Raw genomic sequence first — 56,747 nt, forward strand, 5'->3', positions numbered from 1 at the left:
CAGGTCAGGATCGCGTCGGTCGACGGGCGGCCTTCGCGGCGGAAGAACGAGCCGGGGATGCGGCCCGCGGCGTACATGCGCTCCTCGACGTCCACCGTGAGGGGGAAGAAGTCGAAGTGCTCCTTGGGGTGCTTCGACGCCGTGGTCGCCGACAGCAGCATGGTCTCGTCGTCCAGGTAGGCGACGACGGTGCCCGCCGCCTGGCGGGCGAGTCGACCGGTCTCGAACCGGATGGTGCGGGTGCCGAAGCGCCCGTTGTCGATCACGGCGGAAGTCTCGTGGACCTCGTTATCCGTCATGTGTTCGTCAAACTCCTCGTCATGCGGGCCGCAGCGCGTACGGGCGCGGGGTCGCGGTCCGGACGAGGCCGGTCTTCGATCGAAGTCCCCTGGTCTTTCCTCTGCCAGGGGGCCACTACCGAGGACCGGCGAACTGTCGTCCCGTGCGCCGCGCGTGCGTTGCGTCCCTATCCTCTTTGTTCCTCGTTGTTCAGTTGTACTGCTGCACCGAGGGGGAGCGACCGGACGGTCACTCCCCCTCGGCGGTGGTCACCGGCGCAGGCCGAGCCGCGAGATCAGCGACCGGTAGCGCTGGATGTCGACCTTCTGCAGGTAGTTGAGCAGCCGGCGGCGACGGCCGACCAGCAGCAGCAGACCACGACGCGAGTGGTGGTCGTGCTTGTGCTGCTTGAGGTGCTCGGTCAGGTCCGCGATGCGCTTGCTCAGCAGCGCGACCTGGGCCTCGGCGGAGCCGGTGTCCTTGTCGTGGACGCCGTACTCGGCGAGGATGGTCTTCTTCTGCTCGGTGGTCAGTGCCACGTTCCCGCTACTCCTTGTACCTTGATGATGTTCCGTGCGGCCCCCGTCGCCGGGGGTAGTCGGTCATGGCCGCCACGGACCGCAGCCAGACCCAACTGTCGAGGTTACCAGTAGTTGCTAGGAGCGGGCGTTCGGCGTGCTCAAGGGCACCCGGTCGAGCACCCGGTACCCGGTCCCCGGGCCGCTCTGGACCAGCACCACCTCGCGCACGGTCCACTCACGACCGGTGAACTCCACGTGCGGCCAACGGATCCGCCGTCCGCGCGCGCGGGCGACCGTCAGATGTGGACGCCACGTGTCCATGGGCGCACCGGCCGCGACGGCCAGCGGCTCCAGCGGACCCTCCACCCCGATCCACAGCACGCCGCGGAACGTGCCGCAGCCCGCGAGGCGCACGGTGGGCGCGGGCAACCCGGCCAGCCCGTCGAGCTGCCCACCGGGTTCCGCGTCGTCGCCGTGGAAGCGCAGCGTGACGTGCAGGCGACCCGGGGCGACCCACCGCAGCTCGCGGTGTTCGGCGCGGACCGGCGCGAGCGCCGCGGTCAGCTCCTGCACCACCTCGTCGGGCGGGAAGACGCCGGTGAACAGGCGCACGTCAGCCGTCGCGCCCCTTGCCCGCGCGGCGCAGCAGGTCGGCCAGCGCCGGGAAGTCGTCGCGCAGCATGTCCGCGGCCTGGGACAGCTCCCGCCGGTCGGCCACCCGGCGCAGGAACGGGAACACCACGGCCTCGTCGTCCGCGCCGTTGACCGGCAGCGAGTCGCGGCTCACCGTGGGCTTGGAGTCGCGCACCTCGTCCAGCGCGCGCTGGAGCGCCTCGGGCGCGCCGGTGGCCACGTCCGGGGTGAGGACCTTGCGCTCCAGCATGATCATCCGGGCGAGCACGGACGGGTTGCCGATCTTGGCCCGGCGACCGCTCATCACCTGGCTGAGCATGGGCGCGCTGATCCCCAGCACGTCGGCGAGCTGGGCCTGGGACACGTTGAAGGCGACCACCAACCGGCGCACCCGGTCCCCCAGGGGCTCCCCGTACCACTCGCGCTGCAGCGCGAGGTTGCGCTGGACGATCTTGTGGTCCTCCACCTTCGCCTCTCCCCTGACCGGCTTGGACGTGACAGGCATCTTGCCAGGTGGACCCCGGCCGCACGGGCGGTTCCACCCTGCTGGCCCAAAGCCCTCACGCCAGCAGCCCGCGGGTTTCCTCCACGTCCTTGTGCATCTGGACCAGCAGCTCGTCGACCGAGTCGAACCTCTCCATGCCGCGCAGCCGCTCGACGAAGTCCAGCGCGACCCGCTGGCCGTAGAAGTCCTCGTCCACGTCGAGCACGAACGCCTCGACCCGCCGCTCCCGACCGCTGAACGTCGGGTTGGTGCCCACCGACACCGCCGCCTTCAGCCGCCGGCCGTCGGCGTGGATGAACCAACACGCGTAGACGCCGTCGGCCGGGACCGCGGCGAACCGCGGGGTCGACAGGTTCGCGGTGGGGAACCCCAGCTCCTTGCCGCGCCCGTCGCCGCGCACCACGATGCCCTCCAGCCGGTGCGGCCGGCCCAGGGCGTGCGCCGCGGCCTTCACGTCACCGGCGTCGATGCACGCCCGGATGTAGGTCGACGAGTACGTCACACCGTCGTCGGTCACCAGGTCCGCCCCCTCGGTCACGAAACCGAACCGCTGCCCGAGCCGCCGCAGCAGCTCGACGTTGCCCGCGGCCTTGCTGCCGAACGTGAAGTTCTCCCCCACCACGACGGCCGCCACGTGCAACTGCTCCACCAGCACCTCGTGCACGAACTCGTCCGCCGGCATCCGCGACACCTCCAGGGTGAAGGGGATGACGCAGAACACGTCCACGCCCAGCTGCTCGACCAGCTCGCTGCGCCGGCGCAGGGTGGACAGCTGGGCGGGGTGGCTGCCGGGGCGGACGACCTCGGACGGGTGCGGGTCGAACGTCATGAGGACGCACGGCACCCGCTTCTCGCGGGCGATCTCCACGGCCCGGCCGATGAGCGCCTGGTGCCCGCGGTGCACGCCGTCGAACACGCCGATCGTAACGACACAGCGACCCCAGCCGCCCGGAAGGTTCTCCAGCCCTCGCCACCGTTGCACGCGTGAAGCCTAGCCGCGGGTGCGCGGTGGTGAGGGGCGGACTCAGCGGTCCCGGTCGAGGCGCACGTCACGGCCGGCCTGGTGGACCGTGCCGCCGTCGTGGGCGGTGGCGGACTGGTTGACGCTGTTGCCGTTGTTGACGTTGCCGTGCACGTAACCCACCTGGATGACGGGGCCGACCGTGTTGCCCTTGTGCACGTTGTGCACGCTCCTGGGCACCACCGGCTGCTCCTGCGGCTGGGCGGACTGCGGCTGAGCGGCGTGCGGCTGAGCGCTCTGCACCGGCGGGGCGGCGGGAGGCTCGGCGACGGCCGGCGCAGCGGCAGCCGACCCGGCGGCGGCAGGCGGAGCGGCGGCGAGCGGCGGGGTGGCGGGGATCGCGTCTCGTTGTGCCCTCTGCGCAACCTCGCGGTGCCGCAGGTCCGCTCGTTGGGCCGCGATGCCGATCCCCACGCCGAGCGCGGTCAGCAGGACCACGCCCGCCCACGCCAGGACGCTGTCCGCCCGGTCGGTGGCCACGTTGATGACCACCCCGGTGGCCGAGGTCACGACGCCGGCCGCGGTGGGCCACACCCATCTCGCCATGCGACCCACCGTAAGCGGATCGCCCCGGTCCGAGTACCGCCAACGGCGGCTTCGGCACAACAAACCCGACCGAGCGCGGAACTCACCCGTCCGGGGGGAGGTCAGCCCGCCGGCGTGAGCACCACCAGCGGCTTGGCGATGGGGCCCTCGTCCTTCGCCAGCGCCACCACGTGCCCGTCCGGGCCGAACACGCCGTACGTCCCCTCCATGCCGCCCGCCGGCAGGCGCTGGCCGTGGGACAGCGCGACCGCCTCGCGCGGCGCGATCTCCCGGCGCGGGAACGCCTTCGCCACCGCCTCGTCCAGCGACAGCGACAGGCCCGGCTCCTCGGCCAACCGCTCCAGCGTCCGCGCCACCCGCAGGTCGAAGGGACCGACCCGGGTGCGCCGCAGAGCGGCCAGGTGACCGCCCACGCCCAGGTCCGCCCCGAGGTCGCGCGCGAGCGCCCGCACGTACGTGCCCGACGAGCACTCGACCATCACGTCCAACTCGGTCGCGGACTCCTCGCGCCGGATCGCCAGCACGTCGAACCGGTGCACGGTCACCGGCCGCGCCGGGATCTCCACCGCCTCACCGGCCCGCACCCGCGCGTAGGCCCGCTTGCCGTCGATCTTCACCGCCGACACCGCGCTGGGCACCTGCTGGATCGGCCCGGTCAGCTTGGCGACACCCGCGCGGATCGCGTCCTCCGGCACCGCCGAAGCGTCCGAAGTGGACAGAACCTCGCCCTCGGCGTCGTCGGTGGTGGTGGCCGCGCCCAGGCGGATCGTGGACAGGTACGCCTTGCTGTCCAACGCCAGGTGGCCCAGCAGCTTCGTCGCGCGCTCCACGCCGAGCACCAGGACGCCGGTCGCCATCGGGTCGAGCGTGCCCGCGTGCCCGACCTTGCGGGTGCCGAGGATGCGGCGGACCTTCGCCACGACGTCGTGCGACGTCATGCCCTCGGGTTTGTCGACGACGACGAGACCTGGCTGCACAGCGGAAGATGATGCGGACACGACCGGACATCTTAGGCCGACGCCAGCACGTCCCAACGCCGGCGACGGATCTGCACCGGGACCTGCTCGCCCCGGTCCTCGGCGGCGAACACCGCGGCCCGCGCCCGGCGCCACCACACGGCCGTCCGCCACACCCCGAGCAGCAGGACCGCGACCACGGACAGGAACGCGATCCGGTAGGCCTGCGCGACCGGCATCGCGGGCAGCACGTCCAGCACCACGCCCACCGCCAGCGCGGCGAACGTGATCGCGCCGAACCCGCCGACGTTGGCCACGCCGGTCGCCGTCGACACCCGGTGCAACGGGTTGTAGTCGCGCACCAGCGCGAACGCCACGCCGGACGCCGGGTTCCCGAACGCCAGCACCGCGAACACCGCGTACAGCACCGGTGTCGGCAGCACCCCGCCCGGCCACCCCAGCAGCACCGCCCAGCACACCAGGGCCGCCGCGAGGTACCAGACGACGATCGGCATCCGCCACTCCGGCTTGCGCGCGATGACCGCGCCCATCACCGGCCCGGACCCGATGGCCACCAGCACCAGCACGCTGAGCACGGCGGACGCCTGCGGCCGGCTCAGCCCCTGCGCCTCGACCAGGTACGGGAAGCCCCACAGCAGCCCGAGCAGGGCGGGCGCGGACATGGACGTGAAGTGCACCCAGAACCCGAGCCGCGTGCCCGGCACCCGCCAGGCGGAGGCGACCCGCTTGGCCACGGTCCGCAGCGGAACCGCCTCCTGGACCGGCGGCGTCACCCCTTCGGGTACTTCTCGGACCCGCCACAGCACGACGGCGGAGTAGGCGGCCGTCGCCAGCCCCGCGACCAGGAAGGTGAGGGTCCAGCCAGCCCCCTTGAGCAACAGGGTCAGCGGAACGGTCGCCACCAGGTTGCCCGCGCCGCCCAGCGCGGCGGACAGCGTCATCACCACGCTGAACCTTCGCGGCGGGAAGTGCGCGGCGGCCAGGCGCAGCACGCTGACCCACGTCATCGCGTCACCCACGCCGAGCACGGCCCGCGCGGCCAAGCCGAGCGGGTAGGACTCGGCGAGCGCGAACATGAGCTGGCCGGTGCCCATGAGCAGGGCGGCGGCGGTGAGCACCCGGCGTGGCCCGAACCGGTCGACCAGCAGGCCGGTGGGGATCTGCATCAGGGCGTAGAGACCGATCTGGAGCACGGTGAACGTGCCGAGGGCGGCCGGTCCGACGTGGAACCGGTCGGCGGCCTCCAGCCCGGCGACGCCGAGCGAGGTGCGGTGGAAGAGGGCGGCGACGTAGACGACGACCGCGGTGGACCAGATCAGCCACGCTTGCTTCGTGGCACGATCGACCGGCAAGGTTTCAGCTCCTCGGGATTCGCGGCGGCACCCCGTCCATCGGAAACACTTGCCTGCTGTTAACAATTCCGGTACGTGGGTCTCACCACACCGCGCCGACCCGCGCCCACCTGCCCGAACGGGTCCGCAGCAAGATCGTCACCAGGCGCAGCACCATGAACGCGGACAGTCCCGCCCAGATCCCGGTGAGCCCCCAGCCGAAGGCCAGTGAGAGCCAGATCAACGGCAGGAAGCCGAGCGCCGCGGACAGGAGCGTCGCCGTCCGGAGGAACCTCGCGTCCCCCGCGCCCAGCAGGACCCCGTCCAGTGCGAACACCACTCCCGCGATCGGCTGCAACGCCACGAAGAACCACCACGCGTGCGGCACCTCGGCCAACACCCCCGGGTCGGACGTGAACAGCCCCGGGACCACGCCCGCCAGCGCCGCGAACACCACGCCGAGCACGACCCCGAAGGCCAGCCCGTACCCGGTGATCTGCCACGCGAACTTCTTGGCCTCGTCCTGCCTCGACGCCCCGAGCGCCTGCCCCACGATCGCCTGCGCCGCAATGGCCAACGAGTCCAAGACCAACGCCAGGAACGTCCACAACTGCAACACGATCTGATGCGCCCCAACGGCCGCCACAGATGTGCGAGCGGCCACCGAGGCTGCGGAGATGAAGCAGGCCTGGAACGCCAGCCCGCGCAGCACGAGATCCCGCCCAAGCCCCAGTTGAGCCACCATCGACTTCGGCCGCGGCCTGAGTGGAACCCCTTCAACCTTCAGCGCCCGGAAGAACAACCCGGCTGACACCACTTGAGCGACCACGTTGGCCACCGCACTGCCCTCAAGCCCCCACCCGACCCCGTACACCAGGACCGGGCACAAGACGGCGGACAACCCGTTGCCGAGCAGCACGTACCGCAGCGGCCGAACGGTGTCCTCCACCCCGCGCATCCACCCGTTGCCGGCCATGGTCACCAGCACGAACGGCGCTCCGAGCACCGCGATCCGCAACCAGTCGACCGCCTGCCCGGCAACGTCGTCCCCGCCGAGCACCCGCGCAACGGGCCAGGCGATCACCTGCAAGAGCAGCATCGCGAGCACTCCGGCGACCAGCGCCAACCAGGTCGCTTGGACGCCTTCCTGAACGGCATCAGCCCGGCGGCCGGCGCCGAACAGCCGGGCAGCGCGGGCGGTGGTGCCGTAGGAGAGGAAGGTCAACTGGGTGGCGACCTGCGTGAACAGCACGCCACCCAGGGCGAGCCCGGCGAGCGGGAGGGCTCCGAGGTGCCCGACGACGGCGGTGTCGACCAGCACGTACAGCGGCTCGGCCGCCAGCACCCCCAACGCGGGCACCGCCAGCCCCACCACCCGCTTAGCGGACACCCGCTCGCTCACAGCACCTCCTCCGGTCATCCCACCTTCTCACGCCCCACCGACAATCCGAGATCCCAGCCGCGCTTTCGCCGCGCCAGCGGCGCCTATGGGCTATCAGCCACAGGAAGGGGCCTCCAGGCCCGCTTTTAAGCTTTTGGCTTTTGATCTTGAGAGCGCGCAGTGCGTCGATCTTGGGAGCGCGAAGCATTCCTCCAGCAGCGCGAAGCGCACGGCGTGGCTAGGAGCCGGCGACGGTTTCGAGGGCTTCCCGGAGCTTGACCAAGACGTCGTCCGCCTCGCCGCGAGCGGTGAAGCCCGCTGCCAACCGGTGTCCACCGCCACCCAGCAGCTGCGCCACCTCGCGCACGTCCACCTTCGACACGGCCCGCAGCGACACCGACCAGTAAGCGGGCCGCAGTTCCTTCAGCACCGCCGCGACCTCGGCCTCCGCCGTAGTCCGCACCAGGTCCACCACGCTCTCGACCTCTTCCGGACGCAACCCCTCCGCGTCCTCCAAGGTCACCACGGCGTGCACGAACCCCAAACCACCCGCACCAGCAGGCTCCAGACAAGCCCGGGACAGGACCTTCGCCAGCATCCCCAAGTACCCGAACGGGTGCGAGTCCATCAACGGCCGCGCGACCGCCTCCGCGTCCACCCCCGCGTCCAACAACCGCGCCGCGACCAGGTGGGTCTCCGAAGACGCGTGGCGGAACGACCGCGTATCGGTCACCAAGCCCGCGTACACGCACCGCGCCACGGGCTCGTCCAACTCGACACCCAGCTCGTCCAGCAGCCGCAGCACCACCAACGCGGTCGCCTCGGCGGTGTCGTCGACGACGTTCACCGTCCCGTACCCCGGGTTGGACACGTGGTGGTCCAGCACCACGACCGCGCCGGCCGACTCGACCCGGTCGGCCAACGGCCCCAGCCGCTTCACCGAACCGGTGTCCAGGGCGACCAGCACCTCCGGCGCGGCCGGCACGGCGGAGGCCGGGACCAGCAACCCCTCGACGTCGAGGTCGCGCAAGGTCTCCGGGACGTCGTCGGGCGCGCCGAACGACACGCGCACCTCTTTGCCCATCCGGTGCAGGACCAGGCCCAGGGCCAGGGCGCTGCCCAGCGCGTCGGCGTCCGGGTTCACGTGGGCCAGCAGGGTCACGTCGGTGGCGTCGGTCAAGGTCCGGGCGGCGGCCCGCAGGGAGGCGTTCAGGTCAGTGGACACGACAGGAACGCTAGTCGGCTTCCTCGGCTTCGCGAGGGGCCTTGTACGGGTCCGCCTCGCCCGCGGGTTCGGCACCCGAAGCCAGTCGGGCCACTTCGGCGTCCGCCTCGCGGGCCCGGGCCAGCAGTTCGTCCATGTGCCGGGCCGCGTCGGGGACGGTGTCGGTCACGAACGACAGGGTCGGCGTGAACCGCACCCCGGTCTGCTGGCCGACCATCGTCCGCAGCACGCCCTTGGCCTTCTCCAGGGCCGCCGCGGCGCCCGCGAAGTCCGGTTCCGCGTCGAGCTTCTCGCCCAGCACGGTGTAGTAGACCGTCGCGTCGTGCAGGTCGCCGGTCACCCGCGTGTCGGTGATCGTCACGCGCGCCAGGCGCGGGTCCTTCACCTCGTGTTCCAGCGCGGAGGCCACGATCTGCGAGATCCGCTTGGCCAGCTTGCGCGCACGTGCCTGGTCGGCCACGGCGCTCCCTCCTTCACACCCCGGCGGTCGAGCGAACAACCGCCGCTAGTCGTCCTCCGGCCCGACCAGGCGGTGGCGGGCGGAGAGAAGTTCGAGTTCGGGGCGTCCCGCGACGAGCCGCTCGCACGCGGCCAGGACGTCCCTGACATGTTCGGCATCGGCGGCCACGGCCGCCACTCCGATCAGCGCTCGGCGGTGCAGGTCCAGGTGGCCCGCCTCGGCGGCGGACACCTCGAACCTGCGCCGCAGTTCGGCCACGACGGGCCGCACCACGGACCGCTTCTGCTTCAACGAGTGGACGTCGCCGAGCAGCACGTCCAGCTCAAGGGCACCTACGTACAAAGCCTCATCACCGTGGGTGGTGCCGGGGGCTCCCCTCGCGGAGAGCCCCCGGCGGCCGGGAGAACATCAGACGCGCGGCTTCTCGCGCATCTCGAAGGTCTCGATGACGTCGCCGACCTTGAGGTCGGAGTAGTTGCCCAGCGTCAGACCGCACTCGAAGCCCTCGCGGACCTCGGTGGCGTCGTCCTTGAACCGGCGCAGCGAGCTGATCGGCAGGTTCTCCTGGACGACGTTGTTGTCGCGCAGGAGCCTCGCCCGAGCGTTGCGGCGGATCTCGCCCGACAGCACCATGCAACCCGCGATCGTGCCGACCTTGGAGGACTTGAAGACCTCGCGGACCTCCGCGCGGCCCAGCTGGACCTCCTCGTACTCCGGCTTGAGCATGCCCTTGAGGGCCTGCTCGATCTCGTCGATCGCCTGGTAGATCACCGTGTAGTAGCGGACGTCGACGCCCTCGCGGTTGGCCAGCTCGGTGGCCTTGCCCTCGGCCCGGACGTTGAAGCCCAGGACGATCGCGCTACCCGCGACGGCGAGGTTGATGTCGCCTTCGGTGATGCCACCGACACCGCGGTGGATGACCCGCAGTTCGACGTCGTCGCCGACCTCGATCTTCATCAGGGCGTCTTCCAGGGCCTCGACGGTACCCGAGTTGTCACCCTTGATGATCAGCGTGAGCTGGCTGGTCTCCTTCAGCGCGGCGTCCAGGTCCTCCAGGCTGACGCGCTTGCGCTTCGCCGCGTTCTGGGCGTTGCGCGTGCGGGCCTGGCGGCGCTCGGCGATCTGCCGGGCCACCCGGTCCTCCTCGACCACGAGGAAGGTGTCGCCCGCGCCGGGCACCGAGGTCAGACCGATGACCTGGACCGGGCGGGACGGGGTCGCCACGGTGACGTCGTCGCCGTGCTCGTCCACCATGCGGCGGACGCGGCCGTAGGCGTCGCCGGCGACGATCGAGTCGCCGACCCGCAGCGAACCGCGCTGGACCAGGACCGTGGCCACCGGGCCGCGACCGCGGTCCAGGTGCGCCTCGATCGCGACACCCTGCGCGGACATGTCCGGGTTGGCCCGGAGGTCCAGCGAGGCGTCGGCGGTCAGCAGGATCGCCTCCAGCAGGCCGTCGATGTTGATGCCCTGCTTGGCCGAGATGTCCACGAACATGGTGTCGCCGCCGTACTCCTCGGCGACCAGCCCGTACTCGGTGAGCTGCTGGCGGATCTTGGCGGGGTTGGCCCCCTCCTTGTCGATCTTGTTCACCGCGACCACGATCGGCGCGTCGGCCGCCTGGGCGTGGTTGATCGCCTCCACCGTCTGCGGCATGACGCCGTCGTCGGCCGCCACCACGATGACCGCGATGTCGGTCGAGTTGGCGCCACGGGCACGCATGGCGGTGAACGCCTCGTGGCCCGGGGTGTCGATGAAGGTGATCAGGCGCGGCTCGCCCTCCAGCTCGGTCTGCACCTGGTAGGCGCCGATGTGCTGGGTGATGCCGCCCGCTTCGCCTTCCGCGACCTTCGCCTTGCGGATGGTGTCCAACAGGCGCGTCTTGCCGTGGTCGACGTGACCCATGACGGTGACCACCGGCGGGCGGACCTGCAGGTCGCCCTCGTCGCCGGCGTCCTCGCCGTAGGTGATGTCGAACGTCTCCAGCAGCTCGCGGTCCTCCTCCTCGGGGGACACGACCTGCACGACGTAGTTCATCTCGGAGCCGAGCAGCTCCAGGATCTCGTCGGACACCGACTGCGTCGCGGTGACCATCTCGCCGAGGTGGAACAGCACCTGCACCAGCGAAGCCGGGTTGGCGTTGATCTTGTCGGCGAAGTCGGTCAGCGAGGCGCCGCGCGGCAGGCGGATGGTCTCGCCGCTGCCCTTGGGCAGGCGGACGCCACCGACCGAAGGCGCCTGCATGTTGTCCATGTACTCCTGGCGCTTCTGCCGCTTGGACTTGCGTCCGCGACGCGCCGGACCACCCGGGCGACCGAAGGCGCCGGCCGCGCCACCGCGACCGCCGGGGCCACCGCCACCGGGACGACCGCCGCCACCGCGGAAGCCGCCACCGCCGGCCGGGGCACCGCCACCGCCGCCACCGGGGCCACCGCGGAAGCCACCGCCGCCGCCACCGCCACCGCCGGGCCGGAAGCCACCGCCACCGCCGCCGCCCCCACCGGGACCGCCGCGGAAGCCGCCGCCACCGCCGCCACCACCGGGACGACCGCCGCCGCCACCGGGGCCACGACCGCCGCCACCGGGGCCACCGCCCGGACGGCCACCGCCGCCGGGACCGGGCCGCGGACCGGCCGGACGGCCGGGCATCATGCCCGGGTTCGGCCGCGGCGGCATGTTGCCCGGGTTCGGGCGCGGACCGCCGGAACCGGCGCCGCCGCCGGGACGGGGACCGCCCGGACGCGGGTCACCGGGACGCGGGCCGGCCGGACGCGGGTCGCCCGGCTTGGGCGCGCCACCGCGCTCGCCCCGGTCGGGACCGGGCGCGGAGGGACGCGGCGGGGCCGGACGCGGCGCCGGGGCGCCACCGCCCACGCCGAAGGGGTTGTTGCCCGGACGCGGCGCGCGCGGACCCGCGGGCTTGGGGGCCTGCGGCTTCGGCGGCACGACGGACGGGCCGCCCTGCGCGGCGGCCGGCTGCTGGCGCGGGCCGGGACGCGGCGCGCCGGGCTTCGGGCCCTGCGGGGTCGGCGCCTGGAACGGGGCCTGGGTGGACGCGGCCGGGGCCGCGGGCGCCTGCGGGGCCGGAGCCGGGGTCGTCGCGGCGGCCGGGGCCTGCGCGGCCGGAGCCGCCGGGGCCGGGGGCTTGGGCGCGGCGGGCTTCGGGGCCTGCGGCTTCGGGCCGGGCACCGGGCGCGGGCCCGGCTTGCCGATCGGGGCCGCGGGCTTGGCGTCGGTCTTGGACTCGGACGGGGCCGCGGGCGCCTGGGGCTTCGGCGGCGCGGGGCGCGCGCCGGACGGCTTGGGCTTCGCCTCGGACTTCGCGGCGTAGGCGTCACGCAGCCGCCGGGCCACCGGGGCCTCGACGGTGCTGGACGCGGACTTCACGTACTCGCCCGATTCGGCGAGCTTGTTCAGTAGTTCCTTGCTCGTGACACCGAGCTCTTTGGCGAGCTCGTGCACGCGGGCCTTGCCTGCCACTGCACTCCTCTGGTGATGAGGCCGGCGGCAGTCCCGTCGACCTCGTCTTAACGTCGCGCGTTCATGTCTTCAGCTTCACGGCTGACTCATGACGGGTCGACCTGCTTCCTTGCTTCCTGGCGGCCCCGGGGCGATCCCGTGACCTGGTGCTCCTGCTGTGCGAGGTGCCCGCGCACGCGTTCCACGTCGAGCGGCCCCGGGACCTTGAAGGCCCGCGGGAACGCCCGCCGCTTCTCGGCGTCGCGGAGGCAGCTCGGATCGGGGTGCAGCCATGCGCCCCGACCGGGCAGCCGTCGACGCGTGTCCGGGACCACGGCCCCGTCCACGACCACGACGCGCAGCAACTCGGAGGGCAACGTCCGGGCGCGGCATCCTATGCACGTACGAACCGGGCCGTTGTGCGTGAAAACCGATCCCCGACGTTGAACCACTGAGAAGTCTATCTCCTGACGCTCAATCAGCCGAACCGGATGTGGTCGCACCCGTGGGGGCGCCCGCCACATCGCTGCGGATGTCGATCTTCCACCCGGTGAGCCGGGCGGCCAAGCGGGCGTTCTGGCCCTCCTTGCCGATGGCGAGGGAGAGCTGGAAGTCCGGCACGACGACGCGCGCCGTCTTGGCCCGCTCGTCGACCACCCGCACGGACACAACCTTCGCAGGTGACAGGGCATTCCCGACGAACGTGGCCGGGTCCTCGGAGAAGTCGATGATGTCGATCTTCTCGCCCGCCAGCTCGCTCATGACGTTGCGCACACGGGCGCCCATCGGGCCGATGCACGCCCCCTTGGCGTTGACGCCGGGGACCGTGGAACGGACCGCGATCTTGGAACGGTGACCTGCCTCACGTGCCACCGCGGGGATCTCCACGGTGCCGTCCGCGATCTCCGGGACCTCCAGCGCGAACAGCTTGCGCACCAGGTTCGGGTGGGTCCGGGACAGGGTGATCTGCGGGCCGCGCGCGCCGCGGGAGACGCCCACGACGTAGCACTTGATCCGCGAGCCGTGCTCGTAGGCCTCGCCGGGCACCTGTTCGGCGGGCGGCAGGACGCCCTCTGTGTCGCCGATCTGCACCACGACCATGCCGCGGGCGTTGGCCCGGGCGTCGCGCTGCACGACACCGCCGATGATCTCGCCCTCCTTGGCGGAGAACTCGCCGAAGGTGCGCTCGTGCTCGGCGTCGCGCAGGCGCTGGAGGATGACCTGGCGGGCGGTGGTGGCGGCGATGCGGCCGAAGCCCTCGGGCGTGTCGTCCCACTCCTCCAGGACCTGGCCGTCCTGGCCGATCTCCTGGGCGAGCACGCGCACGACACCGGTCTTGCGGTCGATCTCCACGCGCGAGTGCGAGTGGTGGCCCTCGGTGTGCTTGTAAGCGGTCAGCAGGGCGGTCTCGATGGCTTCCAGGACGGTGTCGAAGGGGATGTCCTTGTCCCGTTCGATCGCCCGCAGTGCGGCGATGTCGACGTTCACTCCGACTCCTCCTTCGGCGCGCGGCCCTCCAGGAGCGCCAGCTCCTCGACGGGCGGCTGCTTGAACTCCACTTCGACGACGGCGCGCTCGATCGTCCGGTACTCGACGCGGCGCAGCTCGCCCTTGACCAGCAGCACGACGCCCGTGTCGTCGGCCTCGCCGACGCGGCCGAACCACTCCACCTGGTCGGGCTGCTTGACCTTGACCAGGCGCAGCTTGGCACGCTTCCAGTGGCGCGGCTTGGTGAGGGGGCGGTCGGCGCCCGGCGACGTGACCTCGAGCGTGTACGGACCCGCGATGAGGTGCTCGTGCGCGTCGAGGGCGGCGGACACGGCGCGGCTGGCCTGCGCCACCTCGTCCAGGCCGACCCCGTCGTCGCCGTCCACGACGACCTTCACCAGCCGGCGACGCCCAGCCTGGTTCACGTCGAGCGTCTCGAGGTCGAAGCCGATGGCCTCGACCGCTTCCCGCACGACGGGTGCTAGCTGCGCGGCGAGATCTCCGCGCGGCGGGCTGGACACGTGGTGACTCCTTGGCTTCGAGTGCAGAGGGCACGGCGACCCCGGCCGACGCTGCACTCGCCGGCCGTGGTCGCCCAGACTATCTCGTCTCCGGGCTCCCGCACGCCGCAGAGGCGATCACGACGTCTCTGGCAGGATCGGGACGCGTGATCGGAAGAACGGCGCTCAGCAGGCGCGGCGTGCTGCTGGCGGTGGCGACCGCGCCGCTGGCAGTCGCGTGCACCACACCCCCGCCTCCCCCTCCCCCACCGGACGTCCTGGAGGACCTGGTCCGCGCGGCCCGCTCGGATGCCGCGTTGGCCACGGCGGTGGGTGCAGTGGAGACGGCGGCGGCACGCACCGAGCACGCGACGCGCCTGGCCGCCGAGGTGGACCGGGCAACCCCGAAGGTCCCCACGACGTCCTCTTCCTCGGCCACCCCGACGTCGGTGGCACCGCCTGCCGGCGCGACCCGGGAGCAGTTGGTCATGGCGCTGCGGGCGGCGCAGAAGCAGGCGGCCGACCTGGTGCCGACCGTGCCGACGCACCGGGCGGGGTTGGTGGCGTCGGTGTCGGCCGGGTGCGCGAGCTTGCTGGAGGCCTTGTCTTGAGTGTGGATGCCGTTCAGGACGCTTTGGCGGCCGAGCACGCGGCGGTGTGGACGTACGGGCTGGTCAGCGCGTTCATCGAGCAGCAGGCGGCAGCCGTGGGGGAGGGTGCTCTCGCGCACAGGTCGCGCAGGGACACCACGGAGCGCTGGCTGCGCGACAAGTCCGCCACGCCCCGCCCGCCGGCCCCGGCTTACCTGCCCCCGCAGCCGGTGGACAGCGCGGCGTCGGCCATCGCGGCGTTGATCGCGGTGGAGACGGACGCGTGTGTGGCGTGGCGCGGGGTGTTGGAGCGGACGGACGACGCCGAGCTGCGCAAGTCGTCGCTGGATGCATTGACGACGTCGGCGGTCCGGGCGACCCGGTGGCGCAAGATCGCCGGCGTGACCCCGGTGTCGATCGCCCTCCCCGGCACGGCCGTCGGCTGATGTCGTACCCGCGTGGGATGATCGAGACGGGGGCCGGAGGCCGCACCTGGGCTCTCGTCTCGTTCCCCCAAGCGCCTTCGTCCGCAGGCTTTCCGCACCGCGGCGCCCGGCGCCGGCTGGGCGGGCGCGCCGGCTGGGCGGGCGCGCCGCGCGCCCGACATGAGCTGGGCGGGCGCGCCGCACGACCGGCACGAGTCGGGCGGGCGCGCCGCGCGACAGAGCTACGAAGCCAGGCGCAGGGCGTCGTTGCTGATCCGGTCCAACAGCTTCCGGTCGCGTTCCGACGACTTCGCCGCGCCGTAGAAGTCCGATTCGACGATGACCAGCTCACGCCCCTGCAACTTGGACGCGTACTCCCCGTGCGCCACCCAGTCCGGGCCGCCCGGCACCTTCGCCACGCCCTCCCGCGAAAGGTCGTAGACGTTGCCGGTGTTGTCGCCGTCCAGGAACTTCTTCAGGTCGGCCGCCGCCTTGTCGTCGGCCATCTTCACCACCACCACCGACACCAGCACCTGCTTGCCGCTCGCGCTCACCGTGTACAGCGACCGCGACAACTGCTGGCACGGCGTGGTCGTGAAGTACTCCTTCGCCTTGCCGTAGGCGTGCGGCGCGCACGAGCTGTCCAGGACCGGCTCCGGGGCCTGAGGGGCGCGGGCGAACGAGAATTCACCCGTCGGGGCCGTAGAGGTGGTGGTCGGTGGCGGCTCGGGGTCGCCCTTCGGCATCACCACGAGCCACACCAGGCCGGACGCCACGGCCACACCGACCAAGCCCAGCCCCTTCAGCAGCCAGCCTTGCGGGAGCTGACGACGAGGGGGTGCGGGTGGGGGCGGCGCACCCATCAGGGAGTCGAGCTGCCCGATCTCCGACCGCCACAGCGGCGCGGTGTCCGACGGTCGCGTCGGCGGGACGCGCGGTAACCGTTGGGTCACCTCTTCAGGTGATTCGGGAGGAACCGACACAAACCGTCACGGTAACGGACGGGCGCTACGCGAGCGCTTCGAGCACTAGATCGACGTCGGCCGCCGTGTTGTACAGGTGGAAGCCGAGCCGGGTCCGGCCGGCGCGGGTCGCCGAGCGCACGCCCGCCGCCGCCAGGCGATCTGCCTGCTCCTGGGTCAGTTCCAGGGAGACGATCGCGCTGCCCCGGGTGGGCAGGCCCAGGGAGGACAGCAGGGAGTCGGCCAAAGCCACGTTGTGGTCGCGGACGGCGGCCAGGTCCAGGGAGGCCAGGTACGGCAGGGCGACCGCGGCGCCGTACTGGGCCAGCCAGACCGGCGAGATGTCCAGGCGACGGGCGTCGCCCGCCAGGCGGAGGGGGAGGCCGTAGACGGAGTCCCACGGGTCCTCGCCCGCCCACCAGTTGGCGGCGACGGGCTCCGCGCGCTCGACACCGACCGGGGAGCAGGCCAGCCACGCCGAGCCGCGTGGCGACATCAGCCACTTGTAGCCGGCCGCGACGACGTAGTCCGCCCAGTCCAGGGTCAGGGGCAGCCAGCCGACGGCCTGGGTGGCGTCCAGGAGCACGGGCACGCCGGCCTCGCGCAAGCCGTCCAGGTCCACGATCCGGCCGTCGGCGGACTGCACGACGCTGACCGCGACCAGGTCGTGCCCGGCCGCTGCGGTGGGGACGTCTGCCAGGTCGACTTCGGTGATCTCGCAGCCGCGCGCGGCGAAGGGGAACGTGAGGGACGTGAAGTCGCCGCGCGCCACCAGGACCCGCGAACCGGGGCGCATGCCCGCCGCCACGTTGGCCACCAGCTGCGAGACGGAAGCACCGCTCGCCACCTGCGACACCGGGGCGCCGACGAGCTTGCCGAAGGCCTCGCGCGCGGTGGTCACGGCGGGTTCGGCGCTGGTGGGGCCGTCGAGGCCGGCGGCCCACCGGCGGACGGCGTCGGCGACCTCGGCGGCCACGGGCGCCGGCGGGATGCCGATGCTCGCGGTGTTCAGGTAGCCGGCGGGGACGTCGAAGGCGGAGCCGAAAGCGGTGCGCATGACCATCATCACTACCGTGAAAGCTTCACCCAGTCCAGCATTTGGCCGATGGATCTCAGGCTTTGAGCGCCTCAGACGCCCGTTCGTCCGGTCGCGAGTCCTTGCGGCGGGCGTAGACCTGCTTGCGGACACGGGCCACCACGGTGCCGTCCTCGGCCACCACGTCCACCGGGAACCACAGCAGTGCCCGGCCGCCGTCCGCCGCCTGCCTCCGCAGCTCGTCGAGGTGCTCGTCGGTCAGCTTGAACTCGGCGCAGACGGTTCCGCGACCCGGCTTCACGAAGTCGATCTCGCCCGCCCGGTCCCACACCACGTGGTCACGGCCCAGGTGGCGCAGCACCAGCAGCATCCAGAACGGGTCGGTCATCGCGAACAGCGAGCCGCCGAAGTGGGTGCCCACGTAGTTGCGGTTGTACCAGCGCAGGCGCATCCGCACCTTGGCGTACCGGTAGTCGTCGGACAGGGCGACGACCCGGATGCCGGCGAACAGGAACGGCGGCCACAGGTTCATGCCCCGCCGCAGACGAGAAGCCTTCACGCGAGCCATGTTACTCGCCAGTAAGGTCAGTGCAGCCGGATGATGTTGCCGGTCACACGCTTCGCGGCGGGCGAGCACAGGAACGCGATCACGTCCGCCACGTCTTCGGGCGTGCCGACCTTGTGCTGCGCGCGGACGGCGTCGTTCACCCAGCCGGTGTCGGTGACGCCGGGGTTGACCACGTTCGCGGTCACGCCGTGCGGGCCGAGTTCGGCGGCGGCGGACATGGTGAAGTTGTCGATGGCCGCCTTCGCCGCGCCGTAGGACACCTCGCTGGGGAACCCGTTCGGCCCGCCCGAGGTGAGCGAGACGATCCGGCCCCAGTTGCCGCCGCGCGCCAGGTGCCGGCGGGCGAACTCGGCGATCAGCAGCGCGCCGGCGCGGGCGTCCACGGCGAACTGGGCGTCGAACGTCTGCGGCGTGACCGCCTTGAGGACGCGGCCGAACTGGTCGGTGTCGGTGGCCAGGAACGTGTCCTGCACCCACCCGGAGGCGTTGTTGACCAGCACGTCCACCGGCCCGAACAGGCGCTCGGCGGTGTCGAACAGCAGGGCGGGCGCGGTGGTCTCGGTCAGGTCGACCTCGATCGCGTGCGCCTTGCCGCCGGCCTCGGTGATCGCGGCCACCACGGCGTCCGCGCCGGCCTCGCGGGCGGTGAAGTACTCCTCGGGCACGCTCGGGTCGGGCGCGGGCGCGAACCGGAGGAACGTGATCAGGACCTGGACGCCCTGCGCGGCGAGGGCCTTCGCGGTCGCGGCCCCGATGCCCTGGTTGGCGCCGGTGACGATGGCGGTGTGCTGCACAAGACCGGATCCTGCACGATTGATCCATGCGCAGCGAGGAAATTGAGATCCGGACCGGCGGGCAGGAGGTCGTCCACGACCTGACCCGCGTGTGCGAGGACTTCCTGCGGGACGAGGACGGCGACGGCCTGCTGCACGTGTGGGTCCCGCACGCCACGGCAGGCCTCGCGGTGCTGGAGACCGGCGCGGGCAGCGACGACGACCTGCTCGCCGCCCTGCGCGACCTGCTGCCCAAGGACGACCGCTGGCGGCACCGGCACGGCAGCCCCGGTCACGGCCGTGACCACGTGCTGCCCGCGCTGGTGCCGCCGTACGCGACGATCCCGGTGCTAGGCGGTGCGCTGGTGCTGGGCACCTGGCAGTCGGTCTGCCTGGTCGACACGAACGTCGACAACCCCGTCCGCAAGGTCAGGCTGAGCTTCCTTCGCGGGTAGCAGGAGGATCAGGAGGCCGGCTAGCGCGAGGCCGACGAACACCCAGACCTGGGCGGCTTCGAGGGTGCCGTTCTGGAGCAGGGCGCGCAGGCCCTCGGTGGAGAAGCGGAACGGGGTCCACGACCACAGCAGGGCCCGGTACGCGGGGTTGAGCAGTTCGGGGACCTGGCCCGCGACCGCGGGTGCCATCAGGTACAGCGGGGCCAGGACGGCCATCGCGCGCAGGCCCAGCAGGCGGAGCAGGCCGGCCTGGAGCAGTGCGAAGGACAGCGCGACCAGGGCCAGGTAGCTCAAGACGTCCCAGCCCAGGGGCAGGGTCGAGTCCCACCACGCGAAGAAACCGGCGACCACGGCCACCGCCGGCACGGCGGCGGTGGTCGCGCCGAGGAGTCGGGTGCCGAGGCCGGTCTTGTTCCGGGTGGACAGCAGGGTGAAGGCGGCGCAGGCGACCAGGCCGCCGATCCACAGCAGGGCGCTCGCGGCCAGCGGCGCGGTCCGGCCGGCGGCCGAGGCAGGGTCGAGGGTGACGACCTTCGCGGGCAGGCCCGCGCCCTGCGCGACGCCGCTGAGCACCTGCTGGGCCACCTGCGTGCCGGACGGGTTCACCGCGCCCGACAGGACGACCGTCGCACTCCCCGGCGCGAGTTCGAGCACGCCGTAGACGTCCTGGGACTTCAGCAGGTCCCGGGCCTCGGCGGGCGCGGCGACCCGCCACGACACCTCCGCGGAGTCGGTGCCCGCGAGCTTGTCCGCCACCGCGCGCAACTGCGGCGGGGCGTCCGCGCCGACCGCGACGGCCAGCGGGACGTCGGCGGGGTGGACCGTCGCCTGCACGCCGAACGTGACCAGCCCGAGCACGAGCGCCACGAGCGCGCCGACGACGGCGGTGGCCACCGCGACGACGGCCGGCGGCCGGTCCTGTGGTGTGGCCATGAGTGCCTCCAGAACTTGTTCATCACCTGTTGAATTCGGAGCGTACGACCGCGCCGCACGCAAGTCAACGAGTGCTGAATTAGCCGGGTCGGCCCGGTCGCCGGAGTCGGCGGGGTACGGTTTGCCGGTGACTTACCCAGGTGACGGGCAGAGCAACTGGGGAGGCCAGTCCGGCCAGGGCGACTGGGGGCAGCAGAACCAGGGCTACCCGCAGCAGGGGTACGGCGGCTCCTACGACCCGCAACAGCAGCAGTACGGCCAACAGCAGCAGTACGGGCAGCAGCCGGGCTACAACGCGCCTTACGGCGACCCGTACGGCCAACAGCAGGGCTACCCCCAGCAGCAACAGCAGTTCGGGGGCTACGGCGGCCTCGGCGTGTTCTCCGGTGGCGAGGAGCCGCCGAAGAAGAGCAACGCCAAGGTGTGGATCGCGGTCGGCGCGGCGGTGGCGGTGCTGGTGGCGGGCGGTCTCGCCGCGTACTTCCTGACCCGGCCCGACGACAAGCAGAACACGGTCGCCCAGACCTCGTCGTCCGAGCCCAAGGCGACGACCACCACCAAGCCGAGCACCACCGCCACCAAGCCCAGTGCCCCGGCCGAGGCGTGCAAGGCGTCGAAGGCGGACTGGAACTGCCTGGCCGTGGAGAGCCTGCACTACAGCTACGACGTGCCCAAGACGTGGTCGCCCAGCTCCGGGTCGGCCAGGTTCCAGACCATCCCGGACTTCGCGCTCACCGGGCTGACCCTGTTCGGCAAGTACGACTGCCAGGGCGGCGGCTACAACCGGGGCGCGACCGGCGGCGCGGTGCTGCCGGCCGGCGACATGGCGGCGGTGGCCAAGGACCTCGCGGAGAAGATCACCACCGAGTACTACAGCTCGGGCAAGACCCGCGACATCAAGCTCACCGAGCCCAAGGCGCTGAAGATCCCGAACAACAACGGCGGCCAGATCGACGCCGTCCAGGTCGACGCCACGGTCACCACCTCCGGCAACGAGTGCCTGGCCACCAAGGGCATGGTGAAGATCCTGATCCTCAAGAGCAGCAAGGGTCTGCACGTGTTCATGGCCAACGGCGACCTGGAAGGCGGCCCGGCCGACCCGAAGCCGCCGACGGAGGCCGACCTGCAGGCGATGGTCGACTCCGTGAAGCCGCTGGGCTGACGCCATGACCTACTCCGGACTCGGCTACTACCAGCCCCCGCCGCCGCCCAAGCCGAACCGCCGTCCACTGTGGATCGCGTTGTCGATCATCGGTGTGCTGGTGGTCGCGGGCGGTGTGGTCGCGGCGATCGTCCTCAACCAGGGCGACTCCCGGGCCACGCCGACGACCTCCGCGCAGCCCGCGAAGCAGACCAAGTGGCAGACGGTCGAGGACACCCAGTCCGGCGTCTCCTACGAGCTGCCGGAGTCGTGGGAGACGTCCGGCGGCGGCGTGGCGGGCCGGGTCCGGCTGGCGAAGTCCGCGGTGTCGCGGCCGTTCGAGTGCCAGGGGCGCAACATGATCCAGGCGCAGATCGGGTCCGGGTCGGTGGCGTCCGACTCCCCCGTCGACATCGCCACCGAGGTCGCGACCGGCATCGCCAAGGGCGGTTACACCGTGGACCGCAAGGAGCCCCGGCTCGGGGAGCCGAAGGTCGAGTCGGAGAGCGACGACCGGGCCGTGGTGAGCGTCAAGGCCGAACCGAACGCGGTGAACCCGTGCTTCGCGCCCAAGGCGACCGTCACCGCGATCGCGATGCGCGACGGCAACAAGGTGGCCGTGGTCGTGCTCAACGTCGCAGAGGGCGGCCCGCACGTCGCTGAGGGGCCCAGCGCGGACGAGGTGGAGCACATCCTGGAGAGCGTGCAGAAGCTGTGAACACGTTGGTGCTGTGGGACATCGACCTGACCCTGATCGACGCGCGGGGCCTGGGCCACACCTGGTACCGGACCGCGTTGCAGGCCGTCACCGGGCAGGACCTGGTGCACGTGCCGTCGTTCCCGGGGCGCACCGAGCGGGCCATCACGCTGGAACTGCTGGCGCTGCACGACATCGAGCCCACCGACGAGATGGTGGACCGGCTGCACGCCGAGCTGGTCGCGGTCGCCACCCGGGAGGCCGACCTGCTGCCCACCCACGGCCACGCCCTGCCCGGTGCGGCGACCGTGCTTTCGGCGTTGGCGGGGCACGAGAACGTGGTGCAGTCGCTGGTCACCGGGAACCTGGTGGAGATCGCCCGGTTCAAGCTGGCCGCATTCGGCCTGGACACCCACCTGGACTTCGAGATCGGCGGGTACGGGACCGTGTCGGAGCACCGGCCGGAGCTGGTGCTGGAGGCCGTGCGGCTGGCCGGGGCCAAGCACGGCAAGGAGTTCTCGGCGGTGGTCGTCGGCGACACCCCGCACGACGTGGACGCGGCGCTGCACCACGGCGCCCTGGCGATCGGCGTGGCGACCGGCCGCAGCAGTGTCGCCGAGCTGGAGGAAGCCGGCGCGCACGTGGTCCTCAAGGACCTCTCGGACACCGAGGCCGCACTGGCCGCCATCCTCCGCCACTGATCAAATTCACCCGCTGGTGTGAACCACTCGCGGGCAGCATGGACGTTGTGCGGGAGTGGCGGCGGTCGGTCCGAAGCTGCCCGTCGAGCCGGGGGCGTGCTGCCCCGGTCGACGGGCAGCTCGACGTGCTGGCCAAGGCCGGGGTGGGCGGCTGGCACCGGTGCTCGCGCTGGTCGGGCTCGGGCTGGCGTGAGAGGTCCACCAGCGGCGCGAGTCCACAGTGGACGAACCGGCCGCGGACGACGGCCGGGTGCGCCGGGCGCTGCTGGAGTCGGTGCGGGCGCAGTGGGTGTCCGGTGCGCTGGACCGGTCGCTGGAGGCGGTCGCTGGAGGCGGTCGCGCGGATCGAGGTGGGCCTTCCTGCTGCGCCGGACCGGCGGCGGGCACGCGTTCGTGCACCGCATGCTCCTGGACCACTTCGCGGGGAAGGGCCCCGGCGGCCCCGAAGCCCTCCCCACGCCCAGGCTCAGCCCCGGACCAACGCCCGGAGGTGCTCCACGACCTCGTCCACCGCGACCTCGACCCGCTCGCCCGAGCGGCGGTCCTTGACCTCGACGACCCCGTTGGCCAGGCCGCGGCCCACGACCACGATCGTCGGCACGCCGATCAGCTCGGCGTCCGCGAACTTCACGCCGGGGCTGGCCTTGCGGTCGTCCAGCAGCACCTTCAGCCCGGCCGCCGACAGCTCGCCCGCCAGCTTCTCGCCGCCCGCCGCCAGCGCCTCGTCCTTGCCCGCGACCACCACGTGCAGGTCGAACGGCGAGACGTTGCGGGGCCAGATCAGGCCGCGGTCGTCGTGGCTCTGCTCGGCGATGGCCGCGACCAGGCGGGACACGCCGATGCCGTAGGAGCCCATGGTGACCCGGATGGGCTTGCTGTCCGGGCCCAGGGCGTCCAGCGCGAACGCGTCCGCGTACTTGCGGCCGAGCTGGAAGATGTGCCCGATCTCGATGCCGCGCGCCGCGACCAGCACACCCTTGCCGTCCGGCGACGGGTCGCCCTCGCGGACCTCCGCCACGTCGATCACGCCGTCCGGGGTGAAGTCGCGGCCCTGGACCAGGTCCACCACGTGGTGGTCGGCCTTGTCCGCGCCGGTCACCCACGCCGTGCCGCGCACGACCCGCGGGTCGACCAGGTAGCGCACCCCGTTGGCCTGCAGCGCGCCCGGCCCGATGTAGCCCTTGACCAGGAAGGAGTTCTTCGTGAAGTCGGACTCCTCCAGCATCGACACCTCGGCGGGCGACACGGCGGCTTCGAGGCGCTTGAAGTCCACCTCGCGGTCGCCGGGGACGCCGATCGCCAGCAGCGTCGACTCCTTCGCGCCCGGCTGGGTGAGCTTGACCAGGACGTTCTTCAGCGTGTCCGCCGCGGTGAAGGTCCGGCCGAGGCCGGCGGCGTTGAGGAAGTCGACCAGCGACTCGATGGTCGGCGTGTTCGGCGTGTGGTGGACCTGCGCGTCGGGCTTGTCCTCGATCGACTGCTCCGGCGGCGCGGGCGTCGCCACGGCCTCGACGTTGGCGGCGTAGTCGGACTCGGTGCTCCGGACGAACGTGTCCTCACCGGTCGGCGCGACGGCCAGGAACTCCTCCGACGCCGACCCGCCCATCGCGCCGGACGTGGCGGAGACGATCACGTACTGCATGCCCAGGCGGTCGAAGATGCGGATGTAGGCGTCGCGGTGCTGCTGGTAGGAGTGCGACAGCCCCTCGTCGGTGAGGTCGAAGGAGTAGGAGTCCTTCATGACGAACTCACGCCCGCGCAGGATGCCCGCGCGGGGCCGCGCCTCGTCCCGGTACTTGGTCTGGATCTGGTAGAGCGTGACCGGGTAGTCCTTGTACGAGGAGTACTCGCCCTTCACGGTGAGCGCGAACAGCTCCTCGTGGGTGGGTCCGAGCAGGTAGTCGGCGCCCTTGCGGTCCTTGAGCCGGAAGATGTTGGGGCCGTACTCGGTCCACCGGTTGGTGGCCTCGTAGGGCTCCTTGGGCAGCAGGGCCGGGAACTGGATCTCCTGCGCCCCGAACGCGTCCATCTCCTCGCGCACGACCTGCTCGATGTTGCGCAGCACCCGCAACCCGAGCGGCAGCCACGAGTACCCACCCGGCGCGACCCGCCGGACGTAGCCGGCGCGGACCAGCAGCTTGTGGCTGGGAACTTCGGCGTCGGCCGGGTCCTCGCGCAGGGTGCGCAGGAACAGCGACGACATCCTCGTGATCACGGTGGGTGCTCCTCGTGGCGCGGGTTGTCCCAGGAAGGGTAGTGAACAGCCGCCAGTCGGTTCCAACCGGTTGTCGGCCGGGGTGTCGGTGGGTCGCCGGGCAGGGTGGCGCGGGTTGCCCGGCGGGGTGGCGGGGTTGTCCGGCGGGCGGGATGGCGGCGGTTGTCCGGCGGGCGGGATTGTCGGTGGTTCGTGGGATCATGGAAGCGGGGGCCGGAGGCCGGCGCGAGTGCGGTCAGCGGGCCGGCTCAATCCACGATCCGGAGGCAGCGCAGCGGCTGCTTTTCGCCGCGCAGCGGCTGCTTTTCGCCGCGCAGCGGCTGCTTTTCGCCGCGCAGCGGCTGCTTTTGCGCCGTAGGCGCTGCTTCGCGCCGCAGGCGCTGCTTTTGCTCGGACTTGCCAAGCCACAGCGGGGCCTCGGTTCGTCCCCCGTACGGCCTGGGCGCAGCCCAACCACGCTTCGGTCCTTTCCGCAACCACGCTTTACCGGTTGCGGAAAGGGCCGAAGCGTGGTTGCCTCCGGCAGGTCGTACGGGGGACGAACCGACGCCCTTCCTCCCCCCGGGGGCCTCCAGGCCCGCTTTTGGCTTTTGATCTTGCGAGCGCGTCAGCGCGTTCAGCTTGCGAGCGCGTCAGCGCGGTTCAAGAGCGCGAAGCGCGTTCCTCCTCCAGCAGCGCGGAGCGCGTTGCGTTGAGCCCCGCGCAGCGTGGACTTGAGCGCGTAAGCGCAATTTCAAAGATTAAAAGAGCCTCGCCGGCGGGCGAGCCGCCAAGGATGACACACTACAACGGCGGGGGCTTCTTGCTTGTGTCATCCCCGCATGACCCGGCAAAGCCGACCACATTTTTGGTCGGGTGCCGCTAAAAATTTTGCTCGTTCCTCACAAAATTTTCGGCCGCACCCGACCAAAAATGTGGTAGCCCTTCGGGCGGGCCATACGGGGATGACACAAGCAAGAAGCCCGAGTTGAGGTGTGTGCCCCGGCGGCACTGCCCGACGGCGCTGCGCGCCCAAAGCAGGCGCTGCGCGCCGAAAAGCGGGGCGCAGCGCGCCGAAGAGCAAGGTGCTGCGCGCGATGAGCGCGATGGCGGTTAGACGACCAGTTCGAAGTGGCGGTCGCCGGCGGGTTCGAGGCGTAGGCCGGCGTTGGTGGCGATCTTCACCAGGTTCCGCACCTGCGGCACCGCTCGCGAACGCACGATCGCGCGCGCCAGCAGCCCCTTGTGCGCCTTGTTGAAGTGGCTCACCGCCTGGCGCCGGCCCGATCCGTCCTCCGTCACCACCTTCACGGTGATCGCGTGCGGGATCTTCGCCAGTGACGAGTACGGGGCCGAGCGCAGGTCGATGATCTCCCGGCCTGCCAGTGCGGGGGTCAGAACCGGTCGCCACAGAGTGCCCAATGGGCCGACAGAAGGCAGGACGTTGCCGCCCGAAAGCCGGTAAGCGGGGATCGGGTCGGCGCCTTGAACAACGCCGAACAAAGCCGACGCCACGGCCAGTCGCTCGGCGGCTCGTCCCCGCTCGACGCGGGTCAGGCTCGCCATGTCCAGGGCGTCGTAGAGGACGCCGGTGTACCGGGACAGAGCCGGCAGGGTCGGGGACGTTCGCAAAGCGGCGTTGCGGGCCACCTCGTCGGACTGGCGTTCGGACAGGCCGAGCACGGCCAGGCTCGCCGGCACGTCACCCGCCAGGTCCGCCAAGGCGTCGACCAGCTTCGCCCGCACGGGGTTCAGCTCGGGCATGGACAGCGCCTCGAACGACAACGGCGGACCGTCGCCGCCGGCCGCCTTGGTCTCCGACGGGGGAAGCAGCACCAGCACGAACGGGCAGCCTAGTCCGGCGACGCCCCCGCGCCGCCGGACCACCGCCTTCACCCGGCCTGGCCCACGCAGAACTGATTGCCGTCCGGGTCGGCCAGCACGGTCCAGGTCAGGCCGGGGACGGTGTGCTCCGCCACCTCCGTGGCGCCCAGTGCGATCAGCCGGGAGACCTCGGTGGCGCGGTCCTCCACGACGGCGTCGAAGTGGAGGCGGTTCTTGCCCGGGACCGCGTCGTCCACGCGTTGGAGGCCCACTTGCGGGCCGCCCTCGGTGGCCGGGGCCAGGAGCAGGAACTCGCCCCAGTCGTGCGAGACCTCGGTGTTCAGGGCCTTGGTCCAGAAGTCGGCCAGCTTGCGCGGGTCGGCGGTGTCGATGGTGATCATGGCGATGTTCATGACGGGGGACGCTAGTGACGACCCCGACAAAACCTGCCGGTCAGACCGAGCGGGGCGTGAAGCGGGCGTGCATCGGGGCCTGGCGGACGGTGGTGTGGTCGGCGGCGGCGTGGAGTTCGGTCTCCACGCGGGCCAGGTCGCGGTCGTCCACGTCGTAGCTGCCGGCCAGGCGGGAGCCGTAGCGGGACTGGCGGTGGTGGTTGCGTTCCAAGCCGTAGACCACCAGCGCGAGAACGGTCAGGGCGATGAGCAGTGCGGTCATGGCACCAACTATGCGACCGCCAAGAACCTGCCACCATTGGCAGCTTTGCCGTTGTGCGTCAAAATCCAGCCAGCTACGCTTCCCCCATGCTCAGATCCGTCGCCGTCCCCGTCATCGACGGGGTCACGCCGTTCGAGTTCGGCGTCATCTGCGAGGTCTTCGGGATCGACCGGACCGACGAAGGCGTGCCGCCCATCGACTTCAAGGTGTGCGGCGAGCGGCCCGGTGAACCGGTCCGGACCAGCGTCGGCGCCTCCCTGGTCGCCGACCACGGGTTCGAAGCCCTGGAGACCGCCGACCTGGTCGCGGTGGCCGCGTGCAAGGTCCGCGACGGCTACCCGCAGGCCCTGCTCGACGCGGTCGCCAGCGCCAAGACCGTGCTGTCCGTGTGCAGCGGCGCGTTCGTGCTGGGCGCGGCGGGCCGCCTCGACGGACGGCCCTGCACCACGCACTGGCGGTACGTGGACGAGCTGGCCGAGCGCTTCCCCAAGGCTCAAGTGGACCCGGACGTGCTGTTCGTGGACGACGGCGACGTCATCACCAGCGCGGGCACGGCGGCGGGCATCGACGCGTGCCTGCACGTGGCCCGCCGGGAACTCGGTGCGACCGCCGCCAACGCCATCGCGCGCCGCATGGTCGTCGCCCCGCAGCGGGAAGGCGGGCAACGCCAGTTCATCGTCCAGCCGACCGTGCACGAGGCGGACAGCCTCCAGCCGACCCTGGCCTGGATGATGGAGAACCTCACCACCGAGCACACCGTGAGCAGCCTCGCCCGGCAGGCCCGCATGTCCGAACGGACGTTCGCCCGCCGGTTCTCCGCCGAGACCGGCACCACCCCGCACCGCTGGCTCACCACCCAGCGCGTCCTGCGCGCCCGCCAGCTCCTGGAGGAGACGAACCTCGGCATCGAGGCCATCGCCCACCAGTGCGGCTTCGGCACGGCCGCCCTCCTGCGCCACCACTTCAACTCCGTCGTGGGCGTCGCGCCCAAGGACTACCGACGGTCGTTCGCACACCGGTGAGCGGCCAAAAGCGTGACTGACCGCAGCGAGCTGTCACCTCTCGTTACGCTGCTGATTCAATAAGCGCGTGAGCCTCGACACACCCGCCGATGACTCCGCCACACCGAAGGGCCTGCGCGGCGTCATCGAAGACCTGCGGACCGACGCCATGGACGCGCCGGAGACGTTGAAGCGCGTCTGGTGCGGACTGGTCCAGGCCCGACTGCTCGGCCTGCGCCTGGCGACCGACACCCGGTTCCGCCGGCTCCAGGTCAACGCCGAGTCCGTCGAGCACCAACTGGCCCGCGACCTGGGCACCTCCGCCGCCTTCGCGGGCGAACGGCTCACCCTGCCCACGAGCTGCGCTCCCACGCCGCTGCCGCCGGAGGAAGTCCAGGACGCGGTGGACGTCCTGGTGGAGTTCAGCGCGACCGCCCGCCGCACCATGCTCGCCGCCGCGCCGAGCGCGACCCAGTGGGACGACGAGCGCGTGCTCCGCCACGACTCCAAGGTCATGGGCGAACTCGGGGCCGCCTGGCTGGGCCGGCGCACCAGCTACCGCGTCGATCATTAATTCGCTTGCGCCGGGCGTCGCCCGCCCGGCACCCTGCACCGCGAACGCAAGCGCCGGGTGATCCGGTGGACCCGAGGAGGTGCCAGATGGCTATCGCTGTCCGGGACGTGGCACCGACCCGTCCACTCGCCCCGCAGGCCTAGCGCGCCGACCACACGCGCCGGCTGGGGCGACCACCTCCTTCCTCTTTGGAGATCACCCCAGTGCGCAAGCACAAGTTCAACCTGCACTCCGACGACCTCGACGACGACTTCGAGGACGCTTTCGAGCACGCCGACGACCTGACCTGGGGCGCCAAGCGCCGCCGGACCGAGGACGACGTCGAGCCGACCCGCCGGGGCCGGCTCACCGAGGAGGCCCGCGACCGCCTGGCGCAGCAGCGCGAGGAGGCCGAGGACGCCGACGTCCCCGAGGACGGCGACCGCTGGACCACCTGGGACACCGCCGACCGGGGCCCCGAGCCGTGGCCGGGGTGGCTGGTCACCGACCTGTCCGCGGTGGACCGGGAGCTGGGCGTGCTCAAGACCGGCAAGGAAGCGGACGTCTTCCTGCTGGAACGGGCCGTCCCCGGCACGGACCGGTCGTGCGTGCTGGCCGCGAAGCGGTACCGCGGCAACGACCACCGCATGTTCCACCGGGACGCGGGCTACCTCGAAGGTCGCCGCATGAAGAAGTCCCGCGAGACCCGGGCCATCGCCAACCGCACGGCGTTCGGGCGCAACCTGATCGCCGAGCAGTGGGCGGTGGCCGAGTTCGCCGCGCTCAGCGTCCTGTGGCAGCGGGGCGCGCCGGTGCCCTACCCGGTGCAGCGGGCGGGCACGGAACTGCTGCTGGAGTTCATCGGCACGGACGGCGCCGCCGCACCTCGGCTCGCCCAGTTGCGGCCGGAGCCCGACGAGCTGCTGGACCTGTGGCGGCAGCTGGTGGACGCCCTGGGCATGCTCGCCTCGGCGGGCTACGCGCACGGCGACCTCTCGGCGTACAACCTGATGGTGCACGACGGCCGGCTGGTCGTGATCGACCTGCCCCAGGTGGTGGACCTCGCGGCCAACCCGCGCGGGCCGGAGTTCCTGGAGCGGGACGTGCGCAACATCGTCGGCTGGTTCAGCCAGCGCGGCCTGCCCGTGGAGATGGCCGACCCGATGGAGTTGACGGCATCGCTGCTCGATCTGGCCGGATTGCGCTGAGCAGCGAGGTCGCGTCGGCTTGTCGCGGCTTTCAGGCGACCTCGCCGCGCGACGGAGTCGCGCCATTCAACACCGGCCAGATCAAGGTGAACACGTCCTCTGCCGGCCGGCGGCGGTCTGTGGCCAGCCAGTGGTAGACCAGCGGGCCGAACAGGAGATCGCGCACCAGCTCCGGGTCGATGTCGGCCCGGAGCTGGCCGCGCGCCACGCCCCGCCGCACCACCTCGGCGACCATCGCGTGCCGTTCGGCGAGGAACCCGTCCACCAGACCCGGCACCCGCCGGGCCTCGGCGTGCACGGCCAGCGCCACCCACGACAGGCCGTCGACCAGGGCGTTCGCGAGAGCCAGCAGGTCCTCGCGGGCGTCGTCGGTGTCCGGATCGGACATCGGCACGCTCGACAGGGCCGCGTGGGGTGGGCACTACGTCAACTCCGTCGCGAGGGGATCGCCACGCACACGTCGCCACGTGCGCTGATGTGGTTCCCGATCGCCGTGGGAACCGTGCACGGAATCGCGCATTTGGCGACCCGTGTGCGCGAGAACACCGCGGGGGTGCGACGCGCACGACATTGATCGGCTAGACTGAGTGGCGCACCGCCCGGTGACGCGAATCAGCGGTTCCTTCCACCGCGGTGCTCCCCAACCACGATCGGCGCGCAACCGCGCCGGGCTCGTCCTTGCGATCCGCGGCTACACAGGCAGATCCCCGAGACGTGCCATGTCCCGGAGGTTTGTTTTGCCACCACTGTCCCACGGCCGTTCCGAGCGCCCGCAGCACCGCAAACCGCGTACGCGGCGCCCGTCAGGCCAGGGCAACCGCCGTCCCCAGCCCGTGCTGGAGACGACCGTTCCGGACCACGTCGAGAGCACCGTGCCGGAAGGCCCGCTGCCCTCGTTCGCCGAACTCGGCCTGGCCGACGAGCTGCTCAAGGCGCTCGCGCAGGCCGGCATCACCGAGCCGTTCCCCATCCAGGCCGCCACGCTGCCCGACTCGCTGGCCGGCCGCGACATCCTCGGCCGGGGCCAGACCGGCTCCGGCAAGACGCTGGCGTTCGGCCTGGCCCTGCTGTCCCGCCTCGCGGGCGGCCGGGCGAAGCCGTTGAAGCCGCGCGCGCTGGTGCTGGTGCCCACGCGTGAGCTGGCCATGCAGGTCGAAGAGGCGCTCTCGCCGTTCGCGCGGGCGCTGGGCCTGTGGTGCCGCACGGTCGTCGGCGGCACGTCGTTCCCGCGGCAGATCGACGCGCTGCGGCGCGGGGTCGACCTGCTGATCGCGACGCCGGGCCGGCTGTCCGACCACGTCCGGCAGGGCACGGCCGACCTGTCCGAGGTGCGGTTCACCGCGCTGGACGAGGCCGACCAGATGGCCGACATGGGCTTCATGCCGCAGGTCCGCGCCATCCTCGACCTGACCCCGCAGGACGGGCAGCGGCTGCTGTTCTCGGCGACGCTGGACGGCGACGTCGACAAGCTGGTCCGCCAGTACCTGCACGACCCGGTGGTCCACTCGGTCGCGCCGCCGACCGGCAGCGTGACCACGATGGAGCACCACCTGCTGTTCGTGTCCGCCGAGGACAAGCAGAACGTGGTGACCGAGGTCGCCGCCCGCGAGGGCCGGACGATCATGTTCGTGCGCACCAAGCACCACGTGGACCGGCTGGCCAAGAAGCTGCGGTCGGTCGGCGTCCAGGCGGGCGCGCTGCACGGCGGCAAGGCGCAGAGCGCCCGGACCCGCGTGCTCGGCCAGTTCCGCGAGGGCACCACGCCGGTCCTGATCGCCACCGACGTGGCCGCGCGCGGCATCCACGTGGACGACGTCTCGCTCGTCGTGCACGTCGACCCGCCGGCCGACCCGAAGGACTACCTGCACCGCGCCGGCCGCACGGCGCGCGCGGGCCAGTCGGGCACCGTGGTGACCCTGGTGACGCACGACCAGAAGCGCGCCGTGCAGGGCCTGACGGCTCGGGCGGGCATCCGTCCGGCGACGTCGAAGGTCCGCCCCGGTGACGACGAGCTGGTCCGCATCACGGGCGCGCGCGTGCCCAGCGGCATCCCGGTGACCGAGCCGGAGGTGCCGGTGCGCACCCCGCGTCGCGGCGGCGCTCCGCGTCGCGGCGGCAACGGCGGTGGCTTCCGCGGCGGCCGTCCGGACCGCGACCGCGCCGATCGGGGCTTCCGCCCGCGCCGGAGCGCGCAGCACTCCTGAGGTAACTCCTGACGAGGCCGCCCGCACTTCGTGTGGGCGGCCTCGCCTTGTTCCCGGAGGCCGTTGGAGACGTTTCTAGAGGCCGTTGGAGACCTGCCGGACTTCCTTGTGCGGGAAGCGCCGGCGGACGTGGTCCTCGGCTTTCGACCCGGGCACCACGTAGACCGGTTCCTCCTTGTCCTGCAGCGGTTTCACCACGTCGGCCAGGAAGCCCTTGCGGTCGGCCAGGAACGGCCCGATGACGTCCGACCCGGCCGGGCACGCGGCCATGCAGTAGGCCGCCTTGTAGTTGGGCTTGTAGGCCAGGCTCTGCCACATCGACGCCGTCTCCCCCGCCGTGACGCGCTTGCGGTAGTCCTCGCGGTCGGTGCTCTCCACCACGGTCTCCACCCAGTCGGTGAAGCCGCTCATGAACTCGCGGTAGTTGTGGGTGTAGCAGGCCAGGAAGTCGAACGAACCCTCCTTGGAGATCGCCCCGACCGGGCACGCCGCCACGCACAGCTTGCACTCCAGGCACGGGTTGAAGTCCGTCGGACCGGTCGGCTCGTCGACCTCGAAGTCCGCGACGACCGTGCCGAGCAGGATGAAGTTGCCGAAGCGCGGGTGGATCACGTTGCGGTGGATGCCGATCCGGCCCAGGCCCGCCGCCTGCGCGACCAGCTTGTGCGAGATCACCCAGCCCCGGGCCGGGAAGGCGTCCATCTCCTGCGGGAACGCCGAGGCCGGGTGCACGACCCGGTGGCCCGCGTCCTGCAACGCCAGCGCGAGGCGGTGGCCGACCTCCTCCGCGCCGTCCAGGGCCTGGTGGAACTCGGTGTTGGCGACGCTGCGCAAGGGGCTGCGGACGTTGTCCCGGTTCATCCGCACGCAGAACGCGACGTACGTGCGGGCGCGCGGCAGGGCGGTGCGGGCGTGCGCCAGGTCCACTTCCAGGCCCGGGGTGTCGACGGGCACGAACCCGACGTCGTCCGCGCCCGCCCGGAACGCCACCTCCCGCAGCCAGGCCGCCGACACCCGGGTCTGCGGGGTCGCGGGAGGGTTGGCGCGGACCTCGCGCACGGTCGGGTGGTCGTCACGCATGGCTTGCCTCCGCTTGCAGGCTGAGTTTTGCTCAGCAACCTAGCCTGGCTGGGTTCCGTTTGACAACCCAGGGAGTACCGTGGGAGGGGTGCGAGGAGTCGTCATCGACAACGACCGGTGCTCGATCGCGCGTGCCCTGGGCGTCCTGGGCGAGCGCTGGTCGCTGCAGATCGTGCGCGACGTGTTCAACGGCGTGCGCCGCTTCGACGCGCTCCAGCAGCACCTGGCCATCGCCCGCAACGTGCTGACCAACCGCCTGCACGGCCTGGTCGAGGCCGGTCTGCTGGAGCGCAGGCCGTACCAGGAGTTCGGCAGCCGGGTCCGCTACGAGTACGACCTGACCCCGGCGGGCCGCGACCTGTGGCCGGTCCTGATGTCCCTGATGGCGTGGGGCGACCGCCACCTGGCCGACGGCCCGCCCCCGGTCGAGCCGGAACACGTGGACTGCGGTGGCCGGGTCAAGTTGGTGCCGGTGTGCGAGCACGGCCACACGGTCGACCCCAAGCAGCTCGGGCTGCGGCTCAGTCGATGAGCGCGTCGGCGCGGGCGGTGCGCATGTGGAGCACGGCTCGGCCCTCGCGGCGAGTCGTGACCAGGCGGGCCGCGCGGAGCACGGCCACGTGCTGGGACACCGCGCCCGCCGTCACGCCCAGCCGGGACGCGAGTTGTGTGGTCGACATCGGGGCCGACAGCAGGCCCAGCAGCGCCGCCCGGGTGCGGCCGATCAGGGCCGCCAGCTCGTCACCGACCACCGGCGCCGGGTCCTCCCACAGCGTCCCGATCCCGCGCGCCGGGTAGCGCACGACGCCCGGACCGACCGGGTCCACCGCCGCCCACGCTTTGGGCCAGCAGAACACGCTCGGCGACAGCACCAGGCCGTCCTCGGACAGGTCCACCCGGTGCGGCTGGTCCGCCCGCCGGTCCGCGTACAGCACCAGCTCGCCGCCCGACCAGCTCACCTCCGGGTGCAGGTCGCCGAACACCGCCTCCACCCCGCGGTCGGCGAGCACCGAGGCCCGGAACGCGATGTCCGCCTCCAGCACGGCCGTGATCCGCGCCCAGAACGGCGCCACCAGCACCTCGTGGCACGCCCGCACGACGTCCGCCACCCGCGCCGGCACGCCGGCCAGCTCCGCCTCCAGGTCCGGCATCCGCACGTCCGGCACCGGCATCAGCACCGCGGGCTTCACCGGCCCCGCGACCAGGTCCAGCAGCACGTCGAGGTCTTGAATGGACTCCGCCCGCTCGCGCGCCCAGGACACCCACGGCAGGTGCACGGCGTGCGCACCGGGCACGCGCAGCCCGTCCACCGCCATCACCGTCTCGAACACCGGCGAGTACGCGAACCGCACCCTGGCCAGGCCCACGCCCGCCAACGAGATCCGCACGGCCACCGGGCCAACCCTCCCTCGCGGCGGGGGACAGCCCTACCCCGGACTCGCCTGCCGACACCAGTGATCGCCACGGTACAACCGAGCAGGCTCTGCGGCATGACCAAGACCTGGCACCGCCCCTCCCTGTGGGTCGCCGTCGCGATCGCCGTCCTGTCGCTGGTCCCGCTGGTCGGGCTGGTGGTGGACGACCGCGTCCTGAACGGCGAACCGGTGTGGCTCAAGCCGTTGAAGTTCGGCCTCTCCCTGGCGATCTACTCGGCCACCCTGTCGTGGATGCTCTCCTTGCCGCACAAGGGGAAGCGGTGGACGTCGGGGCTGGCCACGGCGATCACGTGGATCTTGTTCGCGGACGTGGCGCTGGTCGGGGTGCAGGCCGCGCGCGGCACGTTCAGCCATTTCAACAGCACCAAGGGCGACCCGTACAACCAGGTCGTCCAGTTCATGTTCGGCACGTCGATCCCGTTGATGTTCCTGGCCAACGTGGTGCTCGCGGTGTTCCTGTCGGTGCAGAGACTGGGCGACCGGTCGACCACCTGGTCCATCCGCACCGGCCTGTACCTCGCGATCCTGGGCATGGCGTCGGGCTACCTGATGGTCTTCCAGGGCAAGAACAAGAAGTCCGTCGTGACCGACGCGGCCGGGAACAACATCAAGCTCGGCGGCGGGCACGCGGTGGGCGTGCCGGACGGCGGCCCCGGCATGCCGGTGACCACGTGGAGCACGACCGGCGGCGACCTGCGCATCCCGCACTTCTTCGGCATGCACGGCCTCCAGGTCCTGATCCTGCTGGGCCTGGGGCTTGCCGCGCTGGGCCTGGCCGAGCGGACCCGCCTGCGCCTGGTCGTGGTCGCGGCGCTCGGCTACACCGGGGTGTTCGTCGTGCTGACCTGGCAGGCGCTGCGCGGTGAGCCCCTGGTGCACCCGGGACCCACCACGCTCGCCTCGCTGCTGGCCGTGCTCACCGCCGTCGTGCTGGGTGTGGCGTGGGCGTTCAGGAAGACCGGAACGGCAACTCCTGCGCCAGTCCGGCGACCGGTCCCACAACGATGATCGCGGGCGGGCGGATCGCGTGCTCGACCACGTCGGCGGCCAGGGTGTCCAAAGTGGACCGCACGACGCGCTGGGTCCGCGTGCTGCCCTCCTGCACGACCGCGACCGGGGTGTCACCGGGCCGGCCGGCGCCCAACGCTTCGGCGAACGCGCCGGCCCGTTCCACGCCCATCAGGATGACGACCGTGCCGCGCAGCCGGGCCAGGGCGTCCCAGTCGACCAGGGACCGCTCGTCGTCGGGGGCCACGTGCCCGGAGACCACGACCACCTCGTGCGCCACGCCCCGGTGCGTCACCGGCACGTCGGCCAGCGCCGGCACGCCGAACGCGCTGGTCACGCCGGGCACCACGGTCACCGGGACACCGGCCTCGGCGCACGCGATCAACTCCTCGAAGCCGCGCCCGAACACGTACGGGTCGCCGCCCTTGAGCCGCACCACGAACTTGCCGGCCTTGGCGTTGTCGACCAGCGTGGTGTTGATGAACTCCTGCGACGCCGCCCGGCCGTACGGGATCTTCGCCGCGTCCACGACCTCGACGTGCTGCGGCAGCTCGTCCAACAGCTCCTGCGGGGCCAGCCGGTCGGCCACGACGACGTCCGCGCGGGCCAGCAGCCGCCGCCCGCGCACGGTGATCAGGTCCGGGTCGCCCGGGCCGCCGCCGACCAGCGCCACCCCGGCGAGCTGCTCGTGCTGGTCGTTGAGGGACCCGTCGCGCAGGGCGGAGAGCAACCCGTCCCGCACCGCCGCCGACCGCCGGTGCTGCCCGCCCGCGAGGACGCCGAGCAGCAGCCCGTCGTGCTCGCCGACCGCCGGCGTGACCGCGGTCCCCTGCACGGCTACGTCCGCCCGCACGCAGAACACCCGCTGGGCGGTGGCCTCGGCGGTGACCCGGGCGTTGACCTCCGGGTCGGACGTGCAGGCCAGCACGTACCAGGCGCCGTCGAGGTCGCCGTCCGCGTAGCGGCGCCGGTGCCACACCGCGTCCCCGGCGTCGACGATCCCCTGGACCGCGGGCGTCACCTCGGGCGAGACGACCTCGACCCGGGCGCCCGCGGCGACCAGGCGCGGCAACCGCCGCTGGGCGACCGTCCCGCCACCCACGACGACGACCTTCCGGCCCGTCAGGTCGAGGCCCACAAGGTAGTGCTGTTCACCGTGCATGGGTAGAAGCATCCACACCAGACATGTCATGTCCAATCTGGGTGGGTCACATCACTGTGTTGAACGGCGCGACTGGCGTCGCGCGGCTCGGGCCGCCTGAAAGTCGGCTCGTCGCGCCGCGTTTCCCGCCGATCGAAAAGCTGATCGTCGGGGAAGGCGGCGCGACAAGCCGACGCGGCCCTCGCGGGATCCGGCGCTACATCGCCAGCAGCTCGAAAGGTGAGGCGAGGCGGCCGCCGAAGCGCTGGGCGGCGGACTCGGCCATCCGGCGCAGGAACACCTCGGGGTCGGCCATGTCTCCGCCGCCGAGACCTTCCAGGTAGGCGGCGTGTGCGCGGAGCGAGGCGATGCCCAGGTCGAGGGTGTCGGTGACGTCCACGGCGTGCGCGGATTCCGGTGAGGCGGCGAGGGCGACGTGGCGGACGCCGTTCCACGGTTCGAGACCGAGGTCGCGGAACACCCACCGGTTGCCGGCGTCGCGCACCGCGTCCACGACGGCCCGGCCGACGACCTTGTGGTCGGCCATGTTCAGGAACCCGCCCGGGTAGGTGTCGCGGAAGTTGTTGGTGATGATCAGCCGCGGCCGGTGGCGGCGGATCGCGGCGGCGAGGTCGCGGCGCAGCGGCAGGCCGTACTCGATGGTCCCGTCGGGGTGGTCGAGGAACTCCACCTCGGAGACGCCGACCACGTTCGCACTGGCCACCTGCTCCCTCATGCGGACCGGACCGGCCTCCTCGGGCGGCATCGAGTCGATCCCCGCCTCGCCCTTGGTGACCAGCAGGTACGCGACGGACCTGCCCTGCCCGGTCCAGCGGGCGACGGCGGCGGCGCCCCCGTACTCGAGGTCGTCGGGGTGGGCCACGATCGCGAGGGCGCGGTCCCAGTCCTCGGGCAGCGGCAGGTAGTCGTCCACGGCCCGGGAGGCTACTTCATCTCGATCTCGGCGCCGACGGCCTTGGCGTTGGTGCAGGAGATGCCGACGGTGCCCTGGCCGGTGTGGATGGTCATCCACTGGCTGCGCGCGAACTTGCCGTCGTCGCACGCCACGACCAGGCGGAAGGTGCCGGAGCCGGAGCACCACCCGTTCCCGGTCGACCCGCTGACCGAGGTGCCGCAGCCGTAGAGGCCGGGCTCGGCGTGAGCGGTGGCGGCGGTGGCGGTGGCGGCTGACGCGGCGAGCATGACGAGGGCGGCGGTGAGCAGTCGCATGGCCTCGATCGGACCACGCGGGCCGTGCCCACGCCCGGTGAATCACCCGGACGTGGGCACGGCGTCGGGTCACGAGTTGATCTGCTGGGTGAGCGCGGAGTAGTAGGACGAGATGCGGGCGTAGACGCCCGGGTACCCGGCGAGCGCGCACCCACGGCCCCACGAGGTGGCGCCGATCAGCTTGCCGCCGGCGACCATCGGGCCGCCGGAGTCACCCTGGCAGGTGTCGACACCGCCCTGCGGGTAGCCCGCGCACACCATCGTGGTGGCGCTGTACTGGGAGTACGCGGACTTGCAGGTCGCGTCGGAGGTGACCGGGACGGTGGCCTTCAGGAGGTAGCGCGAGGCGGAGCCGCCGGAGGAGGTCGTGCCCCAGCCGAGGATGGTGGCGTTGGTGCCGGCGGCGTAGAGGGCGGTGTCGGAGGGGGTGGCGAGGGGGAGGTAGGCGGAGGAGATGGAGCGGTCGAGGGTCAGGACGGAGACGTCGTAGCCCGAGGTGGCGGAGCGGTAGCTCGGGTGGATCCAGATGCGGGTGACGTTGGCGACGATGCCGGCCGTGCTCTGCTTGTCCTCACGCCCCCAGACGACCTTGGTGCTCGCCGGCGTCCGGCCGCTGGTGCAGTGCGCGGCGGTGACGACCTTGTTCGCGGAGACGAGGGTGCCACCGCAGAACTGCCCACCGCTGGAGGTGGCGAGGTAGACGGTCCAGGGGTACTGGCTGATCGAGGCCCGCGTACCACCGACGATGTACGGCTCGACGGTGTCCGCTTGCGCAGGTGCGACGGTGAGCAACCCGACCGCGGCGATGGCTGCGGCGAGAGCGGTGATCAGGCGATGCAGGGTTTTCGCCATGGCGCTCTGTCCTTCCGGCAGGGATTGGGTCGGCGGCGTCCTTTCAGCTAGGCGGAAAGTTGGAGGTGCGACAAGCACCAGAACCGGCTTCACACTTGACGACCTGGGTGGGCGGGGTGCGTGGGTGTGGGTTGGGTGGGCGTGGGTTGGGCGGGCGTGGGTTGGGCGGGCGTGGGTTGGGCGGGCGTGGGTTGGGCGGGACCGGGCGGGCGGATCAAGGCGGGTCGGCGCGCGCGAGGCGAGGCACGCGGGGCCGGGCGGGGCACGCGGGGCCGGGCGGGGCACGCGGGGCCAGGCGGGGCACGCGGGATGAGGCCGGGCGGGGCACGCGGGGCAGGGTGGGGCACGCGGGATGAGGCCGGGCGGGGCATCCAGGGCGAGGCCGGGGACGCGGATCGGGCGGGTCGAGGTAGGCGGGTCAGGCGGAGCGGGCGTCGGCGGAGCGGGCGTCGAGGTGGGGGCGTCGGGGGGCTGAAGGGTGGGTCTGGCTCGGGTTCGCCGGGTGCCGGTGTGGAGTGGTCGGCGGTGGGATCGGCTGTCTCACGTCGGGCGTTCCGCCCGCCCACCCCCACCCAGGCCACCTGGCACAAGCCAGGCGCGCGGTGCGCGCCAAGCGCGCTTCGCGCGCAGACCCGAGCGCTGCGCGCTCGGGTCGCACGGCCCGGCGAAGCCGGGCCGTGTCGGCCGCCGCAGGCAGCCCCGCCGCAGGCGGGTGCAGTTGGGGCTCTTGCGGGGATGGCCTGGGTGGGGGTGGGTGGGTGAGTGGAACGCAAAAGCCGCCGAAGCCACCTGTCGTACCCCGCCGGCAGAATGGACCCCAGGGGGCGCTTCGACCGAATTGTCGTACCCCCGTGGGACAATGGAACCGGGGCCGGAGGCCAAGCAACCGCAGACCGAAGTTGAAGTAAGCGCGGGGCTGAAGACCAGGCAGTGCGGGCTGGAGGCCGGGCGCGGCGCCCTGAAGGCCAAGCCCGGCGAGCACGGGGCGTTGGTCGGCGTCGGAAGAGAGTGTGGGTCAGCGGTTGGGGTTGAGGGTGATCCCTGGTACCCGCACGACCTCCGCGCGCACCGGGCCCGTCACCTCCGGACCAAAATCGCGGCCCACGTAAGCCACCGCCGCACCCGCCTCGGCCAACTCGACCGCACCCTCCGACACCACCCGCGTCCCCGGCCGCAGCAGATGTCGGACCTGGGCCACGCACTCCTCCGTCCCCACCACCACCGAAGCCCGCCGCAACTCGGCCTCCGCCCGCGGCGTCCGCTCGTCGGCCCCGCCGGGACCCAAGCCCACCAAGGCCAACCGGCCGCGAGGCAGCACCCGGGCCGCCGCCACCGTCACCGCGGCGCCCTTCACCTTCTCCACCGCGATCTCGACCCGGCCGCCGCCCGAGAGTTCCATCGCACCGCGCAGTGCCGCCGCCTCCGCCACCGAAGGAATCCCGATCGCCAGCTCCGCCGGGTTCGGCACCGGCACGACCGCCAGTTCCTCCGCCGGGTACACCAACAGCGGCGCGACGCCGGAGTGCCAGAAGCCCCAGTCCTCTACGGCATCAGTGATCCCCTGCTCGGACAGCTTGCGGTCCACCGTGGCGAAGGCTCGCACCGCGCGCAGGTCCAAGCCCCGCGCCTCCAGCTCGCCCAGCACGTCGGACACGGCCTGCGCCGACACACCGGTGCTCGACCCGATTCCCACCACCAGCGAACGCGGCACCAAGCGGACGACGTTCTCGCGTGGCCGGCCCGGTGGGATGCGGTCATCAAGCAACACAGTCCAGGTCGCCGGGAGATCCGCGTGGCCGACCACGACGTTGTCCGGCAGGGCAGGCAGGGGGAAGCCCAGCGGGTTGGCCAGCACCACCTGTTCGCCCTCGCGCAGGGCCGCGCCGCACGCCGCGAGGTCGCCCTCGACGGACACGTCCAGCAGCTCCACCAACTCGTCCAACGGCGAGATGTCCGTCGACGTCAGGACCGGGGTGTTGTCCAACAGGTCGGCGACCTGCACCGCGAGTGCATCGGCACCGCCCAGCAGCGACACCGTGAAACCGCCGTCCACGCACACGACCCCGGGGTCGGAACGCTCGTCCCGCAGCAGCGGCGCGACCAGTCGGACAGTCGCCTCGGTGCCCAGGAAGAACACCGCGGAACCCAGCCGCGGCCACAGTCGGCGCAGCGCGGGGCGGACCGGGCCGTCCGGGACCACGGCGTCCGGACCCAGCCGCTTGGCCAGCTCCACCGCGGCCCGGCGCGCGGGTTCGTCCGCGGCGAAGACACCGATCACGACTTCCTCGTCCCCCACAGCACGGTCACCGGGTTCGCCGCGAGCAGCGTCCCGCCGGTCAGCCGCGCCGCCGACAGCTGGCTGCCCTCGACCTCGTACCCGGCCCGCACGAGCGCGTCCCGCGCGGGCAGCACCCGGTCCAGGTCGGCGGTGGCCACGACGATCCGGCCGGCGCCGACGCGCGCGCACTGCCGCACCACGTCCGCGCCACCGCCACCGACGAACACGGCGTCGGGTCGGGGCAGGTCGGCGGCCTCGGCCAGCGGTGACTCGACCACCCGCACGTCCACGCCGTGCGCGGAGGCGTTGGCGATGATCCGCACGCACTGCACGGGGTCCTGCTCGACCGCGATCACCGCCGCGCCCAGCCGGGCGCACTCGACGCCGACGGCACCGGGTCCCGCGCCGACGTCCCAGACCAGCACGCCGGGGCGCGGGGCCAGGCGGGACAGCGCGAGTGCGCGCACCTCGGCGGTGGCGACCATGCCGTCCCGGTGGGCGAAATCGTCATCCGGCAGCGCCCAGCCACCCGAAACCGGCGGGAAGGCGTTTTCCGCCACGCACAGCACGAAATCCGGCGCAGACCAACGTCGTACGACAGCATCAGCCGGGTCCACACTGGACAGTTCGCCGCCGTCGGACACGGTCAGCGACCGCCGCCACCCGGCCAGGCCGGCGGCCAGTTCGGCCGGGTCCGCCCCATGTACGACGACCGCGGACCGGGCGCGGCACACGTTGAGGGCGTGGCGGGCGCCGACCACGGCGGCGTCCACGACGGTCACCGAGTCCCACGACCGGCCGGTCGCGGTGAGGAACCCGTGCAGTGCGGCGACGTCCATGTCAGTTGGCGCGCTTGGGCTTCTTGGCGGTGCGCGAGGCAGCCGGCTTGCGCGGGCGCGGGGTCGTGCTCGCCTGGACCGACGCGGGCTTCTTCTTGGCCGCGGCGGCGACGGCCGCCTTGGGCTTCAGAGCTTCCTCGACGGGCGCTTCCTCTTGCACCTCAACGGGTTCCGGTACGAGAGCGAGCACCGGTTCGGCGGGCTTCGCCTTCGGCGCCGGGCGGTTCGCCCGCGCGGTCTCCTGCCAGTCGTGCACCATCGACCACGCCGTCGCGGACGGCGACTCCCGGCGCTTGCCCCACTTCGACGCCCGCGACCGCCGCACCGGCTCGTCCGCCGACCGCCGCCCGGACGCCTTCAGCACGTCGCCCACCAGGAACAGCGTGGTCCGGTACAGCTTGTGCTCCTTGACGCACGCCTCCAGCTCGCCCAACGTGGTCTGCACGACCGTCTCGTCGGGCAGGGAAACCTTGTACGCCACCACAACCGGCGTGTCGTCGGCGCAGCCACCCGCGCGCAACTGCTCCACGATCCGCGCGGTGCGCGCCCCGGACGCGGAGATCGCCAACGTCGTGCCGTGCGCGGCGAAGTCCTTGAGGTGCTCGGCGCCCTCCGGCCCGGCCAGCACCAGCGACCGCGCCACGTCGGACGAGGTCAGCTCCCGCCCCACCGCCGCACCCGCCGCCGACACGGCCGACACACCCGGCACCACCTCGACCGCGAGCCCCAGCCGCTGGCACGCCTCGTACTGCTCGCGCAGCCCGCCCCACAGCGACGGGTCGCCCGCGTGCAGCCGCACCACCTTGAGCTGCCCCGCCGACGCGCGGCGGTAGACGTCCAGCACCTCGGACTCGGACACGCGGGAGAAGTCGACCAGTTCGGCGTCGGGACGGACGTGCTCGCGCACGCACTCGATCTCCACGACGCTGGGCGCCCAGATCACCACGTCGGCCTCGGCTATGCGTTTGGCGCCCCGGAGGGTGATGAGATCGGCGGCACCGGGACCGGCGCCCACGAAGGAGACCCGACCAGTCATCACAACTGCTCCCCACGACGTGTTCGGCTGCTTGGTGGGCAACGACCGTACCGCGCCCGGGCGATCCACTATCGAGTGGCCTCGACCCGAACCTGCTTCGATTCGCGGAGTCGCGTCGGTCGTCCGGCGCTGATCCCGCTCCGGCCGCGCCTTTGGCCGGAGCGGGATCAGCGCCGGACGACCGACTCCCCGGGCGACTCCGCCGCCCTGCCGGAGGCAGGGCCATTCAACACAGCCCGCACAAAGCGGGTGATGGCGTCAGGGGCGGAGGCCGGGTGGGTGTGCAGATAGGACGCATGCACCCCACCAAGGACGTAACCCTCGGCCACCGGGCGCAGGTCGTAACCGCGCCACTGCCAGGCCGGCTTCGCGCCCGCCGGCACGCTCAACGTCGTCCGGTGGAACTCGTGCCCGGTGATCCGCGTCCCGGCGCGGGCCAGCACGGAGTCCACCGGGGCGACGGCGTCCCGGTAACCCAGGGTGAGCCGGGGTGTCATCGAGCCGTCCGCGTCGAGCACCCCGCACATCGGCACGCCGTCCAGCGACTTCGCCAGGTACAGCAACCCGCCGCACTCGGCGTGCACGGGCGCGCCGGACCGGGCCAGTGCCGCGACCGCGTCCCGCAGCCCGACGTTGGCCGACAACTCAGCCGCGTGCTGCTCGGGGAAACCGCCGGGCAGGACCAGCCCCGACGTGCCCTCCGGCAGGTCCTCGTCGCGCAGCGGGTCCACGGTCACCACGTCCGCGCCGGCCGCCCGCAACAGCTCCACGTGCTCGGCGTAGCCGAACGTGAACGCCGCCCCGCCCGCGACCGCGACGACCGGTGCGCCCGTCACGGCCGTGACCTCCTCCGCCGGGTCCCACGCGGGCACCGCCATGGCCGGCACCCCGGCCGCGAGCCGCCGCACCGCGTCCAGGTCGACGTGGGCCGCGACCGCCTCGGCGACGGCGTCCACCGCCTCGACGGCGGCCGAACCGTGCTCGGCGGCGGTGACCAGGCCCAGGTGGCGGGACGGCAGCGCGAACCGGTCGTCCCGGGGCAGCACGCCCAGCACCTCCAGCCCGACCTCGGCGCACGCGCCGCGCAACACGTGCTCGTGCCGCGCCGACCCGACCTGGTTGAGCACCACGCCGCCCAGCCGCACGGTCGGGTCGTAACCCCGGAACCCGTGCAGCAGCGCCGCCAGGCTGCGGCTCTGGCCGCGCGCGTCGACCACGAACAGCACGGGCGCGGACAGCAGCTTGGCGACGTGCGCGGTGGACCCGATGCCCTCGGTGTCCACCCGCCCGTCGAACAGCCCCATCACGCCTTCCACCACGGCGATGTCGCAGCCGCGCGACCCGTGCGCGAACAGCGACGCCACGCGGTGTTCGCCGACCATCACCGGGTCGAGGTTGCGGCCGGGACGGCCGGTGGCGAGCCCGTGGTAGCCGGGGTCGATGTAGTCCGGCCCGACCTTGAAGGGGGCCACCCGGTCCCCCGCGCGGCGCAGCGCCGCCATCAGGCCGGTGGCCACGGTGGTCTTGCCGCTGCCCGACGCGGGCGCGGCGACCACCAGGCGGTTCACCACTCGATCCCCTTCTGGCCCTTCTGCCCCGCGTCCATCGGGTGCTTGACCTTGGTCATCTCGACCACCAGGTCGGCGGCGTCGACCAGGGCCTGCGGCGCGTACCGGCCGGTGATGACGACGTGCTGGTGGCCGGGCCGCTCGCGCAGCGCCGTGACCACCTCGTCCACGTCGATCCAGCCCCAGTGCAGCGGGTAGGTGAACTCGTCGAGCACGTACAGGCCGTGCTGCTCAGCGGCGAGCCTGCGGGAGATCTCCTGCCAGCCCTCGCGCGCGGCGGCGGCGTGGTCCTCCTCGGTGCCCTGCTTGCGCGACCAGGACCAGCCCTCGCCCATCTTGTGCCACTCGACGGGCCCGCCCTCGCCGGTCTGCTCGTGCAACCGACCCAGCGCGCGGAAGGCGTTCTCCTCGCCGACCTTCCACTTGGCCGACTTCACGAACTGGAAGACGCCGATCGACCAGCCCTGGTTCCAGCCGCGCAGCGCGAGGCCGAACGCGGCGGTGGACTTGCCCTTCATCTCCCCCGTGTGGAGGACGACCAGCGGCCGGTTGCGCCGCTGCCTGGTGGTGAGCCCGTCGGTGGGCACGACGGACGGCTGTCCCTGGGGCACTGCGGGCTCCTTTACGCGGCGCGTGCGGCGCGCACGACGCCGGCGACCTGGTCGGCGGACAGTTCTTCGAGGCGCAGGCACACCGCGTCCAGCGCTTGGGCGACGCGGGCGGCGAGGCCCAGCCGGATGTGGCCGGACTCGCAGTCGACGACCACGGACGCCACCTCGTCGGCGGCCAGCAGACCGGCGGCGCGCAGGGCGTCGCGCATCGGGTCGCCGCCGGTGCTGGTGGCGGTGGCGCGGCCGTCGGTGAGCAGGACCAGCAGCGGGCGGCGGCGCGGGTCGCGGACCCGTTCGGTCTGGAGCACCCGGCGGGCCTTCAGGAGGCCGTCGGCCAACGGGGTGCGTCCGCCGGTCCGGAGTTGGCGCAGCCGGGCGGCGGCGGCGTCCACCGAGTTCGTCGGCGGCAGGGCGGTCTCGGCGGCGGCGCCCCGGAACGTGATCACACCGACCTTGTCGCGCCGCTGGTAGGCGTCGCGCAGCAGGGAGATCACCGCGCCGCTGACCGCCGACATGCGCTGCCGGGCGGCCATCGAGCCGGACGCGTCGACCACGAACAGGACGAGGTTGCTCTCCTTGCCCTCCCGGACCGCCTTCCGCAGGTCAGAGCCCCGCAGCACCAGTCCCGGACCGCTGCGCCCGCGCGCGGCCTGGTGCGGGGCCGCCGCGCCCAGCGTGCCCACCAGGTGCAGCCCACTTCCATCCACAGTGGACGAACGGACGACCCGCCCGGTGCGGGCGCGCGCCCGGGACCTCTTGCCCGGCGCGCCCTCCCCCACTCCCGGCACTTCGAGCAGGCGGGTGCGGAACGACGGGGCGGGCGCGTGGGTGCGCTCCGGCGCGGTCCCACGACCGTCCGAAGTGGACTGTGCTTCCTCTTGTCCGGGCGGAAGTCCGCCGTCTTCGGGCAGGCCGCCACCGTCCGGCCCATCCGGATCGGGTTCCGGTTCCGGTTCGGCGGCGTGCTCGGCGCCCTGCTTCATGGCGTCTTCGAGCTGCTCTTCTTCGAGGCCGGGCTCGTCGAACGGGTCCCGCCGCTTGCGGTGCGGCAGCGCGAGCCGAACAGCGGCCTCGACGTCGGCCTCGGCGACCTCGTCCGCACCGCGCCAGGCTGCGTGCGCGACGGCCGTCCGGGCGACGACCAGGTCGGCCCGCATGCCGTCCACTTCGAAGGCCGCGCACACGGCGGCGATCCGGCGCAGTTCGGCGTCGGGCAGCACGACGGTGGGCAGGCGGTCTCGGGCGTCGACGATCCGGGCGGCCAGCTCGGCGTCCTGCTCGGCCCACCGCGCGGCGAATCCGGCGGGGTCGGCCTCGTAGGCGAGGCGGCGGCGGATGACCTCGGTGCGGGTGGCGACGTCCCGCGCGGCCTTGACGGAGACGGTGAGGCCGAAGCGGTCCAGGAGCTGCGGGCGGAGTTCTCCTTCTTCCGGGTTCATCGTGCCGACGAGGAGGAACGAGGCCGCGTGCGAGACGGAGACCCCTTCGCGCTCGACGTGCGCGCGGCCCATGGCGGCGGCGTCGAGGAGGAGGTCGACCAGGTGGTCGTGGAGGAGGTTGACCTCGTCGACGTACAGCACCCCACGGTGAGCGGCGGCGAGCAACCCCGGCTGGTAGGCGCGGACGCCCTCGGTCAACGCGCGCTCAAGGTCGAGGGACCCGATCAACCGGTCCTCGGTGGCCCCGACCGGCAACTCCACCAACCGCGCCGGCCGCCGCTCAACAGCCCCGCCCGCGCCACCACCGCCCGAAGCCCCGCTTGCGCCGCCACCGCCCGAAGCCCCGCTTGCGCCGCCACCGCCCGAAGCCCCGCCCGCACTGGCAGCGCCGCCCGAGACGCCGGAAGCGCCGGAATTGTCGGTGGTCCGTGAGACGATGGAGACGGGGGCCGGAGGCCGCCCGTGCGGACCATCGGGGCAGTCGACCTCCACCGCCGGGTCGCACGCGAACCGGCACCCGGGCACCACGTCCAGCTCCGGCAGGAGCGCCGCCAGCGCCCGGACCACGGTCGACTTCGCGGTCCCCTTCTCGCCCCGCACCAGCACACCGCCGATCCCGGGGTGCACGGCGTTCAACAGCAGGGCCAAGCGGAGGTCGTCATGTCCGACGACGGCGGAAAAGGGGAAACGCGCGCCCATGCGGCGGTGTCCTTCCTCGGGTGTCCACGCCCGTGTCCGGTCGAGTGGTTCCGGGGGCCGAGTTCCTGACTCCCGGAAACGACCTCCGGTCACAGTGGCGGGACCGTGCCGGATTCGCACCGGCTTCCTCGCGCACCCCTACAGCGGAGGCATCGTCGCATCCCGGCCGGCGCCGACCAAGTCCCCGGTCAGCACGGCCCGCGCGAGCGCGATCACACCCAGCCGCACCTGCTGCACCGGCAGCCCGACCCGGTGGACCAGGTGGTGCAGGTGCTCGCCGCGCAGGTTGGCCAGCAGCGCGTGCGCCAGGAAATCCGCGTCCTCGTACGGCCTGACCTGCGCGATCAGTGCCGACAACCGCGAGTGCGTGAGGTCGAAGTTCGCATCGCACCCGCTGCCCCGCGCGGACACCTGCTCCAGCGCCCGGACCACCGGCAGGTGGGCCATCACGTGGTCGAACAGGGTGGCCACGAACGTGATCACCCTCTCGTCCGGCGGCCGGTCGGTGGACGTCACCAGCACTTCGGACTCGGCCTTCCACGCTTCGGCGCTCTCCGCCACGACCGCCTGGATCAACCCCTCCCGGTCGCCGAACCTGCGGAACACCGTCCCCTTGCCGACGCCCGCCGCGACCGCCACGTCCTCCATGTTCACCGCGTCGAGCCCGCGCTCCCCGATCAGCCGCGAGGCGGCGGCGAGGATCGCGGCCCGGTTGCGGGCGGCGTCGCGACGTTCGGGCACGGGCACCTCCGAAGGAACTTGACAAAACCGGACCGGCAGTCCGTATCGTAGCGGACAGCAAAGCGGACCGCCGGTCCGCTTCATGGGAGGACGAAGACATGCGCGCAGTGCGGTTCACCGAATTCGGCCCGGCCGACGTCCTGGAGGTCGTGGAGGTGCCGGACCCGGTGCCCGGCCCCGGCGAGGAGTTGGTCCGCGTCACCGCTATCGGCGTGAACTACGGCGAGACGGTCATCCGCTCGGGCAAGGGCCGCAAGCTCTTCCCGTGGTACCCGGCGGCCCTCACGCCCACCGGTCAGCTCGGCACCGAAGTCGTCGGCACCACCGAGGACGGCCGCCGGATCATCGGCGTCCCGTCCGGCGACGGCTACGCCGAGCTGGCCGCCGTGAAGGACGGCGTCGAGGTGCCCGACCACATCACCGACCACGAGGCCCTCGCCCTGCTGCTCCAGGGCTCGACGGCGGTCCAGGCCGTCGAACGCGCCCGGGTCGCGCCCGGTGACCGGGTCCTGGTCGAGGCGGCCGGCGGCGGGGTCGGCGGCCTGCTGGTGCAGCTCGCCGCCCGCGCCGGGGCCACCGTGGTCGCCGCCGCGAGCAGCGCGGAGAAGCTGGCGCACGCCCGCGAGCTGGGCGCGCACGAGACCGTCGACTACAGCGCCGAGGGTTGGACCGAGCAGGTCGGCGAGGTGGACGTCGTCTTCTCGTCGGTCGGCGGCACGACCGCCCGCCAGTCGTTCGACCTGCTCCGCCCCGGCACCGGCCGGCTGGTGGTGTTCGGCTTCGCCAGTGGCGAGCCGCTGGACGTCACCGCGTCGGACGTCTTCGCCAAGGGCGTCTCGCTGATCGGCCTGGGCAACCCGCTCACCCCGGACAACGTGCGCAAGGTGTTCGAGCTGGACCTGAAGACGACCCTCGGCGACGCGCTACCGCTGGCCGACGCCGCCCGCGCCCACGAGGCCCTGGAGTCCCGCGCCACCACCGGCAAGCTCATCCTCGTCCCCTAGTAGCTCGACGAGCACGCTCAGCGGCGCCCGGAACGACAGCAGCCCCAGCATCGGCGGCGGCTCGGTGGAGGCCGGGCGGAGGTTCGGGAACCGCGCGAAGGTCTCCCGCAGCACCACCTCCGCCTCCAGCCGGGCCAGGCCCGCGCCCAGGCAGAAGTGCCGGCCGAACCCGAACGCGAGGTGCTTGCGCGCGTTGGGCCGCGCGGGGCACAGCCGTTCCGGGTCGTCGAACACCTCCGGGTCGGACCCGGTGCCCGCGAGCATCAGCAGCAACTGGGCGCCCTTCGGCACCTCCACGCCGGAGATCGTCACGTCCCGCGCCGCCACCCGCCGCCACGTGTTGACCGGCGGGTCGCGGCGCAGCACCTCCTCGACGCACCGCTCCGCCATGCCGGGCTCGCCCAGCCGGTCCCACAGGTCGCCGTGCCGCAGCACCGCGTCGAACACCGCGCACAGCAGCTGGGTGGTGGTCTCCTGGCCCGCGATCAGCAGGAAGTAGCACAGGCCGGCGGCGTCCCGGATCGGCACCTCCTCGCGGCGCAGGGCGGAGAACAGGTCGTCACCGGCGGGGTCGGCGGCCTTGATCCGCGAGGTCAGCCACTGGTGGAACTCGGCGGCGGGGCCGGCCAGCTCGTGCTGCCGCTCGACGGTCACGTCACCCCAGAACAGCTCCAACGAGGCCGTGCTCCACGCCTTGAGCTTGTCGACGTCCACGTCCCGGATGCCCATGACCTCCAGCAACACGATCGCCGGCAGGTCCCGGGCCAGCGCGGGGTGCAGGTCGACGGTCCCGCTCAACCCGCCCAAGCGTTCGCTTGCCAGCTCGGCGATCCTCGGGCGCATGGCGGCGACCCGCGAAGGCGTGAGGAAAGCGGCCACCAACCGGCGCAGGCCCGTGTGGGTGTCGGTGCCGTTGTTGGCCAAGGTCGGCGGCAGGGAGAAGCCCGACCGGGCGAGGGTCCGCAGCACCGGGGACGGGATCGGCGTCACCGCGGTCAGCGCGTTGTCCGGGTGGAACGTCCTCGGGTCCGCCAGCACGGCCTTCACGTCCGCGTACCGGCTGACCAGCCACAACCCGGTCCGCTCGTCGCGGTGGACCGGCGCGTCCACGCGCAGCGACCGCAGGTCGTCCCGCCCGAGCTGGAAGAGGTCCACGCGGGGACGGTATCCGCCGGATGCGACACTGCCGGCGTGAGTGTGAGCACAGGGGTGTCCGCGCCGGAGTCGGTCTTCGACTGGATCGACACGCGTGCCGAGGCGCGTGCGAAGGCGGGCCTGGCCCGCCGGGTCCGTCCGCGCCCGGCCGACTCGACCGACCTCGACCTCGCGTCCAACGACTACCTGGGCCTGGCCCGGGACAAGCGGGTCGCGGGCGCCGCCGCGGCGGCCTCGCTGCGCTGGGGCGCCGGGTCCACCGGGTCCCGCCTGGTCACCGGCTCCACCGAGCTGCACACCGAGCTGGAGTACGAACTCGCGAACTTCTGCGGCACCCAGTCCGCGCTGGTGTTCTCCTCCGGCTACGCGGCCAACCTGGGCGTGCTCACCGCCCTGTCCGGCCCCGGCACCGCGATCGTCGCCGACCAGCACATCCACGCCTCGCTGATCGACGGGACCCGGCTGTCCAAGGCGGACGTCGTGGTCGCGGGCCACTGCGACGTGCCGAAGGTCGCGCACGCCCTGGCCACCCGCGGCAAGCGGCGCGCGCTGGTGGTGACCGACTCGATCTTCTCCGTCGACGGCGACCTGGCCCCGCTGGCCGAACTCGCCGCGACCTGCCGCGAGCACGGGTCGGCGCTGGTCGTGGACGACGCGCACGGCCTGGGCGTGGTGGGCGACGGCGGGCGGGGCGCGGTGCACGCCGCCGGGCTGGCGAAAGCACCCGACGTGGTGACGACGGTGACGTTGTCCAAGTCGCTGGGCGCGCAGGGCGGCGCGGTGCTCGGGCCGAGCCGGGTGATCAAGCACCTGGTGGACACCGCGCGCACGTTCATCTTCGACACCGGTCTGGCCCCGAGCAGCGCCGCCGCCGCGCTGGCCGCGTTGAAGGTGCTGCGGGAGGAGCCGGACCGTCCCGCGCGGGCGCTGGACGTGGCGCAGGACTTGGCGTTCCGGTTGAAGGAGAAGGGTTTCCGGGTCAGCAACCCGACGGCCGCCGTGGTGTCGGTGCAGGCCCCCTCGCCGGAGGCGGCGGTCGCCTGGGCGGAGGGGTGCCGGGCGCGGGGCGTCGTGGTGGGCTGCTTCCGGCCGCCGTCGGTGCCCGACCAGATCTCCCGCATCCGGCTGACCGCCCGCGCCGACCTCACCGAGGCCGACGTCGAGCGGGCGGTGCGGGTGATCAGCGAGACCGGCGCATCCGCAGGTGCGGTATCCCGTCCTCGATGAACTCCGCGCCCTCGGGCCGGAAGCCGAACGAGGCGTAGAAGTCGGCGACGTAGGTCTGGGCGTCCAGCACGCACTCGGTGCGCCCGACCTCGACCAGCGCCGCCTCCACCAGCCGCCGGCTGAACCCGAGGCCGCGCGCGGCGCGAGCGGTGCACACCCGCCCGATGCGGTAGGTGCCGTCGGGTTCCTCCAGCAGCCTCAGGTAGGCCTGCGGCGCGCCGTCGACCTCCAGCCAGAAGTGCCGGGTGGTGGGTTCGAGGTCACGCCCGTCGAGGTCGGCGTACGCGCAGTTCTGCTCGACCACGAACACGTCGTTGCGCAGCCTGAGCAGGTGGTAGACCTCCGCCGCGGTCAGGTCGGCGGACCACTTGCGGCGCAGGGTGGCCGGGAACGGTTGCGAACGCACCCCGCGTTGGTACCACAGGCTCAGATCCGGTCGAGGTACCGGCTCACCCTGGTGTAGGCGCCGGGCAGCCCGACCCGCGCGCACCCCTTGCCGTACGAGACGACCCCGACCAGCGCGCCGCGCACGGTCATCGGCCCGCCGGAGTCGCCCTCGCAGGCGTCCTTGCCGCCCTCCGGATAACCCGCGCACATCATCGCGTCGGACCGGAAACCCTCCAGCACCCGTTCACAGGCCTGGTCGCTCAGGATCGGCAGGTCGACCTCGCGCAGCGTCGCGCTCGGCGGGGCCAGTTCGTCGGTGCGGCCCCACCCGAACACGGTGCCCATGTCCCCCGGCCCGGCCTCCCCCAGCGGGATCGGCCGGTACGGCAGCCGCTGGACGAGGGTGAGCGTGGCGATGTCGTCCCCCTCGGCGGCGGTCCGGAAGTCGGGGTGCCGCCACACCGCGGCCACCCGGACCTCGCGCCCGTCCGAACTGTCGAGGTCCCGCCGCCCGGCGACCACCCGCAGGTCGCCCACCAGCCGTTCCCGGGTGCCCAGGGCCGACCGCTCGACCGTGCAGTGCGCGGCGGTCAGCACCTTGTCCGGCGCGATCAAGGCGCCCCCGCAGAAGAACTGCCCCCACCGGTCGTAGAGCGCGACCACCCACGGCTGGTCGGCGGACTCGCGCCCGCCCACGACCGCGGCGGCCGGCGTGGCGGCGAGGACGAGCACGGCGAAGACCAGCGCAGTGATCCGCATGGAGCACCCCTCTACGACAGGTGGCCGAATGCGCACTGACAGTAGCGGTCGTGCTCACCGGTATCAAATCCGGAAATTTTGTTGTTAGGATGCCGTAGAGCCGAAGATTCCACGGTGCGTGAGCTAGATCACGCGCATCTGTCCGGCCATCGAGGGAGGGAAACACATGCACCTGGACTTCACCCAGCTACCGGCGTTCCTGATCGCGTGCGCGGTGGTCGTGCTGACGCCGGGCGTGGACGCCTTCCTCCTGCTCCGGACGTCGATGCGCGCCGGGACGAAGGCGGGCCTGTGGGCTCTCGCGGGCATCCACACCGCGGCGGCCGTGCAGGTCCTGCTGGTCATCTCGGGGTTGGGCGTGGTGATCGCCCAGTACCCGCCGGTGCTCACCGCGCTGCGCTGGATCGGCGCGGCCTACCTGCTGTACCTGGCGGTGACCATCGCCCGGGGCCTGGTGCGCCGGACGGGTGTCGAGGACGGCGGGGAAGCCCTGTCGGCGCGCCCGTTCCGACAGGGGTTCCTGACCAACATCACCAACCCGAAGATGCTGCTGTTCTCCCTGGCCTTCCTGCCCCAGTTCATCGGGACGGGGAGCCCCACGGCTCAACTGGCGCTGCTGGCGGTCGTGTTCCTGGGCCTGGCGGCGTTGTGGGAGCTGTTCATCGTCCTGGCCGCGAGCCGGATGGCGACCCGCCTGGGCCGCCCCGGCGTGACCACGGCGCTGGACGCGGTGTGCGCGGCGGTCTTCTTCACCATGTCCGTAGGCCTGGTCGTCTGATCAGTCGGTCACGTACGACTTGACCCGCGTGTACATGCCCGGCTTGCCCGGCCTCGCGCAGCCCTCGCCCCACGAGACGAGGCCGGCCAGCTTGCCGTTCACGACGAACGGACCGCCCGAGTCGCCCTGGCACGAGTCCTTGCCGCCCTCCGGGAAGCCGGCGCAGAACATCGTGAGCCTGCTGTACTCGTCGTAGGACTCTTCGCAGTCCTTGTTGGACTGGATCGGCACGTCGACCTCGCGCAGCTCGTCACTGGCCTGGCCGCCCTCGGCGGTGCGGCCCCAGCCGAGCACGGTGCCCAGCGTGCCGGGCCGGTAGAGGACGTCCGCCGCCTCGGGCAGCTCGACCGGCTGGTAGCGGCCGGGGAACCGCTGCTCGGTGGTGATCCAGGCGATGTCGTCGCCCTTCTCCGCGGTTTCGTAGTCGGGGTGCAGCTTGATCTCCGTCACCTTGGACACCACGCCGGCGTCCGTGGTCAGGTCCAGCCGCCCGGCCACGACGCGGAGACCCTCCGGCTTCGCGTCGACCAGGCAGTGCGCCGCGGTCATGACCAGGTTGGGCTTGATCAGCGCGCCGCCGCAGAACTGCCTCCCCTCGGCGGTCAGGAGGGCGACGACGAAGGGGTAGTCGTCGACGTCCTCGACGATCGTGCCGCCGACGATCTTCGGGTCCTCGGTCGCGGCGGCGGAGGGGGCGAGCGTCACCAGTGCCAGCAGTACGGCCACGAGAGTTCTCATGACCAGCACTGAAATGAGTCGCCCCCGGCCCCGCCACTCACGTCACTCGGAGGTGTTTCCCCCCGTCAGGGCGATCTGCTCGGACAGGATCGGCTGGTAGGCCACCACCCGCGAGTAGATGCCGTACTTGCCCGCGCGGGCGCAGCCCTCGCCCCACGACGTGATGCCGATCAGGGTGTCGCCGACCACCAGCGGGCCGCCGGAGTCGCCCTGGCAGGTGTCCTTGCCGCCCTCGGCGTAGCCGGCGCACACCATCGACCTGCCGTCGTACTGGAAATACGCGTTCTCGCAGTCCTCGTCGGAGACCACCGGCAGGGTCACGCCCATCAGATAGCGCGAAGCCGGGGACTGCTCGCCGGTGCGGCCCCAGCCCAACCCGAACGCCCCGGTGCCGGGCGCGTACAGCGCCGTGGAGTCGGCCAGGCGCGCCGGGCGTTCGGCCACCGGCTCGCGCAGGGTCAGGACCGCCACGTCGTCGCCCCGGTCGGCGGTGATGTAGTCCGGGTGCGTCCAGATCGAGGCGAGCCGCACGACCCGGCCCTCGTCGCTCTGCTTGTCCTCGCGGCCGACCACGACCCGGGTCGACCGCGCGGTGCGGCCGGCCGCGCAGTGCGCCGCCGTGACCACCTTGGTCGGCGCGACGAGGGTCCCGCCGCAGAACTGGTTGCCGCTCGCGTCCGTGATGTACACGACCCACGGGTGGTCGGCGATCTTCACCCGATCACCGCCCACCACGCGGGGTTCGGCCGCAGCCGTCCCCCCGAGCAGCACCGCCAACACCGCCACCAGCGCACCCAGCCGCACAAGCCCTCCTCCGGTCAAAGGAACGAACCAGAGGCTAGCCAGAACGACCGACAGCGCTACGCCAATCGGCGGAGTTGCGGTGCTGTCACACTTTCAGGTTATTCCTGATCACCGTTGTTGCCGCCGAACCGCGAACGCACCTTGTCCGCCGCGCCTGCCAGGACGTCGCCGACCTCGTTGAGCACCTTCATCAACGGGTCCTCCGAGCGGGCCGCGGACTCCTTGTACGAGCGGGCCGCGTTCTTGATGTCCTCGGTGAACGACGACGTCGGGCGGTCGTCCTCGCGGCGCGGGTAGGTGCCGGTCAGGATCTCCCGGTACTCCTCGCCGGCCGCCCACCGCTGGAGTTCCGCGGCGCGCACGACGGCCATCGGGTGCGTCCGCCGCCACGTGTTGGCCAGCTTGAGCACGCTGTCCCGCACGTCCTCGACCTGCTCGTACTCCTTGGCCTGCTTGAGGAACTCGGCCGTGTCGACCTGGGAGACGTCCATGCCGCCCGCCATCGCCACGTGCACGCGCAGCGCGGCGGCCGGGTCCTGGCCGACCAGCAGGCCGGCGCGGTCGCAGCTCAGCTCGGTCTTGCGGTACCACTCGGTGAGCGCCGCGATCACCGCGCGCACCGCCCAGTAGCCGGCGGGCATCCAGCCCAGGCTGTTCTGCAACTGCATCAGGCGGAACAGGATCGTGCGGTACAGGGCGTGGCCGGACAGCACGTGCCCCATCTCGTGGCCGATCGCGAACCGCAGGCCCTCGGTGTCCAGCAGCTCCACCAGGCCCGTGGTCAGCACGATGAACGGCTTGTCGATGCCCAGCGTCATCGCCTGCGGGTCCGGGTTGCGCTCGATGAAGACCTCCGGGACCGGGTCGAGGTCCAGCGCCGCCGCGGCCTCCCGCCGCAGCCCGTCGATCATCGGGTACTGGCGCGGTCCGACCCGGATCGCCGACGCCACGTACATCAACCGCTCACCGCGCTCGGTGAACGCCCCCGCCACCGCCTGCAACACCGGCCCGATGCCCGGCACCGCGCGCAAGACCGCCAACGCCCCCCGGTCGGCCGGGTGCTCGTAGGCCCGCGGGCTGATGCCGGGGAACCGCACGCGCGAACTCGACCGCTCGATCTCCTCGCTCATGCCCTCCACAGTGCCACGGGTGGGCAGTGTCATCTCCCCGAAACGGTGATTCCCGATGCACACTGACGCGGTGAACGCAGACGTGCTCGGCACCGACTACGAGACCCGGACGCTGCCCCTGGGCGGAGTGGACCTGAGCGCGACCCTGGTCCGCCGGCGCGCCCGGCCCGCGTCCAGAGGTGCGGTGCTGTACGTCCACGGGTTCGCCGACTACTTCTTCCAGAAGCACGTGGCCGAGCACTTCACCGCGCGCGGCTTCGACTTCTACGCGCTGGACCTGCGCGCGTACGGCCGTTCGCTCAGGGCGGGCCAGACGGCGAACTTCGTGACCGACCTGGCCGAGCACTTCGAGGAGATCGACGCGGCGGTGCGGGTGGTCCGCGAGGAGGACGGGCACCGGAACCTGGTCGTCCTGGGCCATTCCACGGGCGGGCTGATCACCACGCTGTGGGCGCACGAGCGGCGTGCGGACGGGTTGTTCGACGCGTTGGTGCTCAACAGCCCGTGGCTGGACCTGGCTGAGCCGTGGATCACCCGGACC

At 72.3% G+C, this 56,747-nt stretch carries 60 protein-coding genes, 1 pseudogene and 1 riboswitch (1 of these 62 running past the window's edge); of the genes and pseudogenes, 16 read left to right on the top strand and 45 right to left on the bottom strand.

Translation table 11 applies throughout. The features are described 5' to 3' along the window. The 16 genes and pseudogenes from RIN75_RS24770 to rimP form a co-directional block, all read right to left on the bottom strand. Positions 1-299: pseudogene (locus tag RIN75_RS24770) on the bottom strand (polyribonucleotide nucleotidyltransferase); the annotation flags it as partial. Between the two features lie 249 nt (positions 300-548). Beyond that, positions 549-818, bottom strand: a complete 270-nt coding sequence (gene rpsO, locus RIN75_RS24775) for a 30S ribosomal protein S15 (RefSeq protein WP_121226692.1) — start codon at positions 816-818, stop codon at positions 549-551. A 117-nt stretch (positions 819-935) separates the two neighbouring features. Next, complete coding sequence (locus RIN75_RS24780; protein WP_309114406.1) at positions 936-1,412, bottom strand: 2'-5' RNA ligase family protein; 477 nt, start codon at positions 1,410-1,412, stop codon at positions 936-938. A 1-nt stretch (position 1,413) separates the two neighbouring features. Beyond that, the gene (locus RIN75_RS24785) at positions 1,414-1,899 is read right to left on the bottom strand and encodes a helix-turn-helix transcriptional regulator (protein ID WP_309114509.1); all 486 of its coding nucleotides are present in this window, start codon (positions 1,897-1,899) and stop codon (positions 1,414-1,416) included. A gap of 94 nt (positions 1,900-1,993) precedes the next feature. Then, positions 1,994-2,920, bottom strand: coding sequence for a bifunctional riboflavin kinase/FAD synthetase (locus tag RIN75_RS24790; protein WP_309114407.1), 927 nt, complete (start codon positions 2,918-2,920; stop codon positions 1,994-1,996). 42 nt (positions 2,921-2,962) lie between these two features. Continuing rightward, positions 2,963-3,505 (bottom strand): hypothetical protein, encoded by a 543-nt coding sequence (locus tag RIN75_RS24795; protein ID WP_309114408.1) that lies wholly within the window; start codon positions 3,503-3,505, stop codon positions 2,963-2,965. 101 nt (positions 3,506-3,606) lie between these two features. Next, positions 3,607-4,503 carry a tRNA pseudouridine(55) synthase TruB gene (gene truB, locus RIN75_RS24800; RefSeq protein WP_309114409.1) on the bottom strand — a complete coding sequence of 299 codons (897 nt, stop codon included), beginning with the start codon at positions 4,501-4,503 and terminating at the stop codon, positions 3,607-3,609. Between the two features lie 11 nt (positions 4,504-4,514). Beyond that, positions 4,515-5,834, bottom strand: a complete 1,320-nt coding sequence (locus RIN75_RS24805) for an MFS transporter (protein WP_309114410.1) — start codon at positions 5,832-5,834, stop codon at positions 4,515-4,517. A gap of 82 nt (positions 5,835-5,916) precedes the next feature. After that, entirely contained in the window at positions 5,917-7,233 is a 1,317-nt protein-coding gene (locus RIN75_RS24810) for an MATE family efflux transporter (RefSeq protein WP_309114411.1), read from the bottom strand. A gap of 199 nt (positions 7,234-7,432) precedes the next feature. Beyond that, complete coding sequence (locus tag RIN75_RS24815) at positions 7,433-8,419, bottom strand: bifunctional oligoribonuclease/PAP phosphatase NrnA (protein WP_309114412.1); 987 nt, start codon at positions 8,417-8,419, stop codon at positions 7,433-7,435. Positions 8,420-8,429: 10 nt separating this feature from the next. Beyond that, on the bottom strand, positions 8,430-8,879 hold the full coding sequence (gene rbfA, locus RIN75_RS24820) for a 30S ribosome-binding factor RbfA (RefSeq protein WP_309114413.1): 450 nt from the start codon (positions 8,877-8,879) through the stop codon (positions 8,430-8,432). Between the two features lie 45 nt (positions 8,880-8,924). Further along, positions 8,925-9,221 carry a DUF503 domain-containing protein gene (locus tag RIN75_RS24825; RefSeq protein ID WP_309114414.1) on the bottom strand — a complete coding sequence of 99 codons (297 nt, stop codon included), beginning with the start codon at positions 9,219-9,221 and terminating at the stop codon, positions 8,925-8,927. A gap of 66 nt (positions 9,222-9,287) precedes the next feature. Beyond that, positions 9,288-12,359, bottom strand: coding sequence for a translation initiation factor IF-2 (gene infB / locus RIN75_RS24830; protein ID WP_309114415.1), 3,072 nt, complete (start codon positions 12,357-12,359; stop codon positions 9,288-9,290). An 86-nt stretch (positions 12,360-12,445) separates the two neighbouring features. Next, the gene (locus tag RIN75_RS24835) at positions 12,446-12,790 is read right to left on the bottom strand and encodes a YlxR family protein (protein WP_309114416.1); all 345 of its coding nucleotides are present in this window, start codon (positions 12,788-12,790) and stop codon (positions 12,446-12,448) included. A gap of 22 nt (positions 12,791-12,812) precedes the next feature. Next, complete coding sequence (gene nusA / locus RIN75_RS24840; protein ID WP_121226669.1) at positions 12,813-13,826, bottom strand: transcription termination factor NusA; 1,014 nt, start codon at positions 13,824-13,826, stop codon at positions 12,813-12,815. Further along, on the bottom strand, positions 13,823-14,347 hold the full coding sequence (gene rimP, locus RIN75_RS24845) for a ribosome maturation factor RimP (protein ID WP_309114417.1): 525 nt from the start codon (positions 14,345-14,347) through the stop codon (positions 13,823-13,825). The genes nusA and rimP overlap by 4 nt, the downstream gene beginning before the upstream one ends. 146 nt (positions 14,348-14,493) lie before the next feature. Between rimP and RIN75_RS24850 the strand changes: the two genes are divergently transcribed. Continuing rightward, complete coding sequence (locus RIN75_RS24850; protein ID WP_309114418.1) at positions 14,494-14,937, top strand: hypothetical protein; 444 nt, start codon at positions 14,494-14,496, stop codon at positions 14,935-14,937. Between the two features lie 2 nt (positions 14,938-14,939). Beyond that, entirely contained in the window at positions 14,940-15,362 is a 423-nt protein-coding gene (locus tag RIN75_RS24855) for a ferritin-like domain-containing protein (RefSeq protein ID WP_309114510.1), read from the top strand. A gap of 221 nt (positions 15,363-15,583) precedes the next feature. On the opposite strand, the gene RIN75_RS24860 is transcribed toward RIN75_RS24855, so the two are convergent. Genes RIN75_RS24860 through RIN75_RS24875 form a run of 4 tightly spaced genes read right to left on the bottom strand, consistent with a single transcriptional unit; the run spans position 15,584 to position 18,701 of the window. After that, positions 15,584-16,294: a hypothetical protein gene (locus tag RIN75_RS24860; RefSeq protein WP_309114419.1), complete on the bottom strand. Its 711-nt coding sequence runs from the start codon at positions 16,292-16,294 to the stop codon at positions 15,584-15,586. Between the two features lie 55 nt (positions 16,295-16,349). Next, positions 16,350-17,360 (bottom strand): aminotransferase class V-fold PLP-dependent enzyme, encoded by a 1,011-nt coding sequence (locus RIN75_RS24865; RefSeq protein WP_309114420.1) that lies wholly within the window; start codon positions 17,358-17,360, stop codon positions 16,350-16,352. A 55-nt stretch (positions 17,361-17,415) separates the two neighbouring features. After that, positions 17,416-17,898 (bottom strand): DUF4442 domain-containing protein, encoded by a 483-nt coding sequence (locus RIN75_RS24870; RefSeq protein WP_309114421.1) that lies wholly within the window; start codon positions 17,896-17,898, stop codon positions 17,416-17,418. Between the two features lie 26 nt (positions 17,899-17,924). After that, positions 17,925-18,701 carry an SDR family NAD(P)-dependent oxidoreductase gene (locus tag RIN75_RS24875; RefSeq protein ID WP_309114422.1) on the bottom strand — a complete coding sequence of 259 codons (777 nt, stop codon included), beginning with the start codon at positions 18,699-18,701 and terminating at the stop codon, positions 17,925-17,927. Positions 18,702-18,727: 26 nt separating this feature from the next. Here RIN75_RS24875 and RIN75_RS24880 point away from each other — a divergent pair, with 26 nt between their 5' ends. Next, positions 18,728-19,135, top strand: a complete 408-nt coding sequence (locus tag RIN75_RS24880) for a YjbQ family protein (protein WP_309114423.1) — start codon at positions 18,728-18,730, stop codon at positions 19,133-19,135. On the opposite strand, the gene RIN75_RS24885 is transcribed toward RIN75_RS24880, so the two are convergent. Beyond that, positions 19,031-20,068, bottom strand: a complete 1,038-nt coding sequence (locus tag RIN75_RS24885) for an ABC transporter permease (protein ID WP_309114424.1) — start codon at positions 20,066-20,068, stop codon at positions 19,031-19,033. The genes RIN75_RS24880 and RIN75_RS24885 overlap by 105 nt on opposite strands. A 127-nt stretch (positions 20,069-20,195) precedes the next feature. Between RIN75_RS24885 and RIN75_RS24890 the strand changes: the two genes are divergently transcribed. From RIN75_RS24890 to RIN75_RS24900, 3 genes are read left to right on the top strand one after another with little or no spacing between them, the layout of a single operon-like run. Beyond that, complete coding sequence (locus tag RIN75_RS24890; RefSeq protein ID WP_309114425.1) at positions 20,196-21,230, top strand: hypothetical protein; 1,035 nt, start codon at positions 20,196-20,198, stop codon at positions 21,228-21,230. Between the two features lie 4 nt (positions 21,231-21,234). Next, the gene (locus RIN75_RS24895; protein WP_309114426.1) at positions 21,235-21,927 is read left to right on the top strand and encodes a hypothetical protein; all 693 of its coding nucleotides are present in this window, start codon (positions 21,235-21,237) and stop codon (positions 21,925-21,927) included. Continuing rightward, positions 21,924-22,607 (top strand): haloacid dehalogenase-like hydrolase, encoded by a 684-nt coding sequence (locus tag RIN75_RS24900; protein WP_309114427.1) that lies wholly within the window; start codon positions 21,924-21,926, stop codon positions 22,605-22,607. Before RIN75_RS24895 ends, RIN75_RS24900 begins: the two co-directional genes overlap by 4 nt. A 466-nt stretch (positions 22,608-23,073) precedes the next feature. Here the strand turns inward: RIN75_RS24900 and RIN75_RS24905 are convergent, their stop codons facing one another. From RIN75_RS24905 to RIN75_RS24920, 4 genes are all read right to left on the bottom strand, one after another. Then, complete coding sequence (locus RIN75_RS24905; protein WP_309114428.1) at positions 23,074-24,822, bottom strand: proline--tRNA ligase; 1,749 nt, start codon at positions 24,820-24,822, stop codon at positions 23,074-23,076. Positions 24,823-25,914: 1,092 nt separating this feature from the next. Beyond that, entirely contained in the window at positions 25,915-26,643 is a 729-nt protein-coding gene (yaaA, locus tag RIN75_RS24910; protein WP_309114429.1) for a peroxide stress protein YaaA, read from the bottom strand. Positions 26,644-26,693: 50 nt separating this feature from the next. Then, positions 26,694-27,038, bottom strand: a complete 345-nt coding sequence (locus RIN75_RS24915; RefSeq protein WP_309114430.1) for a VOC family protein — start codon at positions 27,036-27,038, stop codon at positions 26,694-26,696. Between the two features lie 40 nt (positions 27,039-27,078). Further along, positions 27,079-27,300, bottom strand: coding sequence for a hypothetical protein (locus RIN75_RS24920; RefSeq protein ID WP_309114431.1), 222 nt, complete (start codon positions 27,298-27,300; stop codon positions 27,079-27,081). Positions 27,301-27,386: 86 nt separating this feature from the next. Between RIN75_RS24920 and RIN75_RS24925 the strand changes: the two genes are divergently transcribed. From RIN75_RS24925 to RIN75_RS24935, 3 genes are all read left to right on the top strand, one after another. Then, on the top strand, positions 27,387-28,322 hold the full coding sequence (locus RIN75_RS24925; RefSeq protein WP_309114432.1) for a helix-turn-helix domain-containing protein: 936 nt from the start codon (positions 27,387-27,389) through the stop codon (positions 28,320-28,322). Between the two features lie 67 nt (positions 28,323-28,389). Continuing rightward, on the top strand, positions 28,390-28,875 hold the full coding sequence (locus RIN75_RS24930) for a hypothetical protein (protein WP_309114433.1): 486 nt from the start codon (positions 28,390-28,392) through the stop codon (positions 28,873-28,875). A gap of 203 nt (positions 28,876-29,078) precedes the next feature. Further along, positions 29,079-30,062 carry a serine protein kinase RIO gene (locus RIN75_RS24935; RefSeq protein ID WP_375296017.1) on the top strand — a complete coding sequence of 328 codons (984 nt, stop codon included), beginning with the start codon at positions 29,079-29,081 and terminating at the stop codon, positions 30,060-30,062. Positions 30,063-30,093: 31 nt separating this feature from the next. Here the strand turns inward: RIN75_RS24935 and RIN75_RS24940 are convergent, their stop codons facing one another. Next, positions 30,094-30,450 (bottom strand): TetR-like C-terminal domain-containing protein, encoded by a 357-nt coding sequence (locus RIN75_RS24940; RefSeq protein WP_309114434.1) that lies wholly within the window; start codon positions 30,448-30,450, stop codon positions 30,094-30,096. A gap of 331 nt (positions 30,451-30,781) precedes the next feature. On the opposite strand from RIN75_RS24940, the gene RIN75_RS24945 reads away from it, so the two are divergent. Then, entirely contained in the window at positions 30,782-32,266 is a 1,485-nt protein-coding gene (locus RIN75_RS24945) for a DEAD/DEAH box helicase (protein WP_375296018.1), read from the top strand. 75 nt (positions 32,267-32,341) lie between these two features. Here the strand turns inward: RIN75_RS24945 and RIN75_RS24950 are convergent, their stop codons facing one another. Next, the gene (locus tag RIN75_RS24950; RefSeq protein ID WP_309114436.1) at positions 32,342-33,346 is read right to left on the bottom strand and encodes a 4Fe-4S binding protein; all 1,005 of its coding nucleotides are present in this window, start codon (positions 33,344-33,346) and stop codon (positions 32,342-32,344) included. Positions 33,347-33,434: 88 nt separating this feature from the next. On the opposite strand from RIN75_RS24950, the gene RIN75_RS24955 reads away from it, so the two are divergent. Then, positions 33,435-33,878: a helix-turn-helix domain-containing protein gene (locus RIN75_RS24955; protein ID WP_309114437.1), complete on the top strand. Its 444-nt coding sequence runs from the start codon at positions 33,435-33,437 to the stop codon at positions 33,876-33,878. Here RIN75_RS24955 and RIN75_RS24960 read toward each other — a convergent pair. Beyond that, positions 33,868-34,740 carry a DUF5937 family protein gene (locus tag RIN75_RS24960; protein WP_309114438.1) on the bottom strand — a complete coding sequence of 291 codons (873 nt, stop codon included), beginning with the start codon at positions 34,738-34,740 and terminating at the stop codon, positions 33,868-33,870. The two genes, RIN75_RS24955 and RIN75_RS24960, sit on opposite strands and share 11 nt — an antisense overlap. A gap of 96 nt (positions 34,741-34,836) precedes the next feature. Between RIN75_RS24960 and RIN75_RS24965 the strand changes: the two genes are divergently transcribed. Then, a complete protein-coding gene (locus tag RIN75_RS24965; protein ID WP_309114439.1) occupies positions 34,837-35,790 on the top strand; it encodes a hypothetical protein in 954 nt (317 codons plus the stop codon). On the opposite strand, the gene cobA is transcribed toward RIN75_RS24965, so the two are convergent. The 11 genes from cobA to RIN75_RS25020 all read right to left on the bottom strand — a co-directional run bounded on the left by cobA (position 35,732) and on the right by RIN75_RS25020 (position 48,224). After that, on the bottom strand, positions 35,732-36,952 hold the full coding sequence (gene cobA, locus RIN75_RS24970; protein ID WP_309114440.1) for a uroporphyrinogen-III C-methyltransferase: 1,221 nt from the start codon (positions 36,950-36,952) through the stop codon (positions 35,732-35,734). The two genes, RIN75_RS24965 and cobA, sit on opposite strands and share 59 nt — an antisense overlap. 196 nt (positions 36,953-37,148) lie before the next feature. Continuing rightward, positions 37,149-37,865, bottom strand: coding sequence for a PIG-L deacetylase family protein (locus tag RIN75_RS24975; protein ID WP_309114441.1), 717 nt, complete (start codon positions 37,863-37,865; stop codon positions 37,149-37,151). Between the two features lie 11 nt (positions 37,866-37,876). Beyond that, on the bottom strand, positions 37,877-38,161 hold the full coding sequence (locus RIN75_RS24980) for a hypothetical protein (RefSeq protein WP_309114442.1): 285 nt from the start codon (positions 38,159-38,161) through the stop codon (positions 37,877-37,879). Positions 38,162-38,230: 69 nt separating this feature from the next. Next, positions 38,231-39,013, bottom strand: a complete 783-nt coding sequence (locus RIN75_RS24985; RefSeq protein WP_309114443.1) for a serine protease — start codon at positions 39,011-39,013, stop codon at positions 38,231-38,233. 1,015 nt (positions 39,014-40,028) lie between these two features. Further along, entirely contained in the window at positions 40,029-41,291 is a 1,263-nt protein-coding gene (locus RIN75_RS24990) for a cobalamin biosynthesis protein (protein WP_309114444.1), read from the bottom strand. Next, complete coding sequence (locus RIN75_RS24995; protein WP_309114445.1) at positions 41,288-42,130, bottom strand: hypothetical protein; 843 nt, start codon at positions 42,128-42,130, stop codon at positions 41,288-41,290. The genes RIN75_RS24990 and RIN75_RS24995 overlap by 4 nt, the downstream gene beginning before the upstream one ends. Before the next feature lies 1 nt (position 42,131). Then, complete coding sequence (locus tag RIN75_RS25000) at positions 42,132-43,166, bottom strand: cobalt-precorrin-4/precorrin-4 C(11)-methyltransferase (RefSeq protein ID WP_309114446.1); 1,035 nt, start codon at positions 43,164-43,166, stop codon at positions 42,132-42,134. Positions 43,167-43,333: 167 nt separating this feature from the next. Then, the gene (locus RIN75_RS25005; RefSeq protein WP_309114447.1) at positions 43,334-44,734 is read right to left on the bottom strand and encodes a cobyrinate a,c-diamide synthase; all 1,401 of its coding nucleotides are present in this window, start codon (positions 44,732-44,734) and stop codon (positions 43,334-43,336) included. Beyond that, positions 44,731-45,345 (bottom strand): cob(I)yrinic acid a,c-diamide adenosyltransferase, encoded by a 615-nt coding sequence (gene cobO, locus RIN75_RS25010; protein ID WP_309114448.1) that lies wholly within the window; start codon positions 45,343-45,345, stop codon positions 44,731-44,733. Before cobO ends, RIN75_RS25005 begins: the two co-directional genes overlap by 4 nt. A gap of 11 nt (positions 45,346-45,356) precedes the next feature. After that, positions 45,357-47,483 (bottom strand): magnesium chelatase subunit D family protein, encoded by a 2,127-nt coding sequence (locus tag RIN75_RS25015; protein ID WP_309114449.1) that lies wholly within the window; start codon positions 47,481-47,483, stop codon positions 45,357-45,359. Positions 47,484-47,521: 38 nt separating this feature from the next. Further along, a riboswitch (cobalamin riboswitch) is annotated at positions 47,522-47,652 on the bottom strand. Further along, entirely contained in the window at positions 47,622-48,224 is a 603-nt protein-coding gene (locus tag RIN75_RS25020; RefSeq protein ID WP_309114450.1) for a TetR/AcrR family transcriptional regulator, read from the bottom strand. It overlaps the preceding riboswitch by 31 nt. A 98-nt stretch (positions 48,225-48,322) precedes the next feature. Here RIN75_RS25020 and RIN75_RS25025 point away from each other — a divergent pair, with 98 nt between their 5' ends. Next, positions 48,323-49,228: a zinc-binding dehydrogenase gene (locus tag RIN75_RS25025; protein WP_309114451.1), complete on the top strand. Its 906-nt coding sequence runs from the start codon at positions 48,323-48,325 to the stop codon at positions 49,226-49,228. On the opposite strand, the gene RIN75_RS25030 is transcribed toward RIN75_RS25025, so the two are convergent. After that, positions 49,148-50,383 carry a cytochrome P450 gene (locus RIN75_RS25030; RefSeq protein WP_309114452.1) on the bottom strand — a complete coding sequence of 412 codons (1,236 nt, stop codon included), beginning with the start codon at positions 50,381-50,383 and terminating at the stop codon, positions 49,148-49,150. The two genes, RIN75_RS25025 and RIN75_RS25030, sit on opposite strands and share 81 nt — an antisense overlap. A 36-nt stretch (positions 50,384-50,419) precedes the next feature. On the opposite strand from RIN75_RS25030, the gene RIN75_RS25035 reads away from it, so the two are divergent. Further along, positions 50,420-51,610, top strand: a complete 1,191-nt coding sequence (locus RIN75_RS25035; RefSeq protein WP_309114453.1) for an 8-amino-7-oxononanoate synthase — start codon at positions 50,420-50,422, stop codon at positions 51,608-51,610. Here RIN75_RS25035 and RIN75_RS25040 read toward each other — a convergent pair. Both RIN75_RS25040 and RIN75_RS25045 read right to left on the bottom strand, forming a co-directional pair. Beyond that, the gene (locus tag RIN75_RS25040; RefSeq protein WP_309114454.1) at positions 51,564-52,016 is read right to left on the bottom strand and encodes a GNAT family N-acetyltransferase; all 453 of its coding nucleotides are present in this window, start codon (positions 52,014-52,016) and stop codon (positions 51,564-51,566) included. The genes RIN75_RS25035 and RIN75_RS25040 overlap by 47 nt on opposite strands. 20 nt (positions 52,017-52,036) lie before the next feature. Then, positions 52,037-52,756 carry a serine protease gene (locus RIN75_RS25045; RefSeq protein WP_309114455.1) on the bottom strand — a complete coding sequence of 240 codons (720 nt, stop codon included), beginning with the start codon at positions 52,754-52,756 and terminating at the stop codon, positions 52,037-52,039. A 166-nt stretch (positions 52,757-52,922) separates the two neighbouring features. Here RIN75_RS25045 and RIN75_RS25050 point away from each other — a divergent pair, with 166 nt between their 5' ends. Then, entirely contained in the window at positions 52,923-53,534 is a 612-nt protein-coding gene (locus RIN75_RS25050; RefSeq protein ID WP_309114456.1) for a LysE family translocator, read from the top strand. Here RIN75_RS25050 and RIN75_RS25055 read toward each other — a convergent pair whose 3' ends face one another. The 3 genes from RIN75_RS25055 to RIN75_RS25065 all read right to left on the bottom strand — a co-directional run bounded on the left by RIN75_RS25055 (position 53,535) and on the right by RIN75_RS25065 (position 56,206). Then, complete coding sequence (locus RIN75_RS25055; protein ID WP_309114457.1) at positions 53,535-54,272, bottom strand: serine protease; 738 nt, start codon at positions 54,270-54,272, stop codon at positions 53,535-53,537. 42 nt (positions 54,273-54,314) lie between these two features. Further along, the gene (locus RIN75_RS25060) at positions 54,315-55,076 is read right to left on the bottom strand and encodes a serine protease (protein WP_309114458.1); all 762 of its coding nucleotides are present in this window, start codon (positions 55,074-55,076) and stop codon (positions 54,315-54,317) included. A 98-nt stretch (positions 55,077-55,174) separates the two neighbouring features. Beyond that, positions 55,175-56,206: a M48 family metallopeptidase gene (locus RIN75_RS25065; protein WP_309114459.1), complete on the bottom strand. Its 1,032-nt coding sequence runs from the start codon at positions 56,204-56,206 to the stop codon at positions 55,175-55,177. A 70-nt stretch (positions 56,207-56,276) separates the two neighbouring features. Between RIN75_RS25065 and RIN75_RS25070 the strand changes: the two genes are divergently transcribed. Then, positions 56,277-56,747: the 5' portion of an alpha/beta hydrolase gene (locus RIN75_RS25070; protein ID WP_309114460.1), read on the top strand. It continues 462 nt past the right edge of the window; 471 of the gene's 933 nt are visible here — the first part of the coding sequence; it begins with the start codon at positions 56,277-56,279; the stop codon falls past the right edge of the window.

It is taken from the genome of Saccharothrix sp. (assembly GCF_031180885.1).
Taxonomy (GTDB): domain Bacteria; phylum Actinomycetota; class Actinomycetes; order Mycobacteriales; family Pseudonocardiaceae; genus Actinosynnema.

Coding starts and splice junctions, on each gene's coding strand:
- RIN75_RS24795 (WP_309114408.1), bottom strand. CDS start 3,505: ATGGCGAGATGGGTGTGGCCCACCGCGGCCGGCGTCGTGACCTCGGCC.
- RIN75_RS24810 (WP_309114411.1), bottom strand. CDS start 7,233: ATGACCGGAGGAGGTGCTGTGAGCGAGCGGGTGTCCGCTAAGCGGGTG.
- RIN75_RS24865 (WP_309114420.1), bottom strand. CDS start 17,360: ATGCGCACCGCTTTCGGCTCCGCCTTCGACGTCCCCGCCGGCTACCTG.
- RIN75_RS24880 (WP_309114423.1), top strand. CDS start 18,728: ATGCGCAGCGAGGAAATTGAGATCCGGACCGGCGGGCAGGAGGTCGTC.
- RIN75_RS24885 (WP_309114424.1), bottom strand. CDS start 20,068: ATGGCCACACCACAGGACCGGCCGCCGGCCGTCGTCGCGGTGGCCACC.
- RIN75_RS24895 (WP_309114426.1), top strand. CDS start 21,235: ATGACCTACTCCGGACTCGGCTACTACCAGCCCCCGCCGCCGCCCAAG.
- RIN75_RS24915 (WP_309114430.1), bottom strand. CDS start 27,038: ATGAACATCGCCATGATCACCATCGACACCGCCGACCCGCGCAAGCTG.
- RIN75_RS24920 (WP_309114431.1), bottom strand. CDS start 27,300: ATGACCGCACTGCTCATCGCCCTGACCGTTCTCGCGCTGGTGGTCTAC.
- RIN75_RS24925 (WP_309114432.1), top strand. CDS start 27,387: ATGCTCAGATCCGTCGCCGTCCCCGTCATCGACGGGGTCACGCCGTTC.
- RIN75_RS24940 (WP_309114434.1), bottom strand. CDS start 30,450: ATGTCCGATCCGGACACCGACGACGCCCGCGAGGACCTGCTGGCTCTC.
- RIN75_RS24945 (WP_375296018.1), top strand. CDS start 30,782: ATGTCCCGGAGGTTTGTTTTGCCACCACTGTCCCACGGCCGTTCCGAG.
- RIN75_RS24950 (WP_309114436.1), bottom strand. CDS start 33,346: ATGCGTGACGACCACCCGACCGTGCGCGAGGTCCGCGCCAACCCTCCC.
- RIN75_RS24965 (WP_309114439.1), top strand. CDS start 34,837: ATGACCAAGACCTGGCACCGCCCCTCCCTGTGGGTCGCCGTCGCGATC.
- cobA (WP_309114440.1), bottom strand. CDS start 36,952: ATGCACGGTGAACAGCACTACCTTGTGGGCCTCGACCTGACGGGCCGG.
- RIN75_RS24980 (WP_309114442.1), bottom strand. CDS start 38,161: ATGCGACTGCTCACCGCCGCCCTCGTCATGCTCGCCGCGTCAGCCGCC.
- RIN75_RS24985 (WP_309114443.1), bottom strand. CDS start 39,013: ATGGCGAAAACCCTGCATCGCCTGATCACCGCTCTCGCCGCAGCCATC.
- RIN75_RS24995 (WP_309114445.1), bottom strand. CDS start 42,130: ATGGACGTCGCCGCACTGCACGGGTTCCTCACCGCGACCGGCCGGTCG.
- RIN75_RS25000 (WP_309114446.1), bottom strand. CDS start 43,166: ATGACTGGTCGGGTCTCCTTCGTGGGCGCCGGTCCCGGTGCCGCCGAT.
- RIN75_RS25015 (WP_309114449.1), bottom strand. CDS start 47,483: ATGGGCGCGCGTTTCCCCTTTTCCGCCGTCGTCGGACATGACGACCTC.
- RIN75_RS25025 (WP_309114451.1), top strand. CDS start 48,323: ATGCGCGCAGTGCGGTTCACCGAATTCGGCCCGGCCGACGTCCTGGAG.
- RIN75_RS25045 (WP_309114455.1), bottom strand. CDS start 52,756: ATGCGGATCACTGCGCTGGTCTTCGCCGTGCTCGTCCTCGCCGCCACG.
- RIN75_RS25050 (WP_309114456.1), top strand. CDS start 52,923: ATGCACCTGGACTTCACCCAGCTACCGGCGTTCCTGATCGCGTGCGCG.
- RIN75_RS25055 (WP_309114457.1), bottom strand. CDS start 54,272: ATGAGAACTCTCGTGGCCGTACTGCTGGCACTGGTGACGCTCGCCCCC.
- RIN75_RS25065 (WP_309114459.1), bottom strand. CDS start 56,206: ATGAGCGAGGAGATCGAGCGGTCGAGTTCGCGCGTGCGGTTCCCCGGC.